Here is a 56,447-nt window from a genome sequence, read left to right on the forward strand (position 1 = left end):
GGCCGGGGCGGTAGCAGCGTCGCCAGCCGTGGCGGTGGTGTCGGTCGCCGGGGCAGTGGGTGCGGTTGATCCAATAACGGCGGGTGTCGTGGCTGGTGCCGCAACCGGCGCCGGCTGTTGCGCCATGGCGGGCGCGGCGGACATGGCGGTGACGGCCACGATTGCCGCCAGCGCTGCGGTCGAGATCAGGGATGCCAGGGACAAGACGGAGGTCTGCTTCATTTATTCAGTTTTCGGATGCGTTCGGAAGGCGTGATGATGTCGGTCAGGCGGATACCGAACTTGTCGTTGACCACCACCACCTCCCCCTGGGCAATCAGGCAGCCGTTGACCAGCACGTCCATCGGCTCGCCGGCCATGCCGTCGAGTTCCACCACCGAGCCCTGCGCCAGTTGCAGCAGGTTCTTGATGGCGATCTTGGTGCGGCCGAGTTCCACCGTCAGCTGGACCGGGATGTCGAGGATGAAGTCGATATCGTTATGGGTTTCGGTCTTGCTGGGCGTGCCGGAAAAATCCTTGAAGACGGCGGCGGACGCTGCCTGCTGCGACTGCTGGGCGGCCAGTGCCGCAGCTTCGGCCTCGGCCTGCTCGGCGATGGCCGCGCCCCATGGGTCGTCCATCTGGTCATCTTGATTGTCGGACATGTTGCTCTCCTGTGTAGCGGTGACCGGCGCATTGATGCGCCAGCGTGTTATTTGAGGTTATCGGAGTTGGCCAGCAGTTTTTCAACCTTGAGCGCGTACTGGCCGTTCATCACGCCGTAGCTGCAGTCCATGACCGGCACGCCGTCCACGGTGGCGGAAATGAGTTCCGGGATGTTGAGGGGGATGATGTCGCCCACGCGCATGTTCAGGATCTCGTCGAAATTGACCTTGGCCGTGCCCAGCGACGCCACCAGTTCCACCTCGGCGATCTGGATTTGCTGCGTCATCAGGCGGATCCAGCGCTTGTCGACTTCCAGCGCCTCGCCCTGCAGGCTGGACGTGAGCGAATCGCGGATCGGCTCGATCATCGAGTACGGCATGCAGAAGTGGATCTGGCCCGATACCGAGCCGAGTTCCACCGTGAAGGTCGAGGCCACCACCACCTCGTTCGGCGTGGCGATGTTGGCGAACTGGGTGTTCATCTCGGAGCGGATGTATTCGAACTCGACCGGGTACACCGGCTCCCACGACTTGGTATAGGCCTCGAACACGATGTCGAGGATGCGCAGGATGATGCGCTGCTCGGTCTGGGTAAAGTCGCGGCCCTCCACGCGGGTGTGGAAACGGCCGTCGCCGCCGAACAGGTTGTCCACCAGCAGGAACACCAGGCCCGGATCGAACACCATCAGGGCCGTGCCCCGCAGCGGCTTCATGTGTACCAGGTTGAGGTTGGTGGGCACCACCAGGTTGCGGATGAATTCGCTGTACTTGGACACCCGCACCGAACCCACCGACACCTCGGCGCTGCGGCGCAGGAAGTTGAACAGGCCCACGCGCAACAGCCGCGCGAAGCGCTCGTTGATAATCTCCAGGGTCGGCATGCGGCCACGGACGATGCGCTCCTGGGTGGCCAGGTTGTACGTGCGGACGCCCGCGACATCTTCCTGCGCCTGGGCATCGTCCTGGTCGCCGTTGACACCCTTCAGAAGGGCATCGACTTCTTCCTGGGAGAGAAAATTATCGGCCATGGTGTGACTGCCTGCTTCGCTGTGGTAACGCTACTTACTGAATGATGAACGCGGTAAACAATACATCGACGACGTCCTGCTTCTCGCCGCGCTGTTCCAGCGGTTCGCTGGTTTGCTCGACGATTTCCTTGGCCAGTTGCACCTTGCCTTCGGGGGTGTTGATGTCGGCCGCGCGCTTGCTCGACAACAGCAACAGCACCCGGCTGCGCACTTTGGCCATATTGACCTTGAGGTTTTCCTTCTCTTCGGCGCTGCCCACTTCCAGCGTGAACGCCAGTTGCAGGTATTGCTCGCCGCCGTCCTCGCCCGGTTGCAGGTTGACCGTGAACGGATCGACCGGCAGGTATTCCGGCGGGCCGGCTTTCTTTTCTTTTTTCTTTTTCTTGGTGGGCGCTTCTTCTTCGTGCGCGTCGCCACTGCTGTGCATGAAGTACCACGCCGCGCCACCGCCGCCGATGCCGAGCACCAGCAACACCGCGACGATGATGATGATCAGCTTTTTGCTGCCGCCGCCTGCCGGCGCATCCACTTTCTGATCAGCCTTCATTTTTGGGTTCGCTTTCAAAAAATTGCCCCTGGGTGTTAAATCGGTTTCGCCATTATGTCATTATCGGTTGTGCCTGCGCAGCAAGATCGACCGAAAAGAGGGGCGATCGCCCACCTGCTCGGTGTTTCCATGGTGAAACATGCAACAAAATGATCAGGCAAACGTATCGACCGCGCCGTTCGGCACCCGCGCCGTGCGGGCGGTGGCGGCGCCGGCCGCCGCTGCCACGCTGTTGCCGCTGTCTTCGCTGTCGCTGCTACGGCCACTGCGGCCGCGCTGGGTATTGCCGTCATTGGCCGCGCGCTGGCCCGCGTTCTGGTCGGCGCCGGCCGAGACAGTGGCATTGCCCAGCGCGATACCGGCCTCGCCCATCATCTCGCGCAGCTTGGGCAGCGCGGCTTCCAGCGCCTGGCGCACTTCCGGCGCGGCCGACGTAAAGGCGGCGGTGGCCTGGTCCTTGTTGACGCTCAGCACCACTTGCAGCGGCCCCAGGTCGGGCGGATTGAGTTCCATGGTGGCGCTGTGTTCACCGCCGGCGGCCATGAAGATCACTTTCTGGCCCAGTTGCTGGTCCCAGGCCGGGGTGCCTACGCGACTGTAGAGCGTGGCAGCAGGGACTGCGACCTTGGCCATTTCCGGTGTCGCTGCTGCGACCGTGGCGCCGAGCGGCGTCACCGCGTCCGGTGCGCCATCCCTGGCGGCCAAGGCCGCGTCGGTTTCTGCTTTGGCATCGCCGCGTGCGACCGCCAGCTGCTGGCTGAAGTGGCCGAGCTCGGCTTTGAGTGGAGCACCGGTGACGGCAACGCCGCCGTTGCTCGCCACATCAGCGGCCTGGATGCTGGCTGCGCTGTGGTCGCCGGTGGCGGCGCCGTGGTGGGCAGCAAGGGGGAGCGCTAGTCCGGCGGCGCCCTTACCCGTGCTCGCGACATTCTCCTGCGGGTTGTCGGCTGGCGCTGCCTGACTGGCCAGTTCCACGCGCAGCGGGGTCAGGCTGCTGTCGGCTTCCAGGTGGTCTGGCACGGGAGCCGCAGGCGCGGGCAAGCCATCGGCGGCGCGGCCCAAAGCAGCCTTGAACTCGGCGCTGCCGACTTGCGCGTCGGTTGCATGGGCAATATCGGCGGGGCCGTCGGCCACGGCGCTGGCTTGCTCGGCAGTCAAGGCAGCCAGGGTGGCGGCATCCATAACGCTTGCTGCAGCGCCGCCAGAAGCGAGGGCAGCGTCGGCTTCGGCGCTGGTCGCGTCGCCCTCGGCACGCTGGTTGAATGCCGCCACCAGGGCCAGCATGTCGGCGATTGGATCGGTGGCCTGCGTGGCCTGGGCATCGCTGGCGGCGCGGTCCTCGGTGTTGATATCGTCGGCGTGCCCGGCCTTGGCGATGTTGCCCGCTTCATCCGTCGACACGTCCTGCTTTTCAGCTGGCTTGGACTGAATGTTGCGGTCGGCGGTTCTGTCTTGCTGCGGCGGTTTGGGCGCCGCATTCGGCTTCGGTGCGGTGGCGCGTGCGGCGCTTTGGCGTTCCGCCGTTTTCGTCTCCGCTTGCCTCACGGCCTGGCGCTGGTCGAGTTGCTGTGACAGAGCTTGCTTGAACGCATCGTTGCTGCTACCGGCGCCCAGGTTGGCCTTGGACTTGTTGGTGGCCGCGATGGCCGTGGTGGCATTGAGGGAGGGGAGCGGGGCGTTTTGCATGAGGAACCGGAGAGTGTCGTGACTGTAAAAATCAGCGCTTGTAGAACGCCTGGCGCGCTGCGTGTTCGTCCATCTGTTTCTGGTCGCGCTTGTTTTCCAGCTTGAGCGCGGCGGCGTCGGCCCGTTCGTTCAGGGTGGAGTACGAGACGCGCTTGCGCTCGGCCGTCTGCCAGGCCAGCTTTTCCGCGCTGCTGCGCTGCTCGGCGCGCGTGATCATGTCCAGCTGGCCCTTGACGGCCACGTCGAGCTTGTCCATGAACGCCTGGAAGTTGCGGTAGGCCATGGGCGTGATGCCGGCCGCTTGCGCGTCCTGGAAGCGGTTGACGTATTCCTCGCGGTAGCCGACCAGCATGTCGTGCTTCTGGCGCGCGTCGTCCACCGCCTTGAGCGCGGCGCCCAGGCGCTTGGCCGCATCGTCGGTTTCGCGGCGGGCCAGGTCGATCAGGGTTTCGAGTTGTGCTTTGGAAGCCATAATGACTCCGATTATAGTTCTCGGCGGTAACCGTCAATCAGTTGAACAGCGTGGTAAGTTGCCCCAAGCTCTCGTCCATGGTCACCCGTTCGGTGATCTGCTGTTGCAGGAATTGCTCGATCTTGTCGTGCAGTACGATGGCCTGGTCCAGTACCGGGTCGGTACCTGAAGCATACGCTCCTACGCTGATCAGGTCGCGGCTGCGTTCGTAGCGTGAAAACAACTGTTTCAGCCGGCGCGCGCGTTGCTGGTGCTCGTGCGGGGTAATCGAATGCATGGCGCGGCTGATCGATTGCTCGATGTCGATGGCCGGGTAGTGGCCCGCTTCGGCCAGGCGGCGGTTGAGCACGATGTGGCCGTCCAGGATCGCCCGCGCCGAGTCGGCGATCGGATCTTGCTGGTCGTCGCCCTCGGTCAGCACGGTGTAGAAGGCCGTGATCGAGCCGCCGCCCACCTCGCCGTTGCCGGCCCGTTCCACCAGCACCGGCAGCTTGGCGAACACCGACGGCGGATAGCCCTTGGTGGCGGGCGGCTCGCCGATGGCCAGCGCGATTTCGCGTTGGGCCATGGCGTAGCGGGTCAGCGAATCCATGATCAGCAGCACGTTCATGCCCTTGTCGCGGAAGTGCTCGGCAATTGCGGTGGAGTACGCCGCGCCTTGCAGGCGCATCAGCGGTGGCGTGTCGGCTGGCGCGGCCACCACGACCGAACGGGCCAGGCCTTCGGCGCCGAGGATCTGCTCGATGAATTCTTTCACCTCCCGACCCCGCTCGCCGATCAGGCCGACCACGATGATGTCGGCCTCGGTGTACCGCGCCATCATGCCGAGCAACACCGATTTGCCGACGCCGGAACCGGCGAACAGGCCCATGCGCTGGCCCCGTCCGACGGTCAGCATGGCGTTGATCGAGCGCACGCCCACGTCGAGCGTATCGACGATCGGTGCGCGGCCCAGCGGGTTGGCGGGGCGGGTATTGATCGGTGCGCTGTCGGACGCGTTGAGGGGACCGAGGCCATCGAGTGGCCGGCCGGCCGCATCCAGCACCCGGCCCAGCAGTTCGGGGCCGACCGGCAGGTGGCGCGCGCGGTCGCTGGGGCGGCGGCGCGGGTGGTTGACGGTGCCGGGACGTGGAATGGCCGGCTCCACCGGGAACACCCGGGTGCCGGGCACCACGCCTTCGACATCGCTTTGCGGCATCAGGAACAATTTGTCGCCCTCGAAACCGACCACTTCGGCTTCGATGCGTCCGCCCGACGGCAGCGGCACGGTGCAGGCGGCGCCCACGGCCAGGCGCAGGCCCACCGCTTCCATCACCAGGCCGGCCACGCGGGTGACGCGGCCCGACACCTGCATCGGTTCGACAAAACCGACCAGCGCGGTGCAGTCGCCAAGGTAGGCTTGCCAGCGGCTGGCGTGCGGATTTTTTGCCGGTGTCTGTGCCGGGGAAAGGTCAGGCGGGGCGGGATCAGTGTCTTCGTCGCCATCGAGCAATTGCTCAAGGCCTGGCTGCAGCCGGGTTTGCAGTTCGGCCGGCAATTCGGCCGGCGGCAATATCAGGCCCTCGGCCGGCTGTTGGGCGGCGTCGGTGGCGTCTGGTGTGGGGATGTCGGTATCGGCGCTCATGTTGGTATCAGTCGAGCCAGCCGATGTCCTTGCCCAGCGCATGGGTCAGGCGCTCCCAGCGGGCGGCGGCGGTGGCGTCGATCTGGTTGCTGGCGGTATCGACCTTGCAGCCGCCACGGCCGATGCTGGCGTCGGTCACCACGCGCCAGCCGCCCTTGGTCAGTTCTTCGCCGATGCCGGTCTTGACCACTTCGGCGTCGTCCGGGTGCAGCACCAGCAGCGCCGGCTGTTGCAGCACGGGCAGGTATTCGATCGCCTCGCGCACGATCGGGATGATCAGGTCGGGCTTGGCGGGCAGGGCGGCTTTCAACATGCCCTTGGCCAGTTGCAGCGCCAGTTCCAGCACGTCGTTGGCGATCAGCTGGTCGGCCTCGCGCAGCGCGGTGGAAAAGTTGTCGGCCAGTGCGCGCACGTGTTCCAGCGCTTCGTCGGTGACGATCTTGCCGGCGTCCAGCGCTTCCTTGCGGCCATCGGCGTGGCCGGCTTCGTGGCCTTCCTCGTAGCCCGAGGTGCGCGCTTCCTCGCGGATCGCTTCGAGTTCCTCGACGGTGGGATAGACGATCGGCGGCGGCACCGGCGGGCCGATGTCGGCCAGTTCCTGCTGTGCTTCGATTTCATCGTACACGCGCTGCTCGGCGTCGAGCCGGGCCTGCTCGGCCTGGTGGGCGCGCTGTTCGGCGTCGCGTTCGGCCACCACGCTCGGGCGTTCGTCGCCGAACGAGGTCATTTCCCAGCGCTGGAAGGCGGTCTGCTTTTCTCTTGGTATGGTGGACATGGACTACTGGACTGCCTTTACACGAATGAGTCTTCGCCCTTGCCGCCAAGGACGATCTGTCCTTCGTCGGCCAGGCGGCGCACGATCTGCAGGATCTGCTTTTGCTGGCTTTCCACTTCCGACAGCCGAACCGGGCCTTTCGACTCCAGGTCTTCGCGCATCATTTCGCTGGCGCGCGCCGACATGTTCTTGAAAATTTTCTCGCGCAGTTCCTGCGATGCGCCTTTCAGGGCCACGATCAGCATTTCCGACTGCACCTCGCGCAGCAGCAGCTGGATACCGCGGTCGTCGATGTCGATCACGTTGTCGAACACGAACATCTCGTCCATGATCTTCTGCGCCATGTCGTTGTCGTAGTTCTTGATGTTGTCCATCACCGAACTTTCCTGCTCGCCGCTCATGAAGTTGAGAATCTCGGCAGCGGTACGGACGCCGCCCAGCGACGATTTCTTGATGTTTTCGTTACCGGACAGCAGCTTGGTCAGCACGTCGTTCAGTTCGCGCAGCGCGGCCGGCTGCACCCCGTCCAGGGTGGCGATACGCAGCACCGCGTCGTTGCGCAGGCGGTCGGTAAAGTGGCTGAGGATTTCGCAGGCCTGGTCGCGCTCGAGGTGGACCAGGATGGTGGCGATGATCTGCGGGTGTTCGTTGCGGATCAGCTCGGCAACCGATTGCGAATCCATCCATTTCAGCGATTCGATGCCGGACGCGTCCTTGCCGCCCAGAATGCGCGACAGCAGCACCGAGGCCTTGTCGTCGCCCAGCGCCTTGGTCAGCACCTGGCGGATGTACTCGTCGGAATCGAGGCCCACGGTGGACGCTGCCGCCACCATGTCGCGGAAGTTTTCCAGCGTGCCCACCACTTCTTCGTGCGGCACGTTTTTCATGGTGGCCATCGCCGCGCCCAGCTTGAGCACCTCGCGCGGGCCGAGGTATTTCATCACCTCGGCCGCTTCGCTCTCGCCCATGGCCAGCATCAGGATCGCCGCTTTTTGCAGTCCGGTATTCTCAGTCATTTGCGCCTATCCATTCCTTGATGATGTTGGCGACGATGCGCGGATCTTCGACCGCCAGTTTTTTCGCCATGGCGAGGTTTTCGCGATACGAGCGCACGGTGGTTTCTTCCATCTTGCGCAATTCTTCTTCCGCGATAAGCGCCTCGTCCGGGCCTTCGTCGATGACTTCTTCCGGCACTTCCGGCTCCGGCTCCGGGGTGTTGATCTCGTCGATTTTCTTGAACACGGGCCGCATCATCGGGCGCACAATGCGCAGCACGATGTACAGCAATATCAGGGCCGTGATCAGGAACTTGGCCAAGTCCTTGGCCATTGGCAGGTTGGCCGGGTCGCGCCACCAGTCCAGCGGCGCCTCGAACGGCCGGTCGACGCCGTCGAACGGCGAATTGGCCACGCTGACCGCATCGCCGCGGTCCTGGTTGTAGCCCATCGCCTGTTTTACCAAATCATTGATTTTGGCCATCTCTTCAGGAGTATAGGCCTTGACCGTGACTTTGCCGTCTTTATCGACCATGCGCTTGTAGTTGACCGCCACCGCTACCGTCAGGCGGCGCAGGCCGCCCATGCCGCGCGACTCGTAGCGCACGGTCTTGTCCACTTCGTAATTGGTGGTCGATTCCTTGTGGGTGGGCGAGGCGTTTGCGTTGGCATTGGCGCCCGGCGGTGTGCCCGGGGCGGGCGGCACGGCGCCGGCGCCACCGGCGATCTGGTCGAGCGGTGCGGTGGCCGTGCCTGGCGGCTGGTTCGACAGCGCACCGGGAATGCCGCCCGGGTTGGCCGGCGCGCCGCCATTGGTTTCGGTGCTTTGCTGGCTGCGGATGGCCGAGGCGGCCGGCGGCGAGTTCGGCTTGTAGGTTTCGGCGGCCTGCTCGATCTGCGAGAAATCGACGTCGGCAGTCGCCTCGGCGCGCACATTGCCTTCGCCGACGATGGGCACGATGATCGATTCGACCTGCTTGATGATCTGCGTCTGCATGTCCTTGACATACTTGAGCTGGGTTTCATCCATGTTCTTGGCGTTCAGGCCAGACTTCTTGTTCTGGTCCGAGATCAGGTTGCCGGCCTGGTCCACCACGGTCACGTTGGCCGGCATCAGTTCCGGCACGCTCGAGGCCACCAGGTGGACGATGGCGGCCGTTTGCAGCGGGTCGAGCATGCGGTTCGGGTGCAAGGTCAGCAGCACCGAGGCGGTCGGCTTTTGCTGGTCGCGCACGAATACCGACGGTTTTGGCAGCGCCAGGTGCACGCGGGCGTTTTCCACGGCCGCCAGCGACTGGATCGAGCGCGCCAGTTCGCCCTCGAGCGCGCGCTGGTAGTTCACCTGTTCGAGAAATTGCGAGACGCCCAGTTTCTGGTTTTCCATCAGCTCGAAGCCGACGTTGCCGCCTTTCGGCAGGCCGAGGGCGGCCAGTTTCAGGCGCGCATCGTGCACTTGTTCGGTCGGCACCAGGATCGCCGTGCCGTTCTCGGAAAACTTGTGCTTGATGTTGAGCTTGTCGAGCTCGGCCGTGATGGCGCCGCCGTCGCGATCCGTGTAGTTGGAAAACAGCACGCCGTAGTCGGGCGCCTTGTTCCACAGGTACAGGCCGACGAGCACCGCCACGATTGCCGCGGCCGCTGCACCGCGCAGCACGTTGCGGCCCATCGGCGTTTGCAGGAACGGCAGGCGTTCGGCGCCGTCGTCGGCTGCCGGGGCAGGGGGCGCGTTGGAAGGGTCGAGTGGTTCGGCGACGGCCATGATGGTTAAGTTCCGGGTACGTGGGAGTGATGCCTATTATTGCTTGACCCCAGGCAATTCAATCGCGTGAACAGCGCGCCTTTTCCGGCCCTGCTCGGACCAGAGTTCTTGCCTTGCTCTTGGTAATCTGTCAGCTCTGAATAAAAGGGAGACCGCGAGGAAACCTGAGCCGTCCGTCATTGTAACGCCGCACCGGAGCAAAACGTGAAATTTGTTTCGTGAAAGCAACGCCAAGAACCAACAGGAGTGGAAATGAGAACAGGTGGAATCGATAGCAGCCAGATCCAGTCGATGATCGCGCAGCTGAAGGCGCACGCCACGCGCCCGCAGCTCACGCCGCCCGTGGTGCAGACCGAAACGGTGGCCGCGCCCAAGGCCGAATTCTCGGACGCACTGAAAACCGCGCTCGACTCGGTCAACGCGGCCCAGGTGAAATCGAGCGACATGGGCAAGCGCTTCGCCATGGGCGACGACAGCGTCAGCCTGTCGGACCTGATGATCACGATGCAGAAGTCGAGCATCAACTTCCAGGCCGCGATCCAGGTCCGTAACAAGCTGGTCACCGCATACCACGACATCATGAACATGCAAGTCTAGCGGCTGCTTGAAAACACCCATGGCGTCGTTGCAGCGGCTTGCCGTGCTAACGCACTGTCTGCGCCGCTGCGCCTAGCCCCGGGCGCTTTCAAGCAGCCGCAATCAGATTTATTTTTTTGGCGCGCTGGCTGGACATGACGATATTGTCCATTTCCAGCGCCACGCCGTTTTTGACGGCAGCGACCCAGTTGGCGGTCGTTGCCACGGCTGCAAAACTCGAATGAAACACCACGCTGAACACGCGATGGATTTCTTCCGCGCTGGCCTTGCCGGCTGCGTTCTCGTAAGGCAGCGATCCGCTCGCGTCCGCCAAAAATTCCACCTTTAGACCCGCATGCGCCGCATGGTAGATGGTGGCCGCGTCGCAGTTATGGGTCATGTAGCCGACGATGCTCAAGGTATCGATGCCGCGCGCCTGCAGCCAGCCGGCCAGGTCGGTGCCGGCAAACACGCTGGCCTGGCTTTTTTGCAGGTGGTGGTCGGCCTTGCGTGCGGCCACGTCCGGGTGCAGCGCCCAGCCATCGGAACCGGTGGCGAACACGGGCGTGCCGGCCGGTGTGGCGTGCTGTACCACGATGACGGGCACCCCATGGACGCCGGCCGTGTCCATTGCCAGCGTGATATTGGGCAGCGAGGTGGCCACCGGCGGGTGTTCGATCGGCAGCTTGCCGGTGAAGTATTCGTTCTGGACATCGATGACGAGCAGGGCGCGGCGTGGTGCAGGGTTGGTCATGGCAGTTTCCTTGAAGGTTCAGTGAAAACCCATTGTCGGCCGGACAAGCCACACCAGCTAGTGGCCCGAAGGCATGGTTGCGTTACAATCGGGCCATGAGCCCAATCACAATCAAGGTGGCCGTGATCGCCTTCGGCGGCATCACCCCGTTCCACCTGTCGGTGCCATGCCTGGTGTTCGACGCCGCCCCGGCCGGGCATTTCGACGTGCGCGTGTGCGCAGCCGATGGCACGCCGCTGGCCACCTCGGCCGGTTTCGCGATTGCCACGAGCCATGGCCTGGAAGCGCTCGACGATGCCGACCTGGTGATCATGCCATCGTGGCATGACGATTGCCGCCCGGCGCCGCCGCTGTTGCTCGCGGCCTTGCGCCGCGCCCACGAACGCGGCGCGCGCGTGGTCGGTTTGTGCCTGGGCGCATTTCCGCTGGCCGAGGCGGGCCTGTTGAACGGCAAGACAGCCACTACCCACTGGGCTTTTGCCGACCAGCTGGCACGGCGTTTTCCTCAAGTGAAGGTGGACAGCGACGTGTTGTACGTGGACCAGGGTGCAGTGCTGACGTCGGCCGGCGTAGCGGCCGGGTTGGACTGCTGCCTGCACTTGCTGCGCCAGTTGTGCGGAGCGGAACTGGCCAACGCGGTGGCGCGCCAACTGGTGATTGCACCGCACCGCCAGGGCGGCCAGGCGCAGTTCATCGAACGGCCGCTGCCGGTCTCGCGCAGCGACGGTCGCTTTGCCGACGTGCTGGCCTGGGTGGGCGAACGGCTCGAACACGCCCACAGCATCGACCAGCTGGCTGCGCGCGCAGCCATGAGCCGGCGCCATTTCACTCGGCACTTTCGCCAGGCAACCGGCAGTTCGTTCAAGCAGTGGCTGCTGGCGCAGCGGCTGGCGCTGGCGCGCCGCTTGCTGGAAAGCAGCGACGCCGCCATCGAGGTGGTGGCGCAGCAGGCGGGATTCGGGTCGGCGCTGTCGCTGCGCCAGCATTTCAAGGCAGCGTTGCAGCTGTCGCCGTCGGCCTACAGGAAGGGGTACAGGAATTAGCCGAGGCCGGCGATGCGGGCGTTGCGTTCGCGCTCGAGCTTGGTGATATAGCGTTGCACGTAGGCCAGCATGCTGCGCTGGATGCCGGTGAACTCGCAGCCCAGGCGGCGGTTGGTCTTGTTGTTGAGCAAGGTCATATCGAGCGAGTTGCGCACCTGCAGCGACGTGGTGACCGCGCCGATCTCGGGCAGATCGATGCGGCAGCCGGGAAACACCTTGCCGATGGCGTCGCCCAGCAACATCTTGTTGTCGAGCAGGGCGATACCGCCGCAGCTGATGTCGGCCAGCGGGAAGCTGGTGTCGCCGCCCAGCTCATCGGGCAACGGTATGACCACCCGCACCGGGTTGGTCATGGGCGTGTTCATGCGGTAGAACTCGCGCCGTTGCAGGCGGATCAGGGTGGGCGGCACGCTGATGCGGAAGGCTGCTTCGCCTTCGTGGGTGATCGGTTCGATGCGCTCGGCGGCAAACAGGATGCGCACCTTGTCGAGCGTGGTTTCGAACGACAGCCGCTCGGCATTGGCCATGCGCTGGTTCTGCTCCTCGTCGATCGAGGTATCGAGCACCACGGTATCGCGCTGGTCGTCGACGTCCAGGATCGAAGTCACGCACACGTCCGATTCACCCTGGATCAGCATGCGGATCAACTGGTTTTTCTGGCCGATGTTACGCAGCAGGGCGACGATCTCCTTGCGCGATTCGATCTCGAAATCGTGCCAGTTTTCCAATTCCGCGTCCTGAAAATGAGGGTACATCGAAGGCCAGTCGAGTCAAGTATCGGTGAGGGGAACGCTGGTGTCAGGCGGCGCCGGCAGCGGCTGGCCGGACTTTTGCGCAGATTCAATATAATAAAGCCATGCCAACAGTTCCGCAATCGTGCGGTAGAGCATGGGTGGAATTTGTTGATCGAGGTCCACGTCCATGAGCAAAGAAACAAGTTCCTTGGATTCGTGAATATGCACGCCGGCTTCCATCGCCACGCCGATGATCTGCTCGGCTACCAGGCCACGGCCCTTGGCCACCACCTTGGGCGCGGGGGCGCCGTCCTGGTAGGCCAGGGCCACCGCCTGTTGCAGCGGCTTGCGTACTTCAGTGGCCATGCTCGGCTCCCTGGGCGCTGTCGCCATCCTGCTGGGTGATCGCCAGCGAAGAGAGCAGGGCGCCGGCGGCCGCCATGGCCGATTCGAACTGGCCGGCGTAGGCGCGCAAGGTCGTGGCCGCGTCATCGGTGTCGGTATTGAGCTGCACGTGGACCTGGTCGCCCACCATGGTCACGGTGGCGCCCACCTTGCCCAGCATCGGCAGGCGGAAGCGCACGCCGCTGCGCCAGACCTGCTCCTGGCTCTCGGCCTCTGGCTGTTGGCGGCCGCCGTGCTGCTGGTTCTGCTCGCGCTTGACCTCCCATTGCATTTGCTGGCCGGGCCACGCCTCGCCGTTCCACTGCACCCGGCCTTGCTCCTGGGTGTGCAACTGCTGGTTGACCATTTGCGCCGGCGTCAGGTCCGGGCCGCCGGGCCCCAGCCGCGCCAGCGCTTCGCCCGAGCGCTGCGCCAGCCGTTGCAGTTGCTGCATCTGCTGCATTTGCGGTTCGCGCATCAGGTCCGCCAGCGGCCGTTCGCCCTTGACCCACTCGGTCACGTGCGATTCGTAGAACAGCCCGCTCTTCGAGATGGTGTCGTGCAGTTTCTGGGTCAGCTTGTCGGTGTCGGGCGCGGCGTTGCCGAACAGGGCGGACTTGCCCACCAGCGCCAGTTGCGCCATCTGGCCGGCAGCCGGCAGCACCGTCGCCAGCGCGCGCGCGGTGGGACTGAGGGTCGATTGCGGCGTGGTATGGTCGAGCCCGGGCAGATCGGCGCTGGCGGTCAGCGGCGCCTTGCCCAGCAGGGTGGCGGCCAGGCTTTGCGGCCGCGTCGCTTCGGCGCCAGCGGTGCGGCCGCCCTGGGCAGCGCCGGCGGCAGTGGCTGCAGGCTGGGCATCGATGTCGGCAGCGGCGTCGGCACCGGCAGGCAGACCTGGCTGGACATTACCGGGCAAACCCGCGCCGCGTGCCGCACCCGGCAACGCGGCCGGCGCGGTTTGCGACGGCAGACCGGCGGCCTGGCCGTCGCCGCCGTCGGGATAGACCACGGTGGCGCCGGCGGTGCCGGTGCCGAACTGGAAGGTGGGGCGAGGGGAGGCGCTGAGCACGGTCAGCGAGACTTCGGCGCCGACCTTGACGTCGGCCGGCAACATCATGCGCACGTTCTGCTCGGCGACCTTGACCAGCGCGCTGCCGTCGCTGAACTTCGATTGCACCACCGCCGGCACGTTCTGGCCAACCAGGCCTTGCAGTGCTTTTTGCAGCGCGACCTGGCCCTGGCGGCCATCGCCCACCGCGACGCCGGTGCCGGCGCCGTCCGATTGCGCTACCGGCCGGACGCTGGCGTCAATGCGCGGCAACATGGCGCGCCCCTGCTTTAGACGTTGCCGTAGGCGTTAACCACGCGCCGTTCGGTACCGGTGGAGCTGATCAGCTTGGACAATTGCGCCATCCACGGCATGGTGAGGTCGCGGATCTGGCGGTCGGCGTTGAGCATCTGGCGGATCAGCTCGATCTTGCGTTCGCGGTCAGCGCCGGTCATCGGCTGGGCCGGCTCGGTGCGCAGCGCCTGCACATGCACGGCCACGCGCTGTTCGAGCGCGACCAGCGTGTCCCAGTCGCTGGCGCTGGCGGCCTGCACCATCTGTTCGGTCAGGGCGGCCATGGCGGCGTAGGCGGATAAAGCTTCTTGATTCGTCATCATGGGTCAAACGCTCGCAAAGTTGGCAGGTTGGGGGCGGCCGGTGGCGGCAGGCGTGTCGGCGATCGCATTCCAGGCGTCGCGCAGTTCGATCAGCAGGCGCTGGACTTCTTCGACCACGGCCGCATCGCTCTGGATATTGGCAGTGAGCAGGCGCCCGCTCATGTATTCGTACAGGGAATCGAGCCCCTCGGCGATCTCGCCGCCGGCCTTTTTATCGAGCGCGGCGCGCAGGCCGCTGTCGATGATCAGGATGGCCTTGGACAGCGACTTGCCCTTCTCGGCAATATTGCCGCTGCGGATGGCGCCCAATGCGCTGTTGAGCGCGACCAGCGCGCCGTCGAACAGCATGACGATCAGCTTGTGGGGGCTGGCGGCAACAACGCCGGTTTCCATGCCAACCTTGGCATAGGCATGCACGCCAGTTTGTCGAGATCCAAACATACTCTGTCTCCTGTGAGTGGGACGTTACTTTACTGAGGCCAGTGAGGCCAATTGCTGCGTCAGAAACGATTGGGTGCTGTTCAAGTTCGCGATCATGGTGTCGAGTGCCGAATACTGCTTGCGGTAGCGCGCCTCCACCTCCACCAGCCGGGCTGCGAATTTATCGCGCTGTGCCGTGATGCCCTTGACCGCGTCGTTGAGTCCCTTGGTGCGGCTGGTGATGGCCCCGCCAGCACCGAGATAACCGGATGCCAGGGTATTGAGCTGGTAAGCGTAGCCCTGGGAAAAACCGAAGGAGCCGCGCGCACCGGTGGTTTCGCCGGCCACGGTCAGCTTGAGGCCTTCGACCGGACCGCCAGGCATGCCGGTCAGGGTTTGACCGTCGCCGCTGGCGGCGTATTCACCGATGGTGCCGGCCACGTCCTTGCCCTTGACCGAGGTGCCGGTGCCAAACACGGCCGAGGTATCGGTGCCGGTGGTCATGGTAATGCTGATGTTGGACTTCGAGCCGTAATTGGTCGATTCCAGCTTGAGCTTGCCATCGGTCCCCACCGTGGCCGCCACGGTCGAGCCCTTCGACGAAAAAGCAGACACCCCATTGATCGACGACTGCAACGCGGCGGCCAGTTGCGATGGGTTGTAACTACCTTCCGGAATGCTGATGGTGGCCGTGTTGGAAGCCGAGGTGGGCTCGGTGTCGTCGAGCGTGACACTCCAGGTCGTATTAGCACCAATGACTGTCTCTGCCGGCAATACATTGGTCCCCTGCAAAGTCCCCTTGGTGGCCAGCTGCGTGATATTGATTGCGTAGTCGCCAGCGCCGGTTTTGGAGGTGGAGCTGACAAACTTGATATCGGGGTCGGTACTGCGGCCAACGGCCGCAAACAGGCCGGCGATATCGTTGTAGTTGTTGTCGATGGCTTTTTGCAGCTTGCTGTTGTCGAGCACCAGGCTGCCGTCCTTCTGGAACGCAATGCCGATCTGCGACAAGCTGGTCAGGCTAGTGCCTTGCAGCCCCGTCAGGCTGGCCGTCATCTGGCGGCGGATGGTCGCTTGCAGGTTGCGCAAGGTCGAATCGCCGAGCAACGGACCGCCAGTCTTGGTTTCTTCGTTGTAGCCGCCCAGCGACGTGAATTGATTGTTGAGATCGTTGTACGCCTTGACGAAGCCGTTGACCGAGGTGGTCAACGCCGCCGTGTCCTTGTTGACCGCCAGCGTGGAATTGCCGGTCTTGATCGCATTGATGGTCACTCCGGTGATCGCGCCCGAAATGGTGTTGCTCGAACTGGTCACGTCGATGCCGTTGACGGTGGCCTTGGTGTCGGATGCGGCCATTTTCTGGTTCATGTTCTGCACGCCGCCCGGATCGTAGCTGAGCAAATCGACCAAAGCCGGATCGGGCGGTTCGCCATTGGTGCCTGCCAGCGTGATCTTCATGGTGGAGCTTTCGCCGGTGCTCGTCGACGTCAGGATCAGGCGGTTGGGCTTGGCATCGGTGCCGCTGGAGCCATCCGAGACGATGCTGGCGGTCACACCGAAACCACCCTTGTTGATCGCATTGACGATCTCTTGCAGCGAATTGTTGGTGCTGTCGATGACGACGTTGCCGCTGGTGCGGTCGCTATCGGCCGTAAAAACAGCATCCTGGTAAGCGCCACCCACGCCGGGCGTGAGGCCAGCGCCGGCCGGATTGCTGCCAGCCACGCTGATCGGACTGCCGTCGTTGGAAATGAGCGAGATCGACCCCACCGCCGTGGTGCTGGAACCGATGTTAGCCTGGCCGCCGCTGTTGCCGATGCCGCCCGTGACACTGCCCGAGACCGCTTCGGCGATGGCCACATTGCTGCCGTCTGCATTGGTAAAGCGCAAGGTGCCATCAGCGGCCGTACCGCTTACCGTAATGTTGGCGTCGGCCAGCGCGCGCGCCACCGACGTGTTGCCGGTCAGTGCTGCGTCGATCGAGGCGGCGGTCACCGCTCCGGTTGCGCCCCCGGCCACGTTTTCGCCCTGGACCGCGATTTCCACGCCACCGACCGACAGTGAATAGGTGCCGCCGCCGCTGGTGTCGACATTGCCGAAGTTGGACGCGCCGGCGTTGCCGAACAACGTGGCGCTGGTGACCGTGGGGGCCGCCTTGGCCGACACGCCGGTGGTGGAACTCTTGGCGTTGATGGCGTCGGCCAGCAGGCGGGCGCTGCGCGTGGTGCCGTCGGTGGCGATCGCGGTGCCGTTGATCGACAGCGCACCGGGCGTCAGGCCGCCCGTGCTCAGGCTGGCGCCAAGCGCAGTGCCGTTGATGCCGAACGTGCCCTTGCTGACCGTGCCCAGCGAAAAATTGATGGTGGTCTTGGCGCCAACGCCGATCGCGGCCGTGGTGGACTTGAAACCATTGGACGCGAGCGTTTGCGGCTGCGCCACCTGGGTCACATTAATCTTGTAGGAGCCGGCTTTGGCCGTGCCGTTGGCGGTGGCATTGAAGATCGACGCGTCGCCGGGCAGCGCGGACATGGTCTGGAAGCTGCCGAGCGACGTCAGGCCCGACAGCGCCGACTGGAAGGTACCCAGCGCGCCTGACAGGTTGCCAAACGCCGATACCTGGCCGAGGGCGCTGGCCGACTTCTTGTCGTACTGCGCCAGCGGCGCCGACTCGACCGTCATCAGCTTGCTGATGATGTCGTTGATCGGAAGCCCGGATCCAATGTTAGGGGTCGAGATAGCCACGTTGCACTCCTGTGTAAACCAATAATATAAGGCAATAACGGCAGAATCAAACCGGACTTGAGAGGGAAGAATACCAGTCAGTTCCCACTTAGCGGAAGAAAGTCGGGTTGACTGTGATGCCGTTGCGGCGCGGGGAGGGCGGCATGCCTGAATCAGCTTGCCATATGGAAGAAAAGAACGGCGCGCGCAAGGCGCGCCGTGGTGCTGCGGATTCAGGCGGTTTGCTGTATCAGCACGCCCTTGGTGGACTTCGCTTCCATCGCCTTGGCGATTTCCAGCGCCTCGGGCGTGGGAATCTGGCGCAATACTTCCTTGGTGCTCTGGTCGATAACCTTGACCACGGTGCGCTTGCTGTCGGTATCGATGGAAAACTCGAGTCCCTGGGACTTGGCCTGCGGCGATTTGTTCAACTCGGACACTGCCCGGTTGACCTGTTCGAGCGAAGGCGGGCCCTTGACGGCGTTGGCGGTGTCGACGGTGGTGGCCGGCGAGCGCGTGGCTCCCGGTGCGGGAGCGGCGTCGGCGCCCGCGATCTGGCGTTCCGCCGGGCGACCGGTGGCGACAGAACCTATTGAGTCAATAGTCATGATGCGTCCTTTACGAAAAATCCCCGACTGATGAAATCAGCCGGGGAGCGTGGTTAGCGCAAGTTTTTTCTGAGCTAACTCATCCCGGGGGATTAGCCACGCAGCAGTGACAGCACGCCATTTGGCAGCGAGTTGGCCTGGGCCAGCATCGCGGTACCGGCCTGTTGCAGGATCTGGCCGCGCGTCAGGTTGGCCGTTTCTTGCGCAAAGTCGGTATCCTGGATACGGCTACGCGAAGCCGACAGGTTCTCGGTCGTCGTGTTCAGGTTGGCGATCGTCGAAGCGAAGCGGTTCTGGATCGCACCGAGGTCGGCGCGGTTCTTGTTGATCTGGTTCAGCGCCGAGTCGATGGTTTTCAGTGCGGCATTCGAACCCTCCACGGTGCTGACGTCGATCTTGTCCACCGATGCCAGCTCGCTGCCGATATCGGCTGCACCCAGGCTCACGGCACCACCATTGACCGAGAAACCGCTGTCGGATGACAGTTCGATCGAACCGCCGACCGTCACGGTACCAGTCGCGGGAATACCTGTGCCTGCCGTGGTGGTCGGTGGCGTGGTGGTGTTATCGGTGATATCGGCGCCGCGCATCTCGGCGTTGGTCATGGCCACATTGGTGGTGCCGGTGCCGCCTACCATGGTGATATCGTCGCCAGCGATATTATCGAGTTGCAGCTCCTTCTGGTTGGTGGTCTGGTTGACCTTGATGCTGGCGGTAACATTGGTCGAACCGCTCTGGGCATTGATAGCCTGCGCCAGCGACGCCAAGTCGCCATTCTTGACCGACGACGAAATCGTCACCGCATCCGCATTGGCGCTTTTCAGCGTGAAGCTGACCGACTGCGAGGTCGCGCTAGGCAGACCGCCTGCATCGAGGCCAATGCCTTTGATGGTCGCGGTGCTTTTGGCTTGTGCCGAAACGCCGCTGCTGTTGCTCAGTGCATTGATCTTGGCGGCGATGGCTTTGGCGCTGTCGCCGGCGGCCGCTTCCACCTTGGTGGTGATGCCCGCGCCGGAGCTGATGGTCAGCGGTTCAGCGGTGGTCAGGCCGTTCGCTGCCGTGGCGACGGCGGCGTTCATGGTGGTGCCGCTGGCGGTGGTCTTGACGGTGTTGTTGCCCAGATCGGCTGCCTTGGCGCTGGCCACACCGATGTTGATGGTCTGGTTCGAGTTCGCGCCAACCTGGAACTGGGTGTTGGTCAGCGAACCGTCGAGCACGTTCTGGCCGTTGAACTGGGTGGTGTTAGCCACGCGGTCCAGTTCTTTCGACAGGGATGCCACCTCGTTCTGGATCGATTTGCGATCCGATTCCGAGTTGGTGCCGTTGGCGGACTGTACTGCCAGTTCGCGCACACGTTGCAGCAGATCGCCGGCGGTGCTCAAGCCACCCTCAGCAGTCTGAGCCAGCGAGATGCCATCGTTGGCGTTACGGGCTGCTTGTTGGTTACCGCGAATTTGCGACGTGAAGCGCTCGGAAATTGCCAGGCCGGCGGCGTCGTCCTTGGCGCTGTTGATGCGCAGGCCGGAGGACAGACGTTGCAACGAGGTCGACAGATTAGCTTGCGAGCTGCTCAGGTTACGTTGCGAATTGAGCGATTGGATGTTGCTGTTGATGACTTGTGCCATGATGATTCTCCAGATTACTACGGTGTGGGCTAGCTGCTCATTTCACTTTGGTCTGTCTCCGCGTTCCGAGACAATCAAACCGCTGTTGTAATGATTTTCGGTTGCTCCACGGGAAAATTTAGCCCTGGAAACGAACTATAAATTTCATTTCAGCCCTAAAGTTCAGCCGATGCCTGCGCTTAATCGACCGCAAGAAACGATTCTTTAGGGTGAAAAATAATTTATTTCTCGGCGATTTAAATGAAAAAAAAGCCCGGCAGGCGCCGGGCTGGATAGATTTTGTGGCATCCGTACCAAGTTTTTTAGCCTATTCGGCCATCACCACCCGGTTCTTGCCGGTCTGCTTGGCGGAATACATGGCCTTGTCGGCACGTTTGACCAGGTCGGTCTGCTCTTCATTCGGGCGGCGCAGCGCGACGCCGGCCGAGAAGGTGATCAGGACTTTCTCGTTATCGTGCAGGAAGAAGTGCTTGGTCAATTCGCGCTGCAGGCGGGTCATGGTCGATGCCGCCGCGTCGATGGTGGTCTCGGGCATCAGGATCAGGAATTCCTCGCCGCCGAAGCGGGCGATCACGTCCATCGAGCGCAGGGTTTCCTTGACGATCTTCACCAGGTGCTTGAGGGCGGCGTCGCCGGCGATGTGACCATAGGTGTCGTTGAGCTTTTTGAAGTCGTCGAGGTCGAGCACGGCGATGCACAGCGGCGTGCCACGGCGGTCGGCGCGCGCGGTTTCGCGGTCGAACACGTCGTCGAGGCCGCGCCGGTTGAGCGAGCCGGTCAACTGGTCTTCACGTACCAGCTCGCTCAAGTGCTGGAGCTTGGCCTCGAGCGCGTGGATGCGGCTTTCCGCATCCTGCACTTCCTGGCGCGCCAGCACCATCTTGTCGCGCGCCTTGAGCGCTTCGGCCTGCACCATCCGGGTTTCCTTGAGCACCTCGTCGAGGATGGTATTGAGCTCGGCAATATTGTCGGCCTTGCTGATCTTGTCCGAATAACCACCGATCTTCTCGTGGAAGTCGCCGGTGGATGCGGCCACCGCGCCCAGCCGGTCGATAAAGGTCATCATCATGTTCTTGACGGTGAGCTTGACGTCCGACAGGCTGTGCTTGAGCTGGCCCTGCTTGTAGATGACTTCTTTCAGCGTGCGGGTGGCGTCCTCGAGTGCGCGCACGTCGAGCGGGCCGGAAATCAGGTGTTGCACGGCCTCGATCTGACCCTGCAGCCAGCTGTCGTCGTCCAGCAGTTCGCTGACGTTTTCCAGCAGCAGCTTGAACAGGCGCAGCAGCAGTTCCTGCTGCTCGCCGCTGTCGGCGCCGCGCACTTCGATCTGGAAGCACAGTTGCTTGAGGCGCTGGCCGATCTCGGTCAGCGCTTCCTCGTTGTGGGCCTCGCGCGCGGCGCTGCCCAGGGATTCGGCTTCGGCCGCCAGCGCTGGCGCGCCGGCCAGCAGCGAGGCCACCGCGAAGGTCAGGGTGCGGCTGAGCAGTTCGCGCAGGACGCGGCTTTGCTCGTCCTCGACGCTGCCAACCACAGCGGCGCCACCGACCCCACCGATGCCGGCCACTTCGATACCCGGCTTCTTGCTGATAAAGTGTTTTTCCACCAGTTGCGACAACATGCGCGCATAGCCGTCCCAGTCGCGCGATTTGACGGCGCGGTTGAAGCGGCGGCCGAAATCAGCCAGATCGCCGGTACCGTCGGTGAGGCGCGTGGCAAACTGGTTCAGTACCGCTTCCGGGCCGGGGTCGATGGCCACCACCGGGGCTGCGACGGGTTCGCTGATGCCGGCGATTTCGTTGTAAATTTCGCGGTAGGCCTCGGGCGTGGGCGAGATCCGGCGCAGCGCCAGGCGCTTGAACGCCTCGCGTGCGATCTCGGCCGGATTCTGCTCGGGGACTGCGGGTTTGCTGGACATGGAACCTCTATGGGTTTACTTGGTTGTAGCATGATAGGCCCAAGCCTGATGCATCATTGCGCGGAGCAGGCGCAGAAAAACGTCTTTCATTTCTGCATCAAAAATGTTCTATCCGACAACGACTTATGGTCGCGTCGTTGTCATTTTACCCCTGTCGGCGCGGTTCGTCGTCCCTCGTTAGTCGATCAGCTGATTTTTGATGGCGTAGTGTGTCAATTCGGCGCTGTTCTTGAGCTTCATCTTGACCAGCAGCCGGGCCCGGTACTCGCTGACCGTCTTGACCGACAGCGACAGCTCCTTGGCGATCACGCCCACCGTCTTGCCGGAGGCGATCATGGTCAGGGTCTGGTACTCGCGGTCGGACAGGGAATCGTGCGGCGGCGCCTCGTGGTCTTCGCCCACGTGGTTGGCCAGTTCCTGCGCCAGCGCCGGGCTGATGTATTTCTGGCCGTCCGCCACCTGGCGGATGGCGTTGACCAGTTCGCGCGGTGCGCTCTGCTTGGTCAGGTAGCCGGACGCGCCCGCCTTGAGCGAGCGGATCGCGTACTGGTCTTCGCGGTGCATCGACAACATCAGTACGGCCAGGTCCGGCTTTTCCTTCTTGATCTGCTTGAGCACGTCGATACCGCTGCGGTCGGGCATGGAAATGTCGAGCAGCATCACCTGGCATTCGGACTTGCGAAACAGCTTGACCGCTTCCAGGCCGTTTTCGGCCTCGCCGGCCACGATGATGTCGCGCGTCTCGGCCAGGATTTGCTTCAAGCCTTCGCGCACGATGGCATGGTCGTCGGCAATGAAGACCTTGATGATGGCTTTTTCGCTCATGGTGGTTTTCTCTACTTTATTTGCAGGCGCTCTGTGGCGCATTATTCACAGCAATTGGTCGCCGGTTGGCTATCCGGCTATTGTAGCCTCCGTGCCCGTGCTTTCGTGGCGTATCTTGATCGCCACCACGGTGCCGCCGCCCGGCGCGTGGCTCAGCGTCAGGGTGCCGCCCAGCGCCCGGGTACGCTCCACCATGCCGCGCAGGCCGAACGACGCCGGCTTGGCGCGGTCGGACTGGCGGATGCCGCGGCCGTCGTCGGTGATTTTCAGGCTGACGTAATGGCGCAGCCGCGCCAGCTTCACGCTCACCCGGCTGGCTTCGGCATGCTTGGCGATATTGGTCAGCGCCTCCTGGGCAACCCGGAACAGCGCCGTGGACTGGTCTTCGTCCAGCCCCATGTCGCGCTGGTTGTAGCTGAAGGTGGTCTCGATGCCGGCCTGCTTGTCGAACTCGCGCACCTGCCACTCGAGCGCGGCCACCAGGCCCAGGTCGAGCAGGGCGGGGCGCAGGTCGAGCGAAATCCGGTGCACGGCGTCGATGGTGCGGTCCACCAGCGAGTCGAGGTAATCGGTGCGTTCGCGCAGCGCCGGGTCGATGCCGATGCCGTCCAGGCGCACGGCCAACATGGCCAGCGCCATCTTGATGGCGGTGAGGTTACCGCCCAGCTCGTCGTGGATTTCACGGGCGATGCGGGCGCGTTCCTGTTCTTTCACGCGGTCGGTGTGGGCGCTCAGTTCGGCCAGCCGTGCGCGCGACTGCCGCACTTCCTGCTGTTCCTGCTTGCTTTCGGTGATGTTGGTCATCATGCCGTCCCAGCGCATGGCGCCGCCGGGCAGCGCGTGCGGGGTGGCGCGCAGATTGATCCACTTGACGTCCTTCCAGGCATCGACCCAGATCCGGCCCTCCCAGTTCCAGCTCCGCAGCGCGTTGGCCGAAGCTTGCATGGCATCGAGGTACGAGCCCCGGTCCTCGGGCAGGATCAGTTCGAGGAAGCGGCCGGGTGCGGCGTGCAGGTCGGCCGGTGCCAGGCCCAGCAGCGCCTGGCAGCCGTCGCTCAGGTAGGGAAAGGCGACGCTGCCGTCGGCTTCGCGCACGAACTGGTACACCAGGCCGGGCGTATTGGAGACGATGGCGTCGAAACGTGCGCGCACCTGTGCCAGTTCGGCGGCAAGGTCGGCAGGGGGCAGGGCGGCAGTGCTCATGGTATTACTCATGGTGTTGATTGTCAGGGAGTCAGGTGCGCCAGCGCGCACGCACGCGCTTGAGCAGGCGGCGGAAACGTCCGCCCCAGCTGCGCGGCGCCAGGCTGGCGCGTTGGCGCCAGCGGCGCACGCGCTCTGCCAGCGCCTGCACCCGCCGCCAGGCGGCGGTCGCTTGCAGGCGCGCGATCCAGCGCGCCTTGAGCGCCAGGAACCAGCCCAGCAATCTGGCGAACCAGACGATGGTGAGCAGCACCGGCCGCGTGAGCAGGTACAGCCGCGCCACGGCCGCCGCGCCCAGCACCTTGGCCAGCACGATCACGGCCAGGCCCAGCAGCGCATGGCCGTTGGCCAGCGCCCACAGCGCCAGCAGCTTGACCGGAAACAGCAATACGGCCGGCAATAACAGCAGCACCAGCGCCGCGTACGGTCCCAGCCGGCAAATTCCTTGTTCCAGGCGCGCCAGCGGCGGCCACGCGGTAAGCCGGCGCATCAGCGCCGCGCCCAGGTCCCACAGCCAGTCTTCCAGCAGCAGCAACAGCGCCGCCAGGTAGACCAGCGGGGCGAACAGCCAGCGGTGCAAGCGTCGGAAATATTTCATCGGGACTCGTGTGGTTCTTCTGGCAGCATGATACCGCGCGGCGGGCAGGTACAATAGGCTCATGAATAAAGCCTTTGTAAAAGAATCCGACGGTGACGACGACGAGGAAGCCGCCGCGCTGGCGCTGGCCATCCCGCCCGGCTCGAAGAACTATATCCGCCCCGAGGGTTACCAGCGCATCAAGGACGAATTGCTGCAGCTGATCGACGTCGACCGGCCGGAAGTGGTGCGCATCGTCCACTGGGCCGCGTCCAACGGCGACCGCTCGGAAAACGGCGACTACATCTACGGTAAAAAACGCCTGCGCGAAATCGACCGCCGCATCCGTTTCCTCACCAAGCGCATGGATTCGGCGGCGATCGTCGATCCCAGCGTGCACCACGGCACAGACCAGATCTTTTTCGGCGCCACCGTCACCTACTGCGATCAGCATGGCCAGGAGCGCACCATCACCATCGTCGGCATCGACGAGCTCGATCCCTTGAATGGCAAGATCAGCTGGGTAGCGCCGGTGGCGCGGGCATTGACCAAGGCGCGCGAGGGCGATGTGGTCACTTTCCAGGCGCCGCACGGGGTCGATGAGCTGGAAATACTGGAAGTGCATTATCCCAGCCCTGACGCCAAGTAGACGGTAATACAAAAGTTCCTTCTTGCATACAGGACGAGCGTAATTCAGTAAATACTCTCCGGTCTTTATTTCCCCATGTTAATATTTCTCCATTGGAATTTTTCCATTGTGGTCTGGTCGCGGCGTTAGCATGCGGAAGCAACCGATGAAATGAAATTTTAGGAGAGGTCGTTAATGAAAGTGACTAAGATATTTGCGGTTGCCTTGATGGTGATGACTGCACTAGGTGCAAAAAGCGCGCTGGCAGCGCCAGATATTACTGTGAGATCAGTACCGTTTGATACTGAGCAGGCTGGCGATTCGTTGCCCAGCCTGAGTGCAGACGGCAGATACATTCTTTATAAATCACAACAGTGGGGGCCTGGTGGTACAACCTTACCCTCATATTTCTACATCCATGATCTGCAAACTGGTGAACGAACGACTGCCAGCAAAAAGCTTGATGGCGCGGCAGAGGGGAGCGAATGCAGAGGGGCAAGCTTCAGCGGTAACGGACGTTATGTCGGTCTTTCTTGTGTCAGTACCAGCATGGGTGCCAAGACCGTGGGAGGACTGGGGATTTTTGTCTATGATAAGTTCAATGACACGACTGAGATGGTGCCTGACACCGGGCGAGACGGGGTAAACAGTATCCCTGGAATCAGCGCTGATGGTGGAATAATCGCTTTCTCCACAATTCAAAATACGACCTATCGCCTGTATGTGCGCGACATGGTCAACAAGTCTACCGCCCCCACAGCTGCAGAATTTTCAAGCGGAGGCCAAAGAAGGATCGTTAGCGCAGACGGCCGGTTTGTGTCTTACGTGAGTGGCGCTGTGCCCAATTACTCTGCCTACGTTTATGATCGGATCACTGGCGTCACCGAGGCGGTGAATGTAAGAGCTGATAATAAGCTTGCCACAATGACGGTTGGCGAACTGACGATGAGTGCTGACGGCAATGTATTTGCTTTTATCAGTACTCCAATGTACGTGACCGGATTGTCAACCGAGTCGAAACTCTATTCGGTTTACGTGCGGGACCGTAAAGCAGGAAAGACAGAATTGGTCAGTGGGCTGAGCATTGGTAACGCGCTGTTCAGTGGGATCAGCGGAAACGGACGTTACGTTTCATATTTCAGAAACAATACCATCTATGTGTATGACCGACTCACGAAAATCACCCGGGAAATTGCACCACCAGGCTTGACGGCTTTCTCCGGACCAAAAATGAACTACGATGGCCGCTTCGTCGTGTTTCACTGCAGGGCTCCACAGAATGTCCATTATTTGTGCGTCGCCGACATGGGAATTGCCGCTGGCGTCACCTTATCGCAAGATGCATTGAAGTTGACAGAAGGGGGAGATGCCGGTACCTACACGCTTGCTTTGACACAAGCGCCAGAAGCTGATGTGAAGATTACCGTTGGCCCAGGATCAAAGCTCGGGGTTGCGCGTTCAGAGTTGGTTTTTACTCCTCAGAACTGGAATGTGCCGCAAGTCGTGAGTGTGCGTGCGTTAGCAAATGGTGTAGCGGAGGGAATCCATACCGCAAAAATAGTTCACACGATTACTACCAGCGATGCTAACTATTCTGTTGTGCAACCTGCTGATGTCACGGTGACGATCACTGATGGCGTTGCACCGACGATCCACGTTCCAGGCTCCCCCTGGACCTTGAGCGATATGCCCGTTACCGGCACCGCCGCTCCTGGCGCCACAGTGATCCTCAGCGCCTACAACCGCACCACTGGCTGGATGTCGGGCGTCAGCACGGTGGCCGATGCGCAGGGTAAATGGAGCTATACACTGACCGGCTTTACCGACGGCGTGATTGAACTTGATGCTGTAGCCGATGGCCTCAAGAGTCCTGTGCAAACCGTAACGGTGAAGCTGGCAACAACCACGACGCCGCCAACGCAGCCGACTTATATCGACGTCACCGGCAATATCCGAACCACCGCCTACGGTCTGATCCTGAATCGCTCGACTGGAAAATATGCGGGAGATTTCGTGTTGACCAACACGGGCAGCATCAACCTGAAAGGTCCGCTGCATCTGCAGTTCAATGAGCTGACTTCAGGCGTGACGTTGTTCAACGCGACGGGAAACCATGATGGTTCGCCCTATATCACCGTTGATATCGATCTGGTGCCGGATGCATCGGTCACCATACCGCTGCTCTTCGTCAATCCGGAAAAAGTGACGGTGAACTACGACGCCAGGATTTACAGCGGCAGGTTCTGACTCTAAGGAAGCGCTGATCAATTCGGTTTTCGGCAGATGGAATTAGTTTTTGATCTTGCCAAACGAAATTCCATGCAGAACCTGGCGAAAACTTACTGATAGGAGGTGGACAAGCCGAATTTTCGCGGCATTCCTGCCTGTTTTTCAGCTGCTGGACGCAACTTGGGTGTGCTTGCCGCAGAGCGATCTGCGGGCCAGCACCAAGTTGGCCAAAGCGAACAACGAGAACAACTGCGCCGTGTTTTTGGCCAGACCACGATACCGGACCTTGCGATGACGGAACAGGCATTTGACGACGTGGAAACAATGCTCGACCTTGGCGCGCGCGCTCGCCTTGGTCTGCTCCAGTTTCTCTTTGATGCGGCCCAGTTTGTCGTCCTTGAGCGCCTTGCGCAAGCCAGGGCGCATCGCGGTATGCCATTCGACATCGGTGCCGATGTTTTCAGCCCGTTTGCCCACGCCCTGGTAGCCGGCGTCGCCGAGCACGACCTTCTCTGCGCCGTGCAGCAGCGCGTGCGCCTGCGTGACGTCAGCGGCGTTGCCGGCCGTGCCAATGACCGAGTGCACCAAACCCGTGGTCATGTCGACGCCAATATGAGCCTTCATGCCGAAATACCATTCGTTGCCCTTCTTGGACTGGTGCATTTCAGGATCGCGTTCGCCATCGCGGTTCTTGGTCGATGGCGGCGCGGCGATCAAAGTGGCGTCAACGATGGTGCCCTCGCGCATCGTCAAGCCTTTGCTGGCCAGATGGCCGTTGATTTCGCTGAAGATGCGCTTGGTCAGTTCATGCTTCTCAAGCAGCCGCCGGAACTTCAACAGCGTCGTCGCGTCGGGCGCCGATTCATGGGTCAGATCGATGCCGACAAAGCCGCGGATGGCTTGGCTGTCGTAGATGGCATCTTCGACGCCTTCGTCCGACAGGCCGAAGCACTGCTGGGCGATGTACATCGTGAGCATCCGTTCAAGACCGATCGGCGGACGGCCGCGCCCATCACCCTTCGGGTAGTAAGGCAGCAGCGACGCCACCGGCGCCGGCCATGGCGTGGCCGCTTCGATCTCGGCAAGAAAACGGTCGCGCCGCGTCAGCTTCTTTTTACGGGCGTACTCGGCGTCGGAAAAGCTCGATTGCATGGTGTTTGTCGCGGAAAGTTTGATTCCCACATTTTGCCAGCTTCGCTCGGCGCCGGGGAGCAACCTCAGAAATAAATCAGCACTTCCCTAACAGCAAACAGTATTTTTATTAGGAAAGATTAAATGATGAAAGACATCCCTAATAAACGTTTTGATAACGTTGTTGTGCTGATAAATTGAGAGCCAAGGGAATTCTGCTTCTGCATAGTCTTGCATAGGTTACGGAATTCACTTCTTGTTCACCAACTAAAGGGATTCATCATGCGCCTTACATTCAAAAAAATCTTGCTGGCAGCGGTATTGAGCACATCGGCCGCGTTCGTCTCGGCCGAAACCCTGCGGGTGGAAATCGATACCTCGTCTTTCACCCATCAGGGCTGGATTGATCTAATGTTCAATGCGTCCAGTGGCAATGCCGCGTCTTCCACCGCACAATTATCCAACTTCGTCGGCTTTAACACGCAATTTGTGCCAGAACTGAGCGGGCAGACCAGCGGTTCGCTCGCCAGTGGTTACACCATGGGTAACCTGAACGGCACCGCCGATATTTTTCATGCTGTAAATTTTGGCGGCAAGATTGGCTTCGACGTGGATTTCGCGGGCTCCATCGGCTCTGCCATCAACCGCTCGCTGTCCACCCTGTCTGTGGCGTTGTACGGCGCCGACCAGAGCACCTTGCTCGGTCATGGCGACCCCGCCAGCGGCGCCCTGGTGCAACTGTATTGGCTGTCGCCTACCAGCACGGCCGCCAGCAGCGTCACAACCCGTGTCTTTGATAGCATGGCCAGCGTTGGCGCCGCCACCGCCATCTCGCCGGTCCCCGAGCCATCAGCCTGGCTGACCATGGGGGCGGGGCTTGGCTTGCTGGGTTTGATTGGCCGCCGCAAGAGGGCAGCGGCGTTCGCAGTCTGAGCTTTTCGCCCTTGCTTTAGCTGCGCTCGCGCAGGATGCGGTTCACGCCGTTCACGCGGCGGACATTGCGCAGCAGGCCGGCCAGGTGCACGCGGTCTTTCACCTGGATGGTAAAGCGCAGCTGGTGCAGCACGTTGTCCTTGTCCTCGTCCATGCCGACATAGGTGATGTTGGCGTCGGACTCGCCGATTTCGGCTGCCACGCGCGCCAGGATGCCTTTTTCGTTGTTGATCAACAGCTTGATGCGGCAGTCGAAACGGCGGTTCATCTCGGTGCCCCACTTGACCGCGATCCAGCGGTCCGGTTCCTTGGTCTTCTGGCGCTTGGCGATGGTGCAATCGGTGGTGTGCACCAGCAGGCCCTGGTCGCGGCGCAGCTGGCCGATGATGGAATCGCCCGGAATCGGCAGGCAGCACGGCGCCAGTTGTACCGAGACGCCTTCGCTGCCGCAGATGGTGACCGGGTCGAGCTCGGTAGCGCTGTTGTGGTCGATCGGCGCGCTGGCCGATTCGCCGCCGCGCAAACCGAAGATGTGACGCGCCACCAGCGCGGCCATGCGCTTGCCGATGCCGATGTCGGCATACAGCTCGTCGAGCGACTTGGCGCTCGATTCGTTGAGCAGGCGCTCGGTCAGGTGTTCTTCGAGCAGCGCCGACATGCCCAGCGAGGTCAGCGCCTGCGCCAGCAATTGCTCGCCCAAGGTGATCGACTCGGGCAGGTTGATGGTGCGCAGGTGGTGGCGGATCGCCGAGCGCGCCTTGCCGGTGCGCACGAACGACAGCCAGCTCGGGCTTGGACGCGAATTGGAGTCGGTAACGATTTCCACGATGTCGCCGTTGCGCAGCTCGGTGCGCAACGACACCGGTTCGTGGTTGATCATGGCCGACACCGTGTGGTCGCCGATGCCGGTGTGGATCGAATACGCAAAGTCGATCGGCGTGGCGCCACGCGGCAGGGCGATGATTTTCGACTTGGGCGTAAACACGTACACCGAATCGGGGAACAGGTCGACCTTGACGTGTTCGAGGAACTCGGCCGAGTCGCCGGTCTGCTGCTGGATGTCGAGCAGCGACTGCAGCCACGCATGGGTGCGCTGCTGCATGTCCGACAGGTTGGAATCGGCGTTCTTGTACAGCCAGTGCGCCGCCACGCCGGACTCGGCGGTGCGATGCATTTCCTGGGTGCGGATCTGGAACTCGACCGGCGTGCCGTACGGGCCGATCAGGGTCGTGTGCAGCGACTGGTAACCGTTGAGCTTGCGAATCGCAATATAGTCCTTGAACTTTCCCGGCATCGGCTTGTACAGCGAGTGCAGGGTGCCCAGCGCCACGTAGCAATTGGGGAAGGTATCGACCACCACGCGGAAACCGTACACGTCGAGCACTTGCGAGAACGACAGGTGCTTGTTGCGCATCTTTTTGTAGATGCCGAACAGCGTTTTTTCGCGGCCATACACTTCCGCCTCGATACCGGCCACGCCCAGCGTATTCTTCACCGATTCGAGGATCTTGGTGACCACTTCGCGGCGGTTGCCGCGCGCCGCCTTGACGGCCTTGGCCAGGGTGCGATAGCGCAGCGGGTACAGGTGCGAGAACGACAGGTCCTGCAGCTCGCGGTAGATATTGTTCAGGCCCAGGCGGTGCGCGATCGGCACGTACACTTCCATGGTCTCGCGCGAGATGCGGGCCTTCTTGTTCGGCGCCATGACTTCCATGGTGCGCATATTGTGCAGGCGGTCGGCCAGCTTGATCAGGATGACGCGCACGTCGGACGCCATCGCCAGCAGCATCTTGCGGAAGTTTTCCGCCTGCGCTTCGATCTGGCTCTGGAATTCGATTTTATCGAGCTTGGACAAACCATCGACCAGGTTGGCCACCGGCGCGCCGAAACGTTCGATCAGCTCGTCCTTCTTGACGTCCTGGTCTTCCATCACGTCGTGCAGCAGCGCGGCCATGATCGCTTGCGCGTCGAGCTTCCAGTCGGCGCAGATTTCAGCCACGGCGATCGGGTGCGAGATATACGGCTCGCCCGACTTGCGGACCTGGCCCAGGTGCATTTCATCCGAGAAGCGATAAGCTTCCTTGACCTTTTTCAGGTCGGCGGCATTCATGTACTCGGACAGTTTTTCGGTCAGGTGCGTGACCGAAGCAACGCCGGCGGTCAGGGTAGGCGTAGCCAGGGGCGACGAGGAAATCACGGGGGGAGCTGGTGGTGGCACGGATGCTGCGATGGTAGAGGCGGTGCTATCCCCTGCATTGTTTCCGGACGTAATAGCGGTGGACGGCGCGTTGGACGTCAAGGTGGACGTGACTGCGGCCGGCGCGGTGGCCGGCTGCTTGGCCCGGGCGGGCTTGCCGTTCAGTGTCAGGTCGGCAGGGATCAGGTTCATACGTGTGCGTTCCGTCGAGTTGAGGATGCATTCTCCACCTTCGGGAACGCGTCCACCTTACATGGGGACTTTTTTCAACATTTCGATACCGACTTTGCCGGCGGCGATTTCACGCAGGGCGACCACGGTAGGCTTGTCCTTGGCTTCCACTTTCGGCGTGTGGCCTTGCAGCAGCTGGCGCGCGCGGTAGGTGGCTGCCAGGGTCAGCTGGAAACGGTTAGGGATGTTCTTGAGACAGTCTTCAATAGTAATGCGTGCCATGATATAGCTCCTAAAATCTTTTATTCAGCGTGGATACCCAATTGGGCAAATAGCGAGGCGTTGCGTGCCGCTTGTTGCGCAAACCGGCAACGGGCCGCTCTGACAATCGCGGTCAGCTCGGACAACGCGATTGCGAATTCTTCGTTGATGATAGCATACTCGAACTCGGGCGCGTGGGCGATTTCTCCCCCTGCGGCCAGCAGCCGGCGGGTGATCACGTGGGGCTCGTCGGTGGCGCGTTTTTTCAGTCGTTCTTCGAGCGCATCGATCGATGGCGGCAGGATGAAAATGCCGGTCGCCTGCGGGAACTGCTTCTTCACCTGGCGCGCGCCCTGCCAGTCGATTTCCAGCAAAATATCGGTGCCGGTCTTCATCTGCTGTTCGACCATGATGCGCGACGTGCCGTAGTAATTACCGTGCACTTCGGCCCACTCCAGGAACTCGCCGGCTTCGGCGCGCGCGACGAAATCTTCGGCGGTGGTGAACCAGTATTCCTTGCCGTGGGTTTCACCGGGACGCGGCGCGCGCGTGGTGGTGGAAATCGACAGCTTGATCGCCGGCTCCTGCGCCAGCAGGGCATTGACCAGCGTGGACTTGCCGGCGCCGGACGGCGCGGCCACCACGAACAAGCTGCCGGCGAAAGCGTTGGTTAAGCTCATGTTTATCTTCCCGACTCTAAACGTCAAAGGCGCCAACCAGGCGCCCAAAGACGTATTTTACCAAGAGCCATGAGCGCGCTGCCATTTACCCGCGTTTACAATAATCCGATCAGATGCTGCGCCGCCGCCGGCGCCCGTTCCTTGGCGCCGTTAATGAAATAGATGAACACGTCGCGCGCCGTTTTGCTGTCCTTGGCGGTGCCCACCAGCGGCAGGTGATCGGGCGCGGAGCCTTGCTGCCATTGGCCTGCTGCGGTCGCCCATTTTTTCAATGCCGGCTTGGTGTAGCCGGTAATCCTGCTGCTGTCGGCATTGAGCAGGCGCGCGTACACGAAGCTGCCGGTCACATCGGCAAACGACGGGAAGTCCGGTGCATCGGCAAACACGGTCGCCACCTTGTACTTGCGCGCCAGTTTCAGGTAGTCGTCGCACATGAAGCTGTCGTGGCGGACGTCGAGCACGTGGCGCAGTTTGCGCGTGCCAAGTTTGGCCGGCAGCAGTTTGAAGAAGGATTCGAGGTCGTCGGGATCGAACTGCTTGGTGGGCGCCAGTTGCCACAGCAGCGGACCGAGCTTGTCGCCCAGTTCGGCCAGGCCGCTGTTGACGAAGCGCTCGACCGATTCGCCGGCTTCGGCCAGTACGCGGCGGTTACTGGCGTAGCGGCTGGCCTTGACGGAGAAAACAAAGTCGTCCGGCGTTTGCGCTTGCCACGAGGCGAAGTGTTCGGGCTTGGCGGTGCGGTAATAGGTGCCGTTGATTTCGATGCTGGTGACCTGGCGGCTGGCATATTCCAGCGCCTTTTTTTGCGGCACGTCTTGCGGATAAAACGTCTCGCGCCAGGGCGCGTAATCCCATCCGCCGATGCCTACCCGAATTGACGTCGCCATGTTGCGCTCCAAAGTTGAGCTAACCAGTTGAGCTCAAATCATAGCGGGATTTTTAAAGCCGGGCTCTTTTCCTTTGGCAAACGAACCCAATACTAACGGGATCTGTCACTCACCGGAAAACCACATGAAAGACCTGATCGTCGTCGCCACCCTGACCGCCAAGCCCGGCCACGAGGCCGCCCTCAAAGCTGCACTGGAAAAAATCGTCCCGCCCAGCCGCGCCGAAGCGGGCTGCTCGCGTTACGAGCTGCACGGCGATATCGAACAGCCGGGACGGTTTGTGATGATCGAGACATGGCGCGACCAGCAGGCGCTGACCGAGCATGAAGCCACGCCGCACTTCCAGGCGCTGGTGCAGGAAGTGGGCGGCAAGGCAGACATACAGGTATTAAAACTGGACAAGCTGCTGTAATCGCCAACTTGAATTCCGTCATCCCCGCGTGCGCGAGGATGACTAAGCGTAAGCAGGAGGATTACTCCAGGTTCTGCACCTGTTCGCGCATCTGCTCGATCAGCAGTTTCAGTTCCATCGATGCATCGGCCAGTTCCTTCACCGACGCCTTGGCGCCCAGGGTGTTGGCTTCGCGGTTGAGCTCCTGCATCATGAAGTCCAGGCGCTTGCCGACCTGGCCGCCTTTTTTCAGGATGTGGCGGGTTTCGCCCAGGTGCGCCGACAGCCGGCCCAGCTCTTCGGCGACGTCGATGCGGATGCCGTACAGGATCACTTCCTGGCGGATGCGCTCGAGCGCATCCTGGCGCGACAGCGACGAGTTCGAGCCCTGGCAGGCCAGGCCCAGCGCGTCCTGCATGCGCTCGACGGCTTTTTGCTGGAACGCCGCCACCACTTGCGGAATCAGGGGCGTGATGCGTTTGACGATCGCTTCCATCGCCTCGATGCGGGAAATGAGCATCGCTTCGAGCGCCGCGCCTTCGCGCTGGCGGCTCACGACAAACGCCTGCACCGTGCGCACGGTAAGCGCGGCGACGTCGGCCTGCAGCGACTCCTGGCCGATTTGCGCTTCCTCGATCACGCCGGGCCAGCGCAGCAGTTCAGCCACCGACATGGCCTGGGCGGCGGGAAAGTGCGCGCCCACTTCGGCCTGCAAGCGTTGCAACTCGGTCAGCAACGGCATGTTCAGCGCCTGCGCGCCCGTGGTGGCTGCCTTGCGGCCAAAGCTCAGGCGCAGTTCCACCTTGCCGCGCGTGATGGCAGCCATGATCGCCGCGCGCAGATCGGGTTCAAGCGCGCGTAAATCGTCATTAATTCGAAACTGAAGATCGAGAAACCGGGAGTTGACACTCTTGATCTCGATGGTCAGTGTGCCCGCCGCACTCTCACTGGTGGCGACCGCGTAGCCCGTCATGCTGGAAATGCTCAATGGATATCCCCGATTAATCTTTTACAAAACAGTGACTTATCCAACATCCGGTGCTGCAGGCAAAAAGTATTGTGGCTGCGCTCCACAATGTCTCTCTGCCGGATGGTCTGGAAATTGCTGGATATTGCATTGTAAAGAAAATTGCGGCTGGTGGGTTCAGTATTGTTTACCGGAACTGTAGGGTTGGCGCGGTTGTGCCAGCGCCCGTTGTGGTCTATGCTGCCGGACGATCAATTTGCCAGGAATACACCATGACCCTAGACACCCGCCCGAGCGGCCGCGCCGTCGATGCGCTGCGCACCCTGCGCCTGACCCGCGACTACACCAAGCATGCCGAAGGTTCGGTGCTGATCGAGTGCGGCGACACCAAGGTCATATGTACCGCCAGTATCGAAGACAAGGTGCCCGGCTTCCTGAAAGGCAAGGGTCAGGGCTGGATGACGGCCGAATACGGCATGCTGCCGCGCTCCACCCACACCCGCATGGACCGCGAGGCGGCGCGCGGCAAGCAGTCGGGCCGCACCCAGGAAATCCAGCGCCTGATCGGCCGCTCGCTGCGCGCCGCGTTTGACCTCAATGCCTTCGGCGAACGCACCCTGCACCTCGATTGCGACGTGATCCAGGCCGACGGCGGCACCCGCACCGCGTCGATCACCGGCGCCATGGTGGCTGCGTACGACGCCTTTGCCAAGCTGGTGGCGCGCGGCGCGGTGCCGGCCATCCCGCTGAAAAACTTCGTGGCGGCCATCTCGGTGGGCGTGTACCAGGGCACACCGGTGCTGGATCTCGACTACATCGAGGACTCCAACTGCGATACCGACATGAACGTGGTCATGAACGACGCCGGCCATTTCATCGAAGTGCAGGGCACGGCCGAAGGCGCGGCGTTCGACCGCGACGGCATGAACCGCCTGCTGGACCTGGCGCAGGGCGGCATTGCCGACCTGATCGTGCTGCAAAAGCAGGCGCTGGGCCTCGCCTGAGGTTCGGTCCCCCTAAACGGTTTACAATGGCGGCTTCCCAGAATTTGAAGCCGCCAACGCCATGACCCAACGCCTGATCCTCGCCTCCAACAACGCCGGCAAACTCAAGGAATTCAACCAGCTGCTCGCCACCGTTGGCTACTCGGTCCACGCCCAGGGCGAGTACGACGTGCCGGAAGCGGACGAACCGTTCCATACCTTTGTAGAAAACGCCCTGCAAAAAGCCCGCCATGCCGCGCGCATCACCGGTTTGCCGGCGCTGGCCGACGACTCGGGCGTTTGCATCAACGCCTTCGGCGGCGCGCCCGGCGTGTACTCGGCGCGGTTTGCCGGCGAGCCGAAGTCCGACGCCCGCAACAACGAAAAAATGGTGGCCGACCTGGCTGCGCACACCGACCGCTCGGCCTATTATTACTGCGTGCTGGTGTTCGTGCGTCATGCCGACGACCCGCAGCCGATCATTGCCGACGGTCGGTGGAATGGCGAAATGCTCGACGCGCCGCGCGGGACCGGCGGCTTCGGCTACGACCCGTATTTCTACATCCCGGCGCTGGGCAAGTGCGCCGCCGAGCTCACTTCCGACGAAAAGAACGCCTTGTCGCACCGCGGCCAGGCCTTGCGTGCGCTGGTAGAGAAGCTGAAATGATACCGATCAAGATTGTCGGCGCCACCAGCAAAGCCACCAGTACAGCGACCAGTACAGTTGACAAGGTGGCTGCCGGCGCTGACCTCGGGGACGCTGCCGGCGTCGCCCTCAAGTACCTGAAAAGCGGCGCGCTCAACCTGACCGCGCTGCCGCCGCTGTCGCTCTACATCCACTTCCCGTGGTGCGTGCGCAAGTGCCCGTATTGCGATTTCAATTCGCACGAGGCAAAAGAGGGCGGTGCCTTCCCCGAGCAGGAATACCTGGACGCGCTGCGCCTCGACCTGGAAATGGCGCTGCCATTGATTTGGGGTCGCAAGATCTACACGATCTTCATCGGCGGCGGCACCCCGAGCCTGATGTCGGCGGCAGGCCTGGACCGGCTGCTCTCCGACGTGCGCACCCTGCTGCCGCTCGATGCCGATACCGAGATCACCATGGAAGCCAACCCGGGCACGTTCGAGGCGGAAAAATTCCGCGCGTACCGGGCCAGCGGCATCAATCGCCTGTCGATCGGCATCCAGAGTTTCAACGCCCGCCACCTGAAGGCGCTCGGCCGCATCCACGACGACGGCGAGGCCAAGCGCGCCGTGGAAATCGCGCTCGATAACTTCGACAACTTCAACCTCGACCTGATGTACGCGCTGCCATCGCAGACTTTGGACGAAGCGCGCCAGGATCTCGAGACCGCCATGGCCTTCAAGCCGCCGCACCTGTCGCTGTACCACCTGACCATGGAGCCGAACACGCTGTTCGCCAAGTATCCGCCGGCGCTGCCCGACGACGACGCCAGTGCCGACATGCAGGACATGATCGCCGAGCTCACTGCCGCCAACGGCTACCAGCACTACGAAGTGTCGGCGTATGCGAAAGAGGGCAAGCGCGCGCGCCACAATCTTAACTATTGGGAGTTCGGCGACTACCTCGGCATCGGCGCCGGTGCCCATTCGAAGCTGTCGTTCCCGCACCGGGTGCTGCGCCAGGCCCGTTACAAGCAGCCGCGCGCGTACATGGACCAGGCCAGGCTGGGCGCGCCGGTACAGGAAGAGCACGAAATATCACGTGACGACATGGGCTTCGAGTTCATGCTCAACACCTTGCGCCTGCGCGGCGGCTTCGATCCCAACCTGTTTGCCGAGCGTACCGGCATGAGCATGAACGCCATCGAAAAGACCTTGAATGCAGCAGAGGCCAAGGGACTGATCTACCGCGATTACAAGGTCATTCGGCCTACCGAGCTGGGGCAGCGATTCTTGAATGATCTGCAGGAAATGTTCCTGGGGACTTAAAACTCTTCCCAGTCCTGGTCGCTGCCCACGGTTGCCGGTTTACGCGGCGCCGAAGCCAACGCTGGCTTCGGTGCCGGCTTAGTTGCCGGCTTAGTTGTCAGCTTAACTGCGGTTTTTAAAGCGGGGGCCGGCTGTCTCGCCGCCACCGGCCTGGTCGCCGGCGCCACCTTGCGTGGGGCAGCAGCCACCGCCGGCGCTGCCGCCATCCCGGCCTCCAGCCGGAACGACGACGCCACGTCTGCCAGCCGTTCGGCCTGCTCCTGCATGCTGGCCGCCGCTGCTGCCGCTTCTTCCACCAGCGCCGCGTTTTGCTGCGTGACCTGGTCCATCTGCGTGATGGCCGTGTTGACCTGGTCGATGCCGATGCTTTGTTCGCTCGACGCCGAGGTGATCTCGCCCATGATATCGGTCACGCGGCGCACGCTGGCCACCACGTCGTCCATGGTGGCGCCGGCTTCCTGCACCAGCTTCGAGCCGATATCGACCTGGTCCACCGAGTTGCCGATCAACTCCTTGATCTCCTTGGCTGCGCCGGCCGAGCGCTGCGCCAGGTTGCGCACTTCGGACGCCACCACCGCAAAGCCGCGTCCCTGTTCGCCGGCGCGTGCCGCTTCCACGGCGGCGTTGAGCGCCAGGATATTGGTCTGGAAGGCGATGCCGTCGATGACGGAAATGATGTCGTAGATCTTGCGCGACGAATCGTTGATGGTGCCCATGGTGTTGACCACCTGGCTGACGATGGCGCCGCCTTTTTCCGCCACCTCCGACGCGGTCTTGGCCAGCTGGTTGGCCTGGCGCGCGTTGTCGGCGTTCTGGCGCACGGTGGACGTCAGTTCTTCCATCGACGACGCGGTTTCCTCGAGCGAACTGGCTTGCTCCTCGGTGCGCTGCGACAGGTCCATATTGCCAGCGGCAATTTCATGCGAGGCGCTGGCGATGGTGCGGGTGCCGGTCTGCACCTGGCTCACCACGTTGACCAGCGCATCGTTCATGCCCTTCAAAGCCGTCATCAGCTCGCCGATTTCCGAGCGCTGGACTTGCGTGTCAAAGCGGGTGGTGAGGTCGCCGTCGGCCACCTTGGCAGCGATATCGACCGCCGACTTCAACGGCACCGTGATCGAGCGTGAAATGACCCAGGCCGCTGCCGAGCCGATGGTCACCATCAGTACCGTGAGCAGGAGCAGCAACTGGTTGGCGCGGTCGTTGGCCGCGTCGATGGCGCGGGCGGTGGCGTCGATGGCCTTGCGCTGGTGCGCCAGCAAGCCTTCCACCGCCACCGAATAAGCCTTGGCGGCAGGAATGAATTCGCCGTTGAAGATTTTTTCGGAAGCAGCGTCGTCACCGGCCGCGCGGGCTTTGCCGACGGCGGTTTTCAGATTCTGGTAATTGGTGCGCAGGACCACGATCTTGTCGAACATGGCGCGTTCCTCGTCGCTGGCGACGAGTTCCTTGACCTTGCCCATCAACTCGGCGCCACGCTTGCTGCTGGCCGCGATCACGTCGGCGAAGATGGTGGGCAGCGTGGCGTCCTTGCTGCGGGCGATCAGTTCGGTACGGGCGATGGCCGAGTACATCAGCACATACCAGTCGGAAACCAGGCGCTCCTTGGCCAGCGGCTTTTCCATCATCTCGCGGGTGGCGTTAGCCTGGCTGCGGGCGTTCAGCAGTCCCACGGTGGTGGCGACCAGGGCCAGCAGCAAGACAATGCCGAAGGCGACGGCCAGGCGGGTGCCGATGCGCGTGTGCGAAAGAAAATTCATGGTGGGTTCTCCGTTTTTATAATGCCAACTAGCACACTTCAAGTATGCGCCCGGGGCCGGAGGAGGTCATCAATATCAGCGTATTTTGTTGCTTTTTGGTAGCATTGTGACGCCTCTAGAAAGATAATGTTGCGTTCAGATCGGGCTTGTCGCACCAGCGCGCGAACGCTTCCGCCATCCGTTCGCTCTCGCCGATGGCATGCAGCCAGTGGCCGATGCGGGTGTCGTGGTGCTGGCCGTAGGCGGTAAAGTCCTTGCGGTCCGGCAGCTTGCCGTTGGGCAGGCTGGCGATGAAGTCGGCCGACGGCGAAACCAGGATCAGATTGTCCATGGCCGCATCATTGGCGCGGCGCCATGGCATCGACTTGTCGAGCCACCCCGGCACGATGTAGTCACTGAAATGCGGGTAGAGCACCAGGTCCGGGTCGCGCTGGTAGGGCAGGTGCAAATGGTAGTCGATCAGGCCGCCATCCCAGTGCGGGCCGGGCGGCGCCCCCGCGATACCGCTTACCGCCTCGAGCACCAGCGGAATCGCACCCGAGGCCTGCATGGCGTCGCGCAGGTTGTCGGCAGCAAGATTCACGAAGTGGGCGGCAAACGCATCGAAGGGCTGGCGCAGCCACTGCACGTTGTCTTGCGCATGATGAAACACCACCCGCTCCATCGATGCCGCCAGGCGGCTGCGCGCAACGGCATTGCCGGCGGCAGCCATCAAAAACCCGGTCATCTCGCGCCAGCGCAGGCCATTGCTGCGCCCGAGCGCGCCGGTGCCGCGCACGGTCAGAATATTCACATGGTGATGCGGGTGAGCGATCACTTCGGCACCGCGCCCGTCGAGCAATTCATCGAGCAGGCTGCGGATGTTCTGGCTGATGTAGGCGGCGGTCACCTTGGCCGGATAGCGCTGGTGCGCATACAGGTGCGCCAGCCGGTTGTGCCCGGCCACCGGGTCGGCAAACGCCGCAGCGGCCATGCGCCAGGCCCCGATCGACGCCCCGACCAGCTTGCGCGGCCGCGGTGCACCCTTGAGAAAACTGCCGAACAGCCACAAGTCGAGGCCATTCAGAATCAAGCCCTTGGGCCCGCCAGCAGCGGCCGGCACGATCGCCACATCACTGGCCTGCAAGCCATCGAGAGCAATGCGCGCCCGCGCCCGCCGGCCGAGCCGGATGGTGATCGGCGACGCCAAGTGTTAGCGCATGCCCGAGATGATTTGCTTGAGTTTGCCAGTGTCGGCGCAGAAGGCGCGGATGCCTTCGGACAGTTTTTCGGTGGCCATCTGGTCTTCGTTGAGCTGGAAGCGGAATTTCTTCTCGTCCAGGCTGATCTTGACGGCGCCGGCCGAGGGGGCGTTTTCCGGGCTCAGCTTGCGCTCGATCTTGCCGTCGGTGTCGGCCAGCTTTTGCAGCAGGTCGGGGCTGATGGTGAGCAGGTCGCAGCCAGCCAGTTCCAGGATCTGGCCGGTGTTGCGGAAGCTCGCGCCCATCACTTCGGTGCTGTAGCCAAACTTGCGGTAGTAGTTATAGATGCGCTTGACCGACTGCACGCCCGGGTCTTCGGACGGGGTGTACTCGATGCCGGTCGATTTCTTGTACCAGTCGTAGATGCGGCCCACGAACGGCGAAATCAGCTGGGCGCCCGCTTCGGCGCACGCGATCGCCTGGCCCAGCGAGAACAGCAGGGTCATATTGCAGTGGATGCCTTCTTTTTCCAGCACCTGGGCGGCGCGGATGCCTTCCCAGGTGGCAGCCATCTTGATCAGCACGCGCTCGCGCTCGATGCCGGCCGCTTCGTACAGCTTGATCAGTTCACGGCCCTTGGCGATCGAGCCTTCGGTGTCGAACGACAGGCCGGCGTCGATTTCGGTGGACACGCGGCCCGGGATCACGCGCAGGATCTGCTTGCCGAAGGCCACCAGCAGGTGGTCGATGGTGTCGGACGTCGAGCGGTCGAGGTTGTCGCGCACGGCTTTTTCCAGCAGCGGCTTGTACTCGTCCTTTTGCACGGCTTTGAGGATCAGCGACGGGTTGGTGGTGGCGTCGCGCGGCGTGTAGGCCTGGATCGACTGGAAATCACCGGTGTCGGCGACCACGGTGGTGAATTGCTTGAGTTGTTCGAGTTGGTTCATGGCGCTGCCCGAGTGAGTGATTGCCTTATTGTACTCAAGCGTGGCCTAAGCGGAAAGACAACACCGTACAACAGCGTATTATTTCCGCGCGGCGATCAGGCGGGCGATCTCGGCCACCAGCGCCTCGAACGGCACCGGCTTGCGGAAGAACGTGTCGTAGGGCAGCGTTTCGTCGCGGCGCAACAGGCCGGCGCTGGCCAGGATGAACGGGATGTGACGCAGGTCGGGATCGGCGCGCCACAGCAGGCACAGCTGGGCGCCGTCCATCACCGGCATCATGTAGTCGGAAATCACGATATCGGGCCGCTCCCGCGCGGCCATCGCCAGCGCCTCCTCGCCATTGCCGGCCGTGCGCACGCGGTAGCCGCGGTACTCGAACAGCATGGTATAGGCCGACAGGACGTCGAATTCGTCGTCCACTACCAGGATCAGCTTGCCGTCCGGGTGTGCGTCGGGATGTGCGGGGAAGTCGCTCATGTCATCTCTTCATAGCGTCGGCGTGAGGTGGACCGGACCCGCGACCGCTTCCTCGATGCTCATGCCCTGGTCGGAAATGAGCAGGATGTGATTGGCGGCGTCGTAACCGTTTTCGCGCAGCTTGAGCACGCCGATCTGGCGGCGGTTGATGCCGTTCGCATCGACGTAGCGCATCAGGATGATGTTTTCGAACAGCATCGACGCGGCGATTTCGCCATCGCCCGGGGCCTGGCCGAAATACGCCAGTTCCTGGGTAAAGAAAGTAGTGACGTTGCGGCAGCGCAGCTCGTTGACCAGCGCCGCCAGGAACGAGCGCGAGCGCCCCGGGTGCATGACGATCTCGCGCAGGCCGTCCACGCCATCGACCAGCAGGCGCGACACCTGGCGCGCCTCGACATTGCGCAGCATGGTGTGGGCCAGGCTGTCGACCAGGATTTCCAGCGGCGGGTTCCAGATCACCTGCAAGGCGCCGCTGTCGTAATAGGTGCGGAAATCGAGGCCCACGCTGCGCGCCTTTTCCAGCAAGGCCTCGGGCGACTCGTAAAAGCCGACGACCAGGCAAGGTTCGCCACGTTTGAGGCCATCGTAAATGAAGTGCATGCCCATCAGGGTCTTGCCCACGCCGGGGTTGCCAAGCAGCGCCGTGGTGGAACCCTTGGCGACGCCGCCATGCGTGAGGCGGTCCCAGCCTTCGATACCGAAACCGAGCCGCTGGCGCGACACTCCCGGCATGGCGCCGGTAGAGGTGCTTACCGCTTCCAGGCGCGGGTAGATCGCGATGCCGTCGGCGCCCACCTCGAACACGTGCCGGCCCAGCAGGTGCTTGCTACCACGCAATTTAAATACTTTGATTTCGCGGATCAGGTTGAGGCCATGTTCATACTGGCTCAGCTCGATCAGGCCATCGACCAGGGTATTTTCCGAGTCCGCCACATTGCCCTCGGTAGGCGAGAGCAGGAACGTGGTGCAGCGCATGGTCGATACCAGCGAGTTCAGCGAAAGCATGAATTCGGACAGCGCCACGTCGGTCGGCTTGGCATCGCGCACGGTGCGGAAGCCGTCGATGATCATGATGTCGGGACGCTGTTCGCCCAGGGTGGCGGCAATCGACTTGAGCAACTGGCGCAGCCCGCCCTTGAGCAGGTCGGGATAGGCGCCGATGAAGACGATGCGGTCGCCCACCAGCTGTTCGTCGAAGAACGAGAAACTGCTGAGGTGATTGAGCATCTTGCCGTGGGTTTCGGCGATCAGGGTAAGGATCAGGACTTTTTTGCCCTGGTGCGCATGGTGGTAGCCGATCTGGCAGGCCAGCGTGGTCTTGCCGCTGCCGGCCAGGCCTTGCAGCAGGTACAGGCTGTGCGAGGGAAAGCCGCCGCCCAAAATCTGGTCGAAGCCGGGCACGCCGGTTTGCAATAGCGGAATGCGGGCCGATAACGCGTTATCGGGGGAGGGGCTGGCGGCAGAAAAGGTAGTCATGTCCACTCTCACGGGCACTGCTGCCACATATGAAGTTCTCCAATTGCAATATTGCAACTGGAAAATTATTCACACTGTAGCATAAGGGAAGTATAGGGGTACGGTGGCGGTAGCCATGTGCGACAACACACCGACGCACAGGACCGGTGCAAATTTGTCAAATTATGACATCAACCGATGAAGGAGTCGAATTGCAAGTCGAACTCTTGCAAGGCTTTCTGGGCATTCTGCATTTTTTTACGGAAATCGGGACCCCGTTGCAGGGCCAGTCCGACAGCAAGCACGTCGATCACCACCAGGTAGGCCAGGCGCGCCGAAATCGGTGTGTACGGATCGATGTTGAAGATCAGGTCGATAGGGATGAGCACGGTGGCCAGGTCGGCCAGCGGCGTGCCGGACGGCGCCAGCGCAATCACATCGGCGCCACCGCGGCGCGCCAGCTTGACCGAGCGCACCAGCGACGGGCTGTTGCCGCGCTGCGAAATGGCCACCACCGCGTCGCCGGTACGCAGCAGGGCGGCGGCGATGCTGTGGATGTGCGGGTCGGCGTACGCCACCGTGGGCACACCCGAGCGGAAGAACTTGTGCTGGGCGTCGGCGGCGACGATGCCGGACGTGCCTTGGCCGTAGAATTCGATCTTGTTGGCTTTGGACAGGATGTCGAGCGCCTTCTGGATGGCGTCGGGGTCGAGATTGTTACGCAGGTCGAGCAGGGTGTTGATCGAGCGGCTGCAAATCTTGTTGACCAGGTCGGCGGCCAGGTCGTCCTGGGTGGGCTGCTCGTTCAGGCCCGGCAGGGCCAGCGCCAGCCCCTGCGCCAGTTTCAGCTTGAACTCGTGCCAGCCGTCGTAGCCGAGGGTGCGGCAAAACCGCACCACGGTCGGCTCCGACACTTGCGCGCTCTTGGCCAGCGCCGTGATGTTCTGGCTGACGGTCTGGCCGGGATGGTCGAGCACGGCCAGCGCGACTTTGCGCTCCGACTTGGAGAGCGAGTCGAGCTGGGTGCGGATCGAGTCGAGCAGCATGCGAGTGGTCGTCCCGTTTAATCTTCAGGCAGCGCTTCTTCGCGCCACTGCAAACCTTCGCGGCTGATCAGCGCCGACGAGGCAGCCGGGCCCCAGGTACCGGCCGAATACGGCACCGGATAGCTGTCGTCCGATTCCCAGTGGTCGAGGATCGGCTCCACCCATTCCCACGCCGCTTCCAGTTCGTCGCCGCGCATGAACAGGGTCAGCTGGCCGCGCAGCACGTCGAGCAGCAGGCGCTCGTACGCTTCCATGCGCGGCGACTTGAACTGCTCGCGGAAGTCCAGCTCCAGCTCGGCCTGCTTCAAGCGCATGCCGTCGCCCGGCGTCTTGGCCATCAGGTTCATGCGCAGGCCTTCGTCCGGTTGCAGACGGATCACCAGCGAGTTGGGCTGGAAGCTGTTGGTCGGCTGGGCAAAGATCGAGTGCGGAATCTGCTTGAAGCGCACGACGATCTCGGCCAGGCTGTCGGCCATGCGCTTGCCGGTACGCAGGTAGAACGGCACGCCGGCCCAGCGCCAGGTATCGATCTCGGCCTTCATGGCGACAAAGGTTTCGGTGCGCGAATGTTCCGGTGCGTCGGGTTCGTCGCGGTAGCTCGGCACGGCCTTGCCATCGACGTGGCCGGCGCGGTACTGGCCGCGCACGATGTTTTGCGCCAGGGTGGTCGGGGTGAATTTTTTCAGCGAACGCAGCACCTGCAACTTGGCGTCGCGCACGGCATCCGGCGCGATCGACGTCGGTGGTTCCATCGCCACGATACACAGCAATTGCAGCAAGTGGTTTTGCAGCATGTCGCGCAAAGCGCCCGAGGTGTCGTAGTAACCCATGCGGTTGCCCACGCCCAGTTTCTCGGCGATGGTGATCTGCACGTCGGAAATCCATTCGCGGCGCCACAGCGGCTCGAACAGGATGTTGCCGAAGCGTAGGGCCAGCAGGTTCTGCACGGTTTCCTTGCCCAGGTAGTGGTCGATCCGGTAGATCTGCGATTCCTCGAAGACCTTGCCCACTTCGGCATTGATCTGCTTGGCCGAGGCCAGGTCGCGGCCCAGCGGTTTTTCCAGCACCACGCGCGAGTTCGGCGTGACCAGGCCGTTTTCCTTGAGGCTCTCGCAAATGCGGGCGAAGATGGCCGGCGGCGTGGCCAGGTAGTACACGCGGGTAATCGCGCTATCCTGGCGCAGCGCGTCGACCAGCGGCGCGTAGGTGGCGGCGTCGGTGGCGTTGAGCGAGACATACACGATGCGCGCGGTAAAACGCGCCCACGCAGCTGGCGCCACGGCCGGCGACTTGATCAGCGGCTTCGACGTGGTCTCGACCGTGTGCAGGAACTCTTCCTGGCTGGCCTCCGCGCGGCCCACGCAAATGATGCGGGCGGTAGCGGGCAGGTCGTTGGCCACGTCGCGCGCGTACATCGCGGGCAGCAATTTGCGCATCGACAGGTCGCCGCTGCCGCCGAACAGAACCAGGTCAAAATCGGTAAGTGCCATAGTGAGATCTGAAGTAAAAAAGCTGAAATGGAAGTGTAAATTTACTACGCCAAAAATCGAAAAGCAAGAAACTTTACTACATTATTGTCGGTATGCGGGTTCCGGGCGGCCGGCCACGTCAACTTGCAGCGCCAGCAGTTTGCCGCTGAACGGGTATTGTGCCAGTTCTTCGGCTGGCCGCGCCCCCGCGCTGGTGATATACAGCGTGCGCAAATTCGGTCCGCCGAACGCCACCATGGTCGGGCAGCGCACCGGCAGCGCGATTTCCGCCAGCACCTCGCCCTGCGGCGAGAGCTTGACGATGCGCGCGCCTTCGAACAGCGCACTCCAGTAATTGCCTTCGCTGTCGACCGCGCCGCCGTCCGGGCGGCCGCCGTAATTGTTGGCCTTGTCCGCAGAAAATTGCCGGAACACGTGCTCGGCGCCGACCGTGCCGTTGGCCACATCGTAGTCGAAACGGCGCAGCAGGTGGGCGCTGGTGTCGGCGTGGTACATGGTTTTCTGATCGGGGCTGAAGGCCAGGCCGTTGGAATTGGTCATGCCGCCGGTCCAGGCGCAGCGCAATTTGCCCTGTTCCAGCACGTACATCGCGGCGGCCGGCTGGTCGCGTGGCTCGTAGATGGTGCCGATCCAGTAGCGCCCGGCGCCATCGACCTTGCCGTCGTTGAAGCGGGTGATTGCGGTGTCGTAAGGGGCGGGGGCGATCACGGTGGTGCGGGCCTCGGTGGCGCCGATGTCGGTGGCGCTTGCCCCGGTGCTGGCGGTGTCGAGATGCAGCACGCCGTTGCGGGTGGCGACGATCAGGCCGCCACTGTCGGCAATCGCCAGGCTGGCCGGTTCGCTCTCGAGCAGCCATTGATGATGCGCGCCGCTGGCCGGATCGAGCCGGTGCACGGTGCGCGCCGGGATATCGACCCAGTACAGCACCTGCTCATCGGCATGCCACAGCGGCGACTCGCCGGTTTGCATGACGGCGTCGTAGGCGACTTGAATGATGGGAGTATTTTCCATTTTCGTTATCCTCAAGTCCGTCATCCCCGCGCACGCGAGGATCCATAGGACGGCTGTGCACAGTTTGCTCGTGCCAATTCGGTTCAAGCTCGGTATGGATCCCCGCATTCGCGAGGATGACGGATAAAGTGATTGCAGCTAGAAATTAAAGATGCTGCGCCGCTTTCGCCATGATGATCAACCCATTGGTCGAACTGTCATGACGCGCCGGTTGGATCTCGCCTTGCAGCTCGGCCTGGATATTCTTGGCCAGCACCTTGCCCAGCTCCACGCCCCACTGGTCGAAACTGTTGACATCCCAGATCACGCCCTGTACGAACGTCTTGTGCTCGTACAACGCAATCAGCGCGCCCAGGGTCAAGGGCGTCAACTGATCCATCAGGATGGTGTTCGATGGCCGGTTGCCAGGGAAAGTCTTGTGCGGCACCAGTTCTTCGATCTCGGTCGCCGAGAGCTTTTGCGCGGTCAGATCGGCGCGCACTTCGTCGCCGGTCTTGCCGGTCATGAAGGCTTCGGACTGGGCGAAGCAGTTGGCCAGCAGGGCATCGTGGTGGCCCGGCAGGTCGTGGGTGGCGCGCAGCGCCGCGATGAAATCGATCGGCGTGATGTCGGTGCCCTGGTGCAGCAGCTGGAAATACGCGTGCTGGGCGTTGGTGCCGCATTCGCCCCACACCACCGGGCAGGTGGCGGTATCGACCGCGGCGCCGCCACGGGTGACGCGCTTGCCGTTGCTTTCCATGTCCAGCTGTTGCAGGTAGGCGGGGAAGCGATTGAGGTCCTGGTGGTACGGCGCGATCGACAGCGAGCCGGCATCCAAAAATTCGCGGTTCCAGAAGCCCACCATGGCCAGCAGCACCGGCATGTTCTGCTCGAGTGGCGCCTCGCGGAAATGTTCGTCCATGGCATGGGCGCCAGCGAGGAAGTCGCTGAAGTAGCCGAAACCGACCGCCAGCGCCACCGACAGGCCGATCGCCGACCAGACCGAGTAGCGGCCACCGACCCAGTCCCAGAACGGGAACATATTGGCCGGGTCGATGCCGAAGGCTTTGACCGACTCGAGGTTGGTGGAAACTGCCACGAAGTGGCGCGCCAGGTCGGCCTCGGTGGCGGACTGCAGGAACCAGCTGCGCGCGGTGTTCGCGTTGAGCATGGTTTCAGCGGTGGTAAAGGTTTTCGAGGCGATGATGAACAGCGTGGTTTCCGGGTTGACCTGCGCCAGCGCAGCGTCCATGTCGTGGCCATCGACGTTGGAGACGAAATGCATCTTCAGGCGCGGGTGGGCAAACGAGCGCAGCGCCAGCACCGCCATTTTCGGACCCAGGTCCGAGCCGCCGATGCCGACGTTGACGATGTCGGTGATCGGCTTGCCGCTGTAGCCGAGCCAGGTGCCGTTGCGTACCTTGTCGGTGAAGTCGCGCACCTGGTCGAGTACGGCGTGCACATCGGGCACCACGTCGCGGCCATCGATCACCAGGCTTTTGCCGCGCGGCAAACGCAGGGCGGTATGCAGCACGGCGCGATGTTCGGTAAGATTGATCTTGTCACCACGCAGCATGGCGTCGCGCTGCGTGTCCACGCCGCGCTCGCGGGCCAGGTCGATCAGCCGGGCCATGGTGTCGGCGTCGAGGCGGTTCTTCGAATAGTCGAGGAACAGGCCGGCGGCATCCACGGTCAGTTGCGGAAAGCGCTGGTCGTTGTCGGCAAACAGCTGGCGCATCTGCCACTGGCGGGCGTCAACGGCGTGGGCTGCAAGGGCTTGGTAGCTGGCGGTCGAGGTAAGGGCAGGTTGGCGCATAGTGTTGGGCGTCGGATGGAAGTAAGAATAAGATGGTTGAATAATACAGGAAAAAGCGGTAAATTCACTACGGTTCTGTTGAGATTATGGAATTTTATCAGGTGTGAAGGTCGGTTTTTCTCCGCAATAATCAGCTAGCCAAGTTAGACAAAACAGCTCGCCAAGCTAGGCAGGGTAACGAATCCCGCCCGAAAAATCGCTGGCTGCGCCATTTTGTAGTAAAATTTCATAAGTTAATCGATAAGGAATCAACATGGCCTTGCATCCCGTACTGGAATCCGTCACCGCGCGCATCATTGCGCGTAGCAAACCTTCGCGCGGCGCCTATCTTGCGCATCTCGACGCAGCGCGCGTGAAGGGCGTGCAGCGCGGCACGCTGGCATGTACCAACCTGGCGCACGGCTTTGCCGCCTTCCCCGCCAACGATAAGCTGTCGCTCAAGGAACTGAAAAAGCCGTCGGTGGCGATCGTTTCCGCCTATAACGACATGCTCTCCGCGCACCAGCCGTTCGAGGGCTTCCCGGCGCTGATCAAGGATGCCGTGCGCGAAGTGGGCGCCGTCGCCCAGTTTGCCGGCGGCACGCCTGCCATGTGTGACGGCGTCACGCAAGGCCAGCCCGGCATGGAATTGTCGCTGTTCTCGCGTGACGCCATCGCCATGTCCACCGCGATTGCGCTGTCGCACAATATGTTCGACTCGGCCGTGTACCTGGGTGTGTGCGACAAGATCGTGCCGGGCCTGCTGATCGGCGCGCTGCACTTCGGCCATTTGCCTGCCGTGTTCGTGCCGGCCGGCCCGATGACCACTGGCCTGTCCAACTCCGAAAAAGCCAAGATTCGCCAGCTGTATGCGCAAGGCAAGGTCGGCCGCGCCGAATTGCTCGAAGGCGAATCGCAGTCGTACCACGGCGCCGGCACCTGCACCTTCTACGGCACCGCCAACAGCAACCAGATGCTGATGGAAGTGATGGGCCTGCACTTGCCGGGCGCCGCCTTCATCACCCCCAACACGCCGCTGCGCGCCGAGCTGACCCGTGCCGCCGCCCGCCGCGCCGCCGTCATCAGCGCGCAGTCGGACGAATACCTGCCGGTCGGCCACGTGGTCGATGAAAAAGCCATCGTCAACGCCATCGTCGCGCTGCTCACCACCGGTGGTTCGACCAATCACACGCTGCACCTGGTGGCCATTGCCAAGGCAGCCGGCATCGTGATCGACTGGGACGACTTCGACGAGCTGTCGAAAGTGGTGCCGCTGCTCACCCGCATCTACCCGAACGGCAACGCCGACGTCAATCACTTCCACGCCGCTGGCGGTACCGGTTTCGTGATTCGCGAACTGCTCGACGGCGGCCTGCTGCACGACGACGTCACCACCATTCTGGGCAAGGGCCTGCGCGCGCACTGCACCGAACCGTTCCTGGGAGAAAACGGCCAGGGCGTGGTGTGGAAAGCGGCGCCCGAGCAGTCGGGCGACGAGGCGGTGCTGCGCAAGATCACCGCGCCGTTCTCGCCCGATGGCGGCACCGTGCTGGTCAAGGGCAACCTGGGCCGCGCCGTGATGAAGGTGTCGGCCGTCAAGCCCGAGCACCAGACCGTGGAAGCGCCTGCGCTGGTCTTCAACTCGCAGGAAGATTTCATGGAAGCGTACAAGGCCGGCCAGCTCGACCGCGATTTTGTCGCCGTGCTGCGCTTCCAGGGCCCGCGCGCCAACGGCATGCCGGAACTGCACGCCTTGACGCCAGCGCTGGCCAACCTGCAAGACGCCGGCCGCCACGTGGCGCTGGTGACCGACGGCCGCATGTCGGGCGCGTCGGGCAAGGTGCCGGCAGCGATCCACGTCTCGCCGGAAATTTTGGCGGGCGGACCGCTGGGTCGCGTGCGCGATGGCGACATCATCCGCGTGTGCGCCCGCACCGGTACGCTCGAAGCGAAAGTGGAGGCGTCGGTCTGGGCTGCGCGTGAACAGGCCACCGCCGACCTGACGCCGAACAGCGTGGGCATGGGCCGCGAACTGTTCGCCATGTTCCGTCACAGCGTGTCCGAAGCGGAGCAGGGCGCCACCACCTTCCCGCTGCCGTCGCCGATTCCAACCGTCGTCGGCCTGCATGACAAAGATCCGGTAGGTAACACCGTGCCGGGTTCCGATGAAGATTTCTCGATGAAGAAAGAAGCGTAAATCATGACCATGACTCTGCTCGACATTATGCGTACTTCCGCCGTGATCCCCGTGATCGCGATCGACGAACCCGAACACGCGGTACCGCTGGCCAAGGCGCTGGTCGCCGGCGGCATCCGGGTGCTGGAAGTGACCCTGCGCACCAAACACGGCCTGGCTGCCATTCGCGCCATGTCCGAGGTGGAAGGCGCCATCGTTGGCGTCGGCACCTTGACCCTGCCGGAAGAATTCGCTGCCGCGCGCGACGCCGGCGCCGTCTTCGGCGTCTCGCCGGGCCTGACCGCCGCCCTGATCCAGGCAGCGAAATCGAGCGGCCTGCCGCTGCTGCCGGGCGTGATGACGCCGTCCGAAGTGATGGCTGCACGCGAACACGGCTTCAAGCAACTGAAACTGTTCCCGGCCGTGCCTGCCGGCGGCGTGGGCATGCTCAACGCCATCAACGGCCCGCTGCCGGACGTGACGTTCTGCCCCACCGGCGGCATCTCGCAAGAGACCGCCGGCCAGTTCCTCAAGCTGAAAAACGTCGCCTGCGTGGGCGGCTCGTGGCTGACCCCGAAAGACGCGATTGCGGCCGGCGACTGGGAGCGCATCACCGACCTGGCCAAGGCGGCCAGCGGCCTGCGCATCTAAGTGCTTGATCAAAAACGACGCTGCGGCGTCGTTTTTTTTGACCTCAGGCGCCGAGGGGTTTGAGCGCCGCCAGTTCTTCCTTGAGCACCTTGCGCAAGCTGGCCACGGTCAGCGTCGGGCCTTGTGGCGGCTGCATCGCCTTGCGCAGATCGGCGTTGATCAGGGTTTGATAGCCGATGCCCTGCGCCTCGGCCTGCTCGCGGAAAAACGCCAGCACGTCGTCGTCGAGCATGATGGTGATGCGGCTTTTGCCAGCGGTGGCTGGCACCACCGCGCCGCGTTTGCCTTCGGTAAAATCGTAATCATTGCGCATGATATGTCCTTGTCTCGCCTCGTCTCGCCTTTGCTGGCCTTGCGCGCGGAGATGAGCCGGATGTGCTCGCCGCGCGTGGTGTACACCACGATCAACAATCGTCCGTTGGCATCGGCGCCAAGCGTGACGAAACGCTGCTCGCCGAAGGTGTCGGGATCCTCGACCGTCACCGCCATCAAATCGTGCAATGCTTCCTCCGCCTGGGCGAAGCTGACGCCGTGCTTGGCATGGTTCAGCTTGGCCTTGAACGGATCGAATTCAATGGTTGTTTCAGGATTATGCATATCCTATACATATACTGCAAGCGCTGCCGGAGATTTTGATGCGCCGCAAGCGCAGCGCACCCCAATAGCTACAAAGCAACCACCTGTTGCGTAGTGGCGTCGGCACGGGCTTTGCTGGCGGCGCGGTGCGGGTACATCACCATCAACGCCCCCAGGCAGGGCAGGCCGAACACCAGGCAGGCCGGCAACCAGCCCGCGCCGACCGGGCGGCCCGGGTAGCGCAGCGCGCCGCGGCGCCACAGCCAGGCGCCGGCTACCGCCAGCAGGTGCGACAGCAATGCCGCGGTCCAGATCGCGGCTGAGCGTTGCGGCAGGCCCGCTGTCCTCAAGCTGGCGGCATACAGGTCGTTGTTCGGCAGGATGCGCGCGGGCAGCGCAGTGACGACGTCGAGCACCGGCGACAACCACCAGCCCGCTTGTTGCAGCAGCGGCCAGTCATTGGGCGCGATCGCGCGGGTGGCTACGTTGCTGGCGCGGCCATCGGCGCCGACAAACACCACGACCTGTTTGCCTTCCACGCCGGCGGACCTGGCAGCTCCGCCGGAAAACGACACCAGCGCACCGTCCGACAACGACGCCACGTCGATCCTGGTCAGGTCGCCCAGCGGCAGCGGCAACGCCACGCTGTAGCGTTCACGGTAGGGCGCTTCCTTCAGCGAGGTGGCGTAGGCGATCAGGCGGCGGTCGGTCAGCAGCATCGCGGTATAACCGAATTCGACCGGGCGCGCCACGTACTGCTCGTCGGCGGGCAAGGTAGCCAGCGTCATGAAACCCGAATTGTCGTTATTGAATTGCATGACCGTATGTGGCAGCAATACCTTGCCCACCAGTGCTGGCACGGCCGGGAAGGCAGTCGCGGTACCTATGCCGTCCGGCCCCAGCGTTGCCACGGTGGCCCCGGTCGCCATATCGGTCACCACGAAGCGCATCGTGTCGTGGCTGAAGGAAAGTAGTTGGGTGTCACCGACCTTGCCGCGTGGCGTGTCCTTGTTCGACAACTGCTGTGGCACCCCGAAGATGACCGGCAACTGCATGAGCCTTTGCGGCGTGACCTGCGGCAGTTCGCGCTGCCAGCGTTCGGCGCGCGCATCGGTTGCGCCGCGCAGGCCATCGCGCAGCAGGTCACCGCTCCTGGCGTTGCGGACCTCGGCGTCGGTGCCGGGTACCGGCGCCTGGTAAGCATGGTCGCGCATGGCCGAAACGCCCCACTGCACCCCGAACAGGGCGCTTGCCGGCACCAGCAGGTACAGGCCCAGCACCAGCGGCACGGCCGCCAGCACAGTGGCGAGGCTGCCGTCTGGCGGCGTGGCGCGGTTGGGCTTGAAGCTGGCATAGACCACGGCGGCCATCAGCAGCGCGCACGCCACGCTGGCAGCGAGCAGCGCCAGCGCGCTCGACTCGTGCAGCAGCATGACGCCTGGCAGCGCCAGGATCAGCACCGCCAAGCGGTTGGCCGCGAGCAGCAGGGCAGCGCCGGTCAGCCAGCCGACGATGACGATCAGCGCCACGTAAGGCGCCATCACGTAATGGCGCAGGTCCACGATGCGGGCGCTGAACCAGTCGTTACCGGCCACCACGATCAGCAACGGCAGGCCGATGGCCAGCACGATCATGGTTGCCGACGCCATGGTCAGCGCACCGAAGATGGCGCGGCGCGGCAGCGGCCGGTGCAGCAGCCACAGCCAGCGGCCGGGCCGGCAATAGCTGGCGAACTGGTGCAGCGCGAAGCCGAGGCCGGCCAGCGCATAGATCAGCAATGCCAGGATCTGGATATGCAAGGGCGCTGCCAGCAGCACGTTGTGGCGGCTCAGGTACAGCAGCAGCGCCAGGTGGGCGAGGAAAGCGATCAGGGCGGCGCGCCGGTAGCGGCGGCACTCGCTGAAAAACAGGTCGGACATGGTGAAAATCCTCAGGCGGGTTGTGCAACGGGCAAGGGAAAAGCGCTGCCGGCATGGTTGCGCGACAGCATGGCATTGACCGCACGGTCGAGGCCAATCGGCATCTGGTGGAGACTGTCGGCGCCCAGCCGGCGCAATCGGGTGGCGAAGTGCTCGCCCTCGTCAAAGACCACCACGTGCGTGCAGCCATCGATGTGCTCGATTTGCAGCACGCCGGGCAGGGCCGCGAGATCGGGTGCGCGCAGTTCGCCCTCGGCTACCCACAAGCGCATGCGGGCGCAAAAATCGTCGGGCGCCGACGCGTGCAGCAGCCGGCCGCGCTCGAGAATGATCAACTGGTCGGCTACGCGTTCGATTTCGTCCATCTGGTGCGAGCAATACAGAATGGTGGCGCCATCGTGGTAGCTGCTGTCCATCAGCGCGGTCAGGAATACCCGCTTGGCCACCACGTCCAGTCCCAGTGTCGGTTCGTCCAGGATCAGCAGCTCCGGCCCCTGCGCCAGCGCCAGCGCCAGGCTGACGCCGGCGCGTTCGCCGCGCGAAAGTTCGGCCACGCGGTGTGCCGGCTGCAGGTTGAAGTGACGCAGCACTGCGTGGTAGCGCTGGTCGCTCCAGGCCGGGTACAGTTTTCGCTGCAGCGCCGTCACTTCATCCACCCGCATCCAGGGCGGCAGGGTGTGCTCGTCGTTGACGAAGCCGATGCGTCCGCGCAGCGCCGGCGTCAGGTGTTCGCTGTCGCAGCCGAGCACGCGGGCGCTGCCGCTGGTGGCGGCCTGGAAGCCAAGCAGGACGCGAAACAGCGACGACTTGCCGGCCCCGTTGGCGCCCACCACGGCGTGGATGCCGCCGCGCGCCACGGTCATGGTCAGGTGGTCGAGCGCCAGTTTGCCCTTGAACTGCAAGGTCAGCGCGTCGGTGGCGATCAGGTTGTCGCCAGCGGCGAGGGGAAGGGGCACGTTCATCTGGGTCTCGGGTGGGGGTGATGGAGCAGTGGAGGAGGGCGGCTCAGCCGCGATGTTTGGGCGCGATCAGGGTCAGCTCGGCCGCCACCCGGTCGAGCAACACCTGGTCCGGGTAACCGAGCGAGATGACGTCGCCCACGAAGCGCACCACGGCCTCGTTGAGGCGCCGCTCGCGCTCTGTATCGGACAGGCGCTGGCGCGGCGTCGCCACGAACAGGCCCAGCCCGGCGCGGGCGTCGAGCCAGCCTTCCGTGGTGAGCTCGGTGTAGGCCTTGGCGACCGTGTTGGGATTGACGGCCAGTTGCGTGGCCAGGCCGCGCACGCTGGGCAGGCCGGCGCCGACGACCAGCTCACCGCTGGCGATCAGGCGCTTGACCCCGTCAACGATCTGGCGATTGATCGGGCGTGGATCGCCGGTGGCGATTTGTAACATCAGCGGACTACGGCGCGGCAGGTTCATGGTTTTATCTACTGTACTAGCACGGGTAGTACAGTAACACCTTGATCGCGCTGGCGTCAACTACAACGAACCGGGCCTCACTGCGCTCTGGATCTGCGCCCGCAACCACTGGTGCGACGGATCGCGGTGCGCACGATCGTGCCACAGCATCGCCATCTCGTAGCCCGGAACCGCGACCGGCGGGGCGACGGTTTTCAAGACCGGGTTGCCGCGCACCAGCCGTTCGGGCACCATCGCCACCATGTCGGTGGCCGCCAGCGCCGCGATCATGAACAGGAAGTGCGGCACCGACAGCGCCACCCGTCGCGTCAATCCCGCTTGCGCCAGGGCCTCGTCGGTGACGCCGTAAAAGCCGCCGCCGCTGTTCGAGACCAGCACGTGTTCGAGCGCGCAAAATTGCTTCAGTGTGGGCTTGCGCTGCAGGCGCGGGTGGTCTGCGCGGCCTGCCAGCACGTAGCGTTCGGCAAACAGCGTGCGGCGGCGCAGGCCCGGTGGCGCGCCGGCGCTGGTGTGGAAGGCGAGGTCGATCTCGCCCTGTTCGGCCTGGCGGGTGATGCGGTCGGGCGCCAGT

53 protein-coding genes and 2 pseudogenes (1 of these 55 running past the window's edge) are annotated in these 56,447 nt (G+C 63.0%); 11 read left to right on the plus strand and 44 right to left on the minus strand.

The genetic code is table 11. From position 1 onward, the window contains the following. The 10 genes from DUPY_RS12940 to fliF form a co-directional block, all read right to left on the minus strand. Positions 1-222, minus strand: a 222-nt coding sequence (locus DUPY_RS12940) for a hypothetical protein (protein WP_070248656.1), incomplete at its 3' end; no start/stop codon positions are given. Then, a complete protein-coding gene (gene fliN, locus DUPY_RS12945; RefSeq protein ID WP_070248658.1) occupies positions 219-644 on the minus strand; it encodes a flagellar motor switch protein FliN in 426 nt (141 codons plus the stop codon). The genes fliN and DUPY_RS12940, both read right to left, overlap by 4 nt. A 47-nt stretch (positions 645-691) precedes the next feature. Beyond that, positions 692-1,672: a flagellar motor switch protein FliM gene (gene fliM, locus DUPY_RS12950; RefSeq protein ID WP_070248660.1), complete on the minus strand. Its 981-nt coding sequence runs from the start codon at positions 1,670-1,672 to the stop codon at positions 692-694. Positions 1,673-1,706: 34 nt separating this feature from the next. Continuing rightward, positions 1,707-2,219 carry a flagellar basal body-associated protein FliL gene (gene fliL, locus DUPY_RS12955; RefSeq protein WP_070248662.1) on the minus strand — a complete coding sequence of 171 codons (513 nt, stop codon included), beginning with the start codon at positions 2,217-2,219 and terminating at the stop codon, positions 1,707-1,709. A gap of 153 nt (positions 2,220-2,372) precedes the next feature. Continuing rightward, positions 2,373-3,905: a flagellar hook-length control protein FliK gene (locus DUPY_RS12960; protein WP_070248665.1), complete on the minus strand. Its 1,533-nt coding sequence runs from the start codon at positions 3,903-3,905 to the stop codon at positions 2,373-2,375. 31 nt (positions 3,906-3,936) lie between these two features. Then, on the minus strand, positions 3,937-4,377 hold the full coding sequence (gene fliJ / locus DUPY_RS12965; protein ID WP_070248667.1) for a flagellar export protein FliJ: 441 nt from the start codon (positions 4,375-4,377) through the stop codon (positions 3,937-3,939). A gap of 37 nt (positions 4,378-4,414) precedes the next feature. After that, entirely contained in the window at positions 4,415-6,001 is a 1,587-nt protein-coding gene (gene fliI, locus DUPY_RS12970; RefSeq protein WP_141749532.1) for a flagellar protein export ATPase FliI, read from the minus strand. A 7-nt stretch (positions 6,002-6,008) separates the two neighbouring features. Further along, complete coding sequence (locus tag DUPY_RS12975) at positions 6,009-6,776, minus strand: flagellar assembly protein FliH (protein WP_070248669.1); 768 nt, start codon at positions 6,774-6,776, stop codon at positions 6,009-6,011. A gap of 17 nt (positions 6,777-6,793) precedes the next feature. Then, positions 6,794-7,792 (minus strand): flagellar motor switch protein FliG, encoded by a 999-nt coding sequence (gene fliG / locus DUPY_RS12980; protein WP_070248671.1) that lies wholly within the window; start codon positions 7,790-7,792, stop codon positions 6,794-6,796. Next, on the minus strand, positions 7,785-9,530 hold the full coding sequence (fliF, locus tag DUPY_RS12985) for a flagellar basal-body MS-ring/collar protein FliF (protein ID WP_070248672.1): 1,746 nt from the start codon (positions 9,528-9,530) through the stop codon (positions 7,785-7,787). The genes fliG and fliF overlap by 8 nt, the downstream gene beginning before the upstream one ends. A gap of 252 nt (positions 9,531-9,782) precedes the next feature. On the opposite strand from fliF, the gene fliE reads away from it, so the two are divergent. After that, positions 9,783-10,127, plus strand: coding sequence for a flagellar hook-basal body complex protein FliE (fliE, locus tag DUPY_RS12990; RefSeq protein WP_070248674.1), 345 nt, complete (start codon positions 9,783-9,785; stop codon positions 10,125-10,127). A gap of 88 nt (positions 10,128-10,215) precedes the next feature. Here fliE and DUPY_RS12995 read toward each other — a convergent pair whose 3' ends face one another. After that, on the minus strand, positions 10,216-10,860 hold the full coding sequence (locus tag DUPY_RS12995) for a cysteine hydrolase family protein (protein WP_070248676.1): 645 nt from the start codon (positions 10,858-10,860) through the stop codon (positions 10,216-10,218). Between the two features lie 110 nt (positions 10,861-10,970). Between DUPY_RS12995 and DUPY_RS13000 the strand changes: the two genes are divergently transcribed. Continuing rightward, entirely contained in the window at positions 10,971-11,903 is a 933-nt protein-coding gene (locus tag DUPY_RS13000; RefSeq protein ID WP_443093058.1) for a GlxA family transcriptional regulator, read from the plus strand. Here DUPY_RS13000 and DUPY_RS13005 read toward each other — a convergent pair. The 12 genes from DUPY_RS13005 to DUPY_RS13060 all read right to left on the minus strand — a co-directional run bounded on the left by DUPY_RS13005 (position 11,900) and on the right by DUPY_RS13060 (position 24,601). Beyond that, a complete protein-coding gene (locus tag DUPY_RS13005) occupies positions 11,900-12,658 on the minus strand; it encodes a flagellar brake protein (protein WP_070248678.1) in 759 nt (252 codons plus the stop codon). The genes DUPY_RS13000 and DUPY_RS13005 overlap by 4 nt on opposite strands. Positions 12,659-12,673: 15 nt before the next feature. Further along, a complete protein-coding gene (locus DUPY_RS13010; RefSeq protein ID WP_070248679.1) occupies positions 12,674-13,003 on the minus strand; it encodes an EscU/YscU/HrcU family type III secretion system export apparatus switch protein in 330 nt (109 codons plus the stop codon). Next, positions 12,993-14,345 carry a flagellar hook-length control protein FliK gene (gene fliK, locus DUPY_RS13015; protein WP_070248680.1) on the minus strand — a complete coding sequence of 451 codons (1,353 nt, stop codon included), beginning with the start codon at positions 14,343-14,345 and terminating at the stop codon, positions 12,993-12,995. The genes DUPY_RS13010 and fliK overlap by 11 nt, the downstream gene beginning before the upstream one ends. A gap of 14 nt (positions 14,346-14,359) precedes the next feature. After that, positions 14,360-14,686 carry a flagellar protein FliT gene (locus DUPY_RS13020; RefSeq protein ID WP_070248681.1) on the minus strand — a complete coding sequence of 109 codons (327 nt, stop codon included), beginning with the start codon at positions 14,684-14,686 and terminating at the stop codon, positions 14,360-14,362. 3 nt (positions 14,687-14,689) lie between these two features. Further along, on the minus strand, positions 14,690-15,127 hold the full coding sequence (fliS, locus tag DUPY_RS13025; protein ID WP_070248682.1) for a flagellar export chaperone FliS: 438 nt from the start codon (positions 15,125-15,127) through the stop codon (positions 14,690-14,692). A 24-nt stretch (positions 15,128-15,151) separates the two neighbouring features. Further along, positions 15,152-17,848, minus strand: a complete 2,697-nt coding sequence (gene fliD / locus DUPY_RS13030; protein ID WP_070248683.1) for a flagellar filament capping protein FliD — start codon at positions 17,846-17,848, stop codon at positions 15,152-15,154. Between the two features lie 212 nt (positions 17,849-18,060). Beyond that, positions 18,061-18,435, minus strand: a complete 375-nt coding sequence (locus DUPY_RS13035; protein WP_070248685.1) for a flagellar protein FlaG — start codon at positions 18,433-18,435, stop codon at positions 18,061-18,063. Between the two features lie 92 nt (positions 18,436-18,527). Next, positions 18,528-20,060, minus strand: coding sequence for a flagellin N-terminal helical domain-containing protein (locus DUPY_RS13040; protein ID WP_070248687.1), 1,533 nt, complete (start codon positions 20,058-20,060; stop codon positions 18,528-18,530). Positions 20,061-20,367: 307 nt separating this feature from the next. Beyond that, entirely contained in the window at positions 20,368-21,975 is a 1,608-nt protein-coding gene (locus DUPY_RS13045) for a GGDEF domain-containing protein (RefSeq protein WP_070248689.1), read from the minus strand. A gap of 177 nt (positions 21,976-22,152) precedes the next feature. Further along, positions 22,153-22,800: a response regulator gene (locus tag DUPY_RS13050; RefSeq protein WP_070248692.1), complete on the minus strand. Its 648-nt coding sequence runs from the start codon at positions 22,798-22,800 to the stop codon at positions 22,153-22,155. A 69-nt stretch (positions 22,801-22,869) separates the two neighbouring features. After that, the gene (locus DUPY_RS13055) at positions 22,870-24,003 is read right to left on the minus strand and encodes a sensor histidine kinase (protein ID WP_070248695.1); all 1,134 of its coding nucleotides are present in this window, start codon (positions 24,001-24,003) and stop codon (positions 22,870-22,872) included. Positions 24,004-24,034: 31 nt separating this feature from the next. Continuing rightward, positions 24,035-24,601 (minus strand): hypothetical protein, encoded by a 567-nt coding sequence (locus DUPY_RS13060; protein WP_070248697.1) that lies wholly within the window; start codon positions 24,599-24,601, stop codon positions 24,035-24,037. Between the two features lie 61 nt (positions 24,602-24,662). On the opposite strand from DUPY_RS13060, the gene greB reads away from it, so the two are divergent. Together greB and DUPY_RS27905 are read left to right on the plus strand one after the other, a co-directional pair. Next, complete coding sequence (gene greB, locus DUPY_RS13065; protein ID WP_070248699.1) at positions 24,663-25,229, plus strand: transcription elongation factor GreB; 567 nt, start codon at positions 24,663-24,665, stop codon at positions 25,227-25,229. A gap of 174 nt (positions 25,230-25,403) precedes the next feature. After that, positions 25,404-27,455: a TolB family protein gene (locus DUPY_RS27905; RefSeq protein ID WP_141749533.1), complete on the plus strand. Its 2,052-nt coding sequence runs from the start codon at positions 25,404-25,406 to the stop codon at positions 27,453-27,455. Positions 27,456-27,599: 144 nt separating this feature from the next. Here the strand turns inward: DUPY_RS27905 and DUPY_RS13075 are convergent, their stop codons facing one another. Then, positions 27,600-28,589, minus strand: coding sequence for an IS5 family transposase (locus DUPY_RS13075; protein ID WP_070248703.1), 990 nt, complete (start codon positions 28,587-28,589; stop codon positions 27,600-27,602). Between the two features lie 261 nt (positions 28,590-28,850). Here DUPY_RS13075 and DUPY_RS13080 point away from each other — a divergent pair, with 261 nt between their 5' ends. Then, positions 28,851-29,501 carry an NF038129 family PEP-CTERM protein gene (locus DUPY_RS13080; RefSeq protein WP_070248705.1) on the plus strand — a complete coding sequence of 217 codons (651 nt, stop codon included), beginning with the start codon at positions 28,851-28,853 and terminating at the stop codon, positions 29,499-29,501. A gap of 16 nt (positions 29,502-29,517) precedes the next feature. Here DUPY_RS13080 and DUPY_RS13085 read toward each other — a convergent pair whose 3' ends face one another. The 4 genes from DUPY_RS13085 to DUPY_RS13100 form a co-directional block, all read right to left on the minus strand. Next, on the minus strand, positions 29,518-31,890 hold the full coding sequence (locus tag DUPY_RS13085) for a RelA/SpoT family protein (protein WP_208600042.1): 2,373 nt from the start codon (positions 31,888-31,890) through the stop codon (positions 29,518-29,520). A gap of 57 nt (positions 31,891-31,947) precedes the next feature. Next, positions 31,948-32,151, minus strand: a complete 204-nt coding sequence (rpoZ, locus tag DUPY_RS13090) for a DNA-directed RNA polymerase subunit omega (RefSeq protein WP_019922806.1) — start codon at positions 32,149-32,151, stop codon at positions 31,948-31,950. A 20-nt stretch (positions 32,152-32,171) separates the two neighbouring features. After that, positions 32,172-32,810: a guanylate kinase gene (gmk, locus tag DUPY_RS13095; protein WP_070248707.1), complete on the minus strand. Its 639-nt coding sequence runs from the start codon at positions 32,808-32,810 to the stop codon at positions 32,172-32,174. A 95-nt stretch (positions 32,811-32,905) separates the two neighbouring features. Beyond that, positions 32,906-33,697, minus strand: a complete 792-nt coding sequence (locus DUPY_RS13100) for a DUF72 domain-containing protein (protein WP_070248709.1) — start codon at positions 33,695-33,697, stop codon at positions 32,906-32,908. Positions 33,698-33,821: 124 nt separating this feature from the next. Between DUPY_RS13100 and DUPY_RS13105 the strand changes: the two genes are divergently transcribed. After that, a complete protein-coding gene (locus tag DUPY_RS13105; RefSeq protein ID WP_070248710.1) occupies positions 33,822-34,109 on the plus strand; it encodes a putative quinol monooxygenase in 288 nt (95 codons plus the stop codon). 61 nt (positions 34,110-34,170) lie between these two features. Here the strand turns inward: DUPY_RS13105 and DUPY_RS13110 are convergent, their stop codons facing one another. Next, on the minus strand, positions 34,171-35,061 hold the full coding sequence (locus tag DUPY_RS13110; RefSeq protein ID WP_070248712.1) for a YicC/YloC family endoribonuclease: 891 nt from the start codon (positions 35,059-35,061) through the stop codon (positions 34,171-34,173). 266 nt (positions 35,062-35,327) lie between these two features. Here DUPY_RS13110 and rph point away from each other — a divergent pair, with 266 nt between their 5' ends. The 3 genes from rph (at position 35,328) to hemW (ending at position 37,991) form a co-directional block, all read left to right on the plus strand. Beyond that, entirely contained in the window at positions 35,328-36,059 is a 732-nt protein-coding gene (rph, locus tag DUPY_RS13115) for a ribonuclease PH (protein ID WP_070248713.1), read from the plus strand. 61 nt (positions 36,060-36,120) lie between these two features. Next, positions 36,121-36,705, plus strand: coding sequence for an RdgB/HAM1 family non-canonical purine NTP pyrophosphatase (gene rdgB, locus DUPY_RS13120; protein WP_070248715.1), 585 nt, complete (start codon positions 36,121-36,123; stop codon positions 36,703-36,705). Further along, the gene (hemW, locus tag DUPY_RS13125) at positions 36,702-37,991 is read left to right on the plus strand and encodes a radical SAM family heme chaperone HemW (protein ID WP_070248717.1); all 1,290 of its coding nucleotides are present in this window, start codon (positions 36,702-36,704) and stop codon (positions 37,989-37,991) included. Before rdgB ends, hemW begins: the two co-directional genes overlap by 4 nt. Here hemW and DUPY_RS13130 read toward each other — a convergent pair. From DUPY_RS13130 to pgi, 9 genes are all read right to left on the minus strand, one after another. Continuing rightward, complete coding sequence (locus DUPY_RS13130) at positions 37,988-39,751, minus strand: methyl-accepting chemotaxis protein (RefSeq protein WP_070248719.1); 1,764 nt, start codon at positions 39,749-39,751, stop codon at positions 37,988-37,990. The two genes, hemW and DUPY_RS13130, sit on opposite strands and share 4 nt — an antisense overlap. 115 nt (positions 39,752-39,866) lie before the next feature. Next, on the minus strand, positions 39,867-40,940 hold the full coding sequence (locus DUPY_RS13135; RefSeq protein WP_070248721.1) for a patatin-like phospholipase family protein: 1,074 nt from the start codon (positions 40,938-40,940) through the stop codon (positions 39,867-39,869). A gap of 3 nt (positions 40,941-40,943) precedes the next feature. Next, positions 40,944-41,879: a transaldolase gene (tal, locus tag DUPY_RS13140; protein ID WP_056140631.1), complete on the minus strand. Its 936-nt coding sequence runs from the start codon at positions 41,877-41,879 to the stop codon at positions 40,944-40,946. A gap of 78 nt (positions 41,880-41,957) precedes the next feature. Then, positions 41,958-42,356, minus strand: coding sequence for a response regulator (locus DUPY_RS13145; protein ID WP_070248723.1), 399 nt, complete (start codon positions 42,354-42,356; stop codon positions 41,958-41,960). Positions 42,357-42,365: 9 nt separating this feature from the next. Beyond that, positions 42,366-43,832 (minus strand): ATPase domain-containing protein, encoded by a 1,467-nt coding sequence (locus DUPY_RS13150; RefSeq protein ID WP_070248927.1) that lies wholly within the window; start codon positions 43,830-43,832, stop codon positions 42,366-42,368. A 170-nt stretch (positions 43,833-44,002) separates the two neighbouring features. Next, a complete protein-coding gene (locus DUPY_RS13155) occupies positions 44,003-44,857 on the minus strand; it encodes an SIS domain-containing protein (protein ID WP_019922793.1) in 855 nt (284 codons plus the stop codon). Positions 44,858-44,874: 17 nt separating this feature from the next. After that, positions 44,875-46,347, minus strand: a complete 1,473-nt coding sequence (gene zwf / locus DUPY_RS13160) for a glucose-6-phosphate dehydrogenase (protein WP_070248725.1) — start codon at positions 46,345-46,347, stop codon at positions 44,875-44,877. Positions 46,348-46,428: 81 nt separating this feature from the next. After that, on the minus strand, positions 46,429-47,358 hold the full coding sequence (locus DUPY_RS13165) for an SMP-30/gluconolactonase/LRE family protein (RefSeq protein WP_070248727.1): 930 nt from the start codon (positions 47,356-47,358) through the stop codon (positions 46,429-46,431). Positions 47,359-47,503: 145 nt separating this feature from the next. Beyond that, a complete protein-coding gene (gene pgi / locus DUPY_RS13170; protein ID WP_070248729.1) occupies positions 47,504-49,153 on the minus strand; it encodes a glucose-6-phosphate isomerase in 1,650 nt (549 codons plus the stop codon). Positions 49,154-49,406: 253 nt separating this feature from the next. On the opposite strand from pgi, the gene edd reads away from it, so the two are divergent. After that, positions 49,407-51,329, plus strand: coding sequence for a phosphogluconate dehydratase (gene edd, locus DUPY_RS13175; RefSeq protein ID WP_070248731.1), 1,923 nt, complete (start codon positions 49,407-49,409; stop codon positions 51,327-51,329). A gap of 3 nt (positions 51,330-51,332) precedes the next feature. Then, positions 51,333-51,959, plus strand: coding sequence for a bifunctional 4-hydroxy-2-oxoglutarate aldolase/2-dehydro-3-deoxy-phosphogluconate aldolase (gene eda / locus DUPY_RS13180; RefSeq protein WP_070248733.1), 627 nt, complete (start codon positions 51,333-51,335; stop codon positions 51,957-51,959). 43 nt (positions 51,960-52,002) lie between these two features. Here the strand turns inward: eda and DUPY_RS13185 are convergent, their stop codons facing one another. From DUPY_RS13185 to DUPY_RS13210, 6 genes and pseudogenes are all read right to left on the minus strand, one after another. Next, complete coding sequence (locus DUPY_RS13185) at positions 52,003-52,272, minus strand: BrnA antitoxin family protein (RefSeq protein WP_070248736.1); 270 nt, start codon at positions 52,270-52,272, stop codon at positions 52,003-52,005. Positions 52,273-52,355: 83 nt separating this feature from the next. Then, positions 52,356-52,556: pseudogene (locus DUPY_RS27545) on the minus strand (BrnT family toxin); the annotation flags it as partial. Positions 52,557-52,624: 68 nt separating this feature from the next. Continuing rightward, positions 52,625-54,454: a hypothetical protein gene (locus tag DUPY_RS13195; RefSeq protein ID WP_070248738.1), complete on the minus strand. Its 1,830-nt coding sequence runs from the start codon at positions 54,452-54,454 to the stop codon at positions 52,625-52,627. 11 nt (positions 54,455-54,465) lie between these two features. After that, the gene (locus tag DUPY_RS13200) at positions 54,466-55,416 is read right to left on the minus strand and encodes an ABC transporter ATP-binding protein (RefSeq protein WP_070248739.1); all 951 of its coding nucleotides are present in this window, start codon (positions 55,414-55,416) and stop codon (positions 54,466-54,468) included. Positions 55,417-55,459: 43 nt separating this feature from the next. Beyond that, on the minus strand, positions 55,460-55,876 hold the full coding sequence (locus DUPY_RS13205; RefSeq protein ID WP_084640703.1) for a GntR family transcriptional regulator: 417 nt from the start codon (positions 55,874-55,876) through the stop codon (positions 55,460-55,462). 60 nt (positions 55,877-55,936) lie between these two features. Next, positions 55,937-56,447: pseudogene (locus tag DUPY_RS13210) on the minus strand (LysR family transcriptional regulator) (it continues 397 nt past the right edge of the window).

This window comes from Duganella phyllosphaerae, assembly GCF_001758785.1.
Lineage (GTDB): Bacteria > Pseudomonadota > Gammaproteobacteria > Burkholderiales > Burkholderiaceae_D > Rugamonas > Rugamonas phyllosphaerae.

Bases quoted from the DNA above. Each gene is read 5' to 3' on its own strand.
- DUPY_RS13080 (WP_070248705.1), top strand. From the start codon at position 28,851: ATGCGCCTTACATTCAAAAAAATCTTGCTGGCAGCGGTATTGAGCACA.
- DUPY_RS13055 (WP_070248695.1), bottom strand. From the start codon at position 24,003: ATGAGCACTGCCGCCCTGCCCCCTGCCGACCTTGCCGCCGAACTGGCA.
- zwf (WP_070248725.1), bottom strand. From the start codon at position 46,347: ATGGCACTTACCGATTTTGACCTGGTTCTGTTCGGCGGCAGCGGCGAC.
- fliK (WP_070248680.1), bottom strand. From the start codon at position 14,345: ATGTTGCCGCGCATTGACGCCAGCGTCCGGCCGGTAGCGCAATCGGAC.
- fliF (WP_070248672.1), bottom strand. From the start codon at position 9,530: ATGGCCGTCGCCGAACCACTCGACCCTTCCAACGCGCCCCCTGCCCCG.
- DUPY_RS13130 (WP_070248719.1), bottom strand. From the start codon at position 39,751: ATGAATTTTCTTTCGCACACGCGCATCGGCACCCGCCTGGCCGTCGCC.
- DUPY_RS13045 (WP_070248689.1), bottom strand. From the start codon at position 21,975: ATGTCCAGCAAACCCGCAGTCCCCGAGCAGAATCCGGCCGAGATCGCA.
- pgi (WP_070248729.1), bottom strand. From the start codon at position 49,153: ATGCGCCAACCTGCCCTTACCTCGACCGCCAGCTACCAAGCCCTTGCA.
- fliG (WP_070248671.1), bottom strand. From the start codon at position 7,792: ATGACTGAGAATACCGGACTGCAAAAAGCGGCGATCCTGATGCTGGCC.
- DUPY_RS13020 (WP_070248681.1), bottom strand. From the start codon at position 14,686: ATGATGACGAATCAAGAAGCTTTATCCGCCTACGCCGCCATGGCCGCC.
- greB (WP_070248699.1), top strand. From the start codon at position 24,663: ATGAATAAAGCCTTTGTAAAAGAATCCGACGGTGACGACGACGAGGAA.
- fliJ (WP_070248667.1), bottom strand. From the start codon at position 4,377: ATGGCTTCCAAAGCACAACTCGAAACCCTGATCGACCTGGCCCGCCGC.
- DUPY_RS13050 (WP_070248692.1), bottom strand. From the start codon at position 22,800: ATGAGCGAAAAAGCCATCATCAAGGTCTTCATTGCCGACGACCATGCC.
- DUPY_RS13200 (WP_070248739.1), bottom strand. From the start codon at position 55,416: ATGAACGTGCCCCTTCCCCTCGCCGCTGGCGACAACCTGATCGCCACC.
- DUPY_RS13155 (WP_019922793.1), bottom strand. From the start codon at position 44,857: ATGCTGCTCGACTCGATCCGCACCCAGCTCGACTCGCTCTCCAAGTCG.
- DUPY_RS12975 (WP_070248669.1), bottom strand. From the start codon at position 6,776: ATGTCCACCATACCAAGAGAAAAGCAGACCGCCTTCCAGCGCTGGGAA.
- DUPY_RS13105 (WP_070248710.1), top strand. From the start codon at position 33,822: ATGAAAGACCTGATCGTCGTCGCCACCCTGACCGCCAAGCCCGGCCAC.
- fliM (WP_070248660.1), bottom strand. From the start codon at position 1,672: ATGGCCGATAATTTTCTCTCCCAGGAAGAAGTCGATGCCCTTCTGAAG.
- hemW (WP_070248717.1), top strand. From the start codon at position 36,702: ATGATACCGATCAAGATTGTCGGCGCCACCAGCAAAGCCACCAGTACA.
- DUPY_RS13010 (WP_070248679.1), bottom strand. From the start codon at position 13,003: ATGGCCACTGAAGTACGCAAGCCGCTGCAACAGGCGGTGGCCCTGGCC.
- DUPY_RS27905 (WP_141749533.1), top strand. From the start codon at position 25,404: ATGAAAGTGACTAAGATATTTGCGGTTGCCTTGATGGTGATGACTGCA.
- fliI (WP_141749532.1), bottom strand. From the start codon at position 6,001: ATGAGCGCCGATACCGACATCCCCACACCAGACGCCACCGACGCCGCC.
- eda (WP_070248733.1), top strand. From the start codon at position 51,333: ATGACCATGACTCTGCTCGACATTATGCGTACTTCCGCCGTGATCCCC.
- DUPY_RS13205 (WP_084640703.1), bottom strand. From the start codon at position 55,876: ATGAACCTGCCGCGCCGTAGTCCGCTGATGTTACAAATCGCCACCGGC.
- DUPY_RS13185 (WP_070248736.1), bottom strand. From the start codon at position 52,272: ATGCGCAATGATTACGATTTTACCGAAGGCAAACGCGGCGCGGTGGTG.
- DUPY_RS13165 (WP_070248727.1), bottom strand. From the start codon at position 47,358: ATGGAAAATACTCCCATCATTCAAGTCGCCTACGACGCCGTCATGCAA.
- rpoZ (WP_019922806.1), bottom strand. From the start codon at position 32,151: ATGGCACGCATTACTATTGAAGACTGTCTCAAGAACATCCCTAACCGT.
- fliN (WP_070248658.1), bottom strand. From the start codon at position 644: ATGTCCGACAATCAAGATGACCAGATGGACGACCCATGGGGCGCGGCC.
- rph (WP_070248713.1), top strand. From the start codon at position 35,328: ATGACCCTAGACACCCGCCCGAGCGGCCGCGCCGTCGATGCGCTGCGC.
- fliE (WP_070248674.1), top strand. From the start codon at position 9,783: ATGAGAACAGGTGGAATCGATAGCAGCCAGATCCAGTCGATGATCGCG.
- DUPY_RS12960 (WP_070248665.1), bottom strand. From the start codon at position 3,905: ATGCAAAACGCCCCGCTCCCCTCCCTCAATGCCACCACGGCCATCGCG.
- fliS (WP_070248682.1), bottom strand. From the start codon at position 15,127: ATGTTTGGATCTCGACAAACTGGCGTGCATGCCTATGCCAAGGTTGGC.
- DUPY_RS12995 (WP_070248676.1), bottom strand. From the start codon at position 10,860: ATGACCAACCCTGCACCACGCCGCGCCCTGCTCGTCATCGATGTCCAG.
- DUPY_RS13005 (WP_070248678.1), bottom strand. From the start codon at position 12,658: ATGTACCCTCATTTTCAGGACGCGGAATTGGAAAACTGGCACGATTTC.
- rdgB (WP_070248715.1), top strand. From the start codon at position 36,121: ATGACCCAACGCCTGATCCTCGCCTCCAACAACGCCGGCAAACTCAAG.
- DUPY_RS13100 (WP_070248709.1), bottom strand. From the start codon at position 33,697: ATGGCGACGTCAATTCGGGTAGGCATCGGCGGATGGGATTACGCGCCC.
- DUPY_RS13035 (WP_070248685.1), bottom strand. From the start codon at position 18,435: ATGACTATTGACTCAATAGGTTCTGTCGCCACCGGTCGCCCGGCGGAA.
- fliL (WP_070248662.1), bottom strand. From the start codon at position 2,219: ATGAAGGCTGATCAGAAAGTGGATGCGCCGGCAGGCGGCGGCAGCAAA.
- tal (WP_056140631.1), bottom strand. From the start codon at position 41,879: ATGAACCAACTCGAACAACTCAAGCAATTCACCACCGTGGTCGCCGAC.
- DUPY_RS13060 (WP_070248697.1), bottom strand. From the start codon at position 24,601: ATGAAATATTTCCGACGCTTGCACCGCTGGCTGTTCGCCCCGCTGGTC.
- DUPY_RS13195 (WP_070248738.1), bottom strand. From the start codon at position 54,454: ATGTCCGACCTGTTTTTCAGCGAGTGCCGCCGCTACCGGCGCGCCGCC.
- DUPY_RS13110 (WP_070248712.1), bottom strand. From the start codon at position 35,061: ATGACGGGCTACGCGGTCGCCACCAGTGAGAGTGCGGCGGGCACACTG.
- gmk (WP_070248707.1), bottom strand. From the start codon at position 32,810: ATGAGCTTAACCAACGCTTTCGCCGGCAGCTTGTTCGTGGTGGCCGCG.
- DUPY_RS13085 (WP_208600042.1), bottom strand. From the start codon at position 31,890: ATGAACCTGATCCCTGCCGACCTGACACTGAACGGCAAGCCCGCCCGG.
- DUPY_RS13145 (WP_070248723.1), bottom strand. From the start codon at position 42,356: ATGAGCGACTTCCCCGCACATCCCGACGCACACCCGGACGGCAAGCTG.
- DUPY_RS13040 (WP_070248687.1), bottom strand. From the start codon at position 20,060: ATGGCACAAGTCATCAACAGCAACATCCAATCGCTCAATTCGCAACGT.
- edd (WP_070248731.1), top strand. From the start codon at position 49,407: ATGGCCTTGCATCCCGTACTGGAATCCGTCACCGCGCGCATCATTGCG.
- DUPY_RS13075 (WP_070248703.1), bottom strand. From the start codon at position 28,589: ATGCAATCGAGCTTTTCCGACGCCGAGTACGCCCGTAAAAAGAAGCTG.
- DUPY_RS13150 (WP_070248927.1), bottom strand. From the start codon at position 43,832: ATGACTACCTTTTCTGCCGCCAGCCCCTCCCCCGATAACGCGTTATCG.